At 73.9% G+C, this 57,671-nt stretch carries 49 protein-coding genes and 1 pseudogene (1 of these 50 cut by a window edge); 34 read left to right on the forward strand and 16 right to left on the reverse strand.

From position 1 onward, the window contains the following. The first annotated feature begins 260 nt into the window (after positions 1–260). Together IE98_RS0114455 and IE98_RS0114460 are read left to right on the forward strand one after the other, a co-directional pair. Complete coding sequence (locus IE98_RS0114455; RefSeq protein WP_030268881.1) at positions 261–695, forward strand: MarR family winged helix-turn-helix transcriptional regulator; 435 nt, start codon at positions 261–263, stop codon at positions 693–695. 153 nt (positions 696–848) lie between these two features. Continuing rightward, a complete protein-coding gene (locus IE98_RS0114460; protein ID WP_106976588.1) occupies positions 849–2,372 on the forward strand; it encodes an MFS transporter in 1,524 nt (507 codons plus the stop codon). A gap of 72 nt (positions 2,373–2,444) precedes the next feature. Here the strand turns inward: IE98_RS0114460 and IE98_RS0114465 are convergent, their stop codons facing one another. Further along, a complete protein-coding gene (locus IE98_RS0114465; protein ID WP_030268884.1) occupies positions 2,445–2,960 on the reverse strand; it encodes a GNAT family N-acetyltransferase in 516 nt (171 codons plus the stop codon). Between the two features lie 61 nt (positions 2,961–3,021). Here IE98_RS0114465 and thpR point away from each other — a divergent pair, with 61 nt between their 5' ends. Further along, complete coding sequence (gene thpR, locus IE98_RS0114470; protein WP_030268886.1) at positions 3,022–3,615, forward strand: RNA 2',3'-cyclic phosphodiesterase; 594 nt, start codon at positions 3,022–3,024, stop codon at positions 3,613–3,615. Positions 3,616–3,654: 39 nt separating this feature from the next. Here the strand turns inward: thpR and IE98_RS0114475 are convergent, their stop codons facing one another. Next, the gene (locus IE98_RS0114475) at positions 3,655–5,430 is read right to left on the reverse strand and encodes a glycoside hydrolase family 35 protein (RefSeq protein ID WP_030268888.1); all 1,776 of its coding nucleotides are present in this window, start codon (positions 5,428–5,430) and stop codon (positions 3,655–3,657) included. A 132-nt stretch (positions 5,431–5,562) separates the two neighbouring features. On the opposite strand from IE98_RS0114475, the gene IE98_RS0114480 reads away from it, so the two are divergent. Continuing rightward, positions 5,563–6,417, forward strand: coding sequence for an AraC family transcriptional regulator (locus IE98_RS0114480; protein WP_052390511.1), 855 nt, complete (start codon positions 5,563–5,565; stop codon positions 6,415–6,417). A 176-nt stretch (positions 6,418–6,593) separates the two neighbouring features. On the opposite strand, the gene serC is transcribed toward IE98_RS0114480, so the two are convergent. Together serC and IE98_RS0114495 are read right to left on the reverse strand one after the other, a co-directional pair. Next, a complete protein-coding gene (gene serC / locus IE98_RS0114490) occupies positions 6,594–7,712 on the reverse strand; it encodes a phosphoserine transaminase (RefSeq protein WP_030268891.1) in 1,119 nt (372 codons plus the stop codon). 119 nt (positions 7,713–7,831) lie between these two features. Then, positions 7,832–8,932: a citrate synthase 2 gene (locus tag IE98_RS0114495; protein WP_030268894.1), complete on the reverse strand. Its 1,101-nt coding sequence runs from the start codon at positions 8,930–8,932 to the stop codon at positions 7,832–7,834. Between the two features lie 324 nt (positions 8,933–9,256). Here IE98_RS0114495 and pdxH point away from each other — a divergent pair, with 324 nt between their 5' ends. The 7 genes from pdxH to IE98_RS0114530 all read left to right on the forward strand — a co-directional run bounded on the left by pdxH (position 9,257) and on the right by IE98_RS0114530 (position 20,227). After that, a complete protein-coding gene (gene pdxH / locus IE98_RS0114500) occupies positions 9,257–9,958 on the forward strand; it encodes a pyridoxamine 5'-phosphate oxidase (RefSeq protein WP_420706186.1) in 702 nt (233 codons plus the stop codon). Between the two features lie 233 nt (positions 9,959–10,191). Next, on the forward strand, positions 10,192–10,374 hold the full coding sequence (gene fxsA, locus IE98_RS0114505) for an FxSxx-COOH cyclophane-containing RiPP peptide (RefSeq protein WP_030268897.1): 183 nt from the start codon (positions 10,192–10,194) through the stop codon (positions 10,372–10,374). Between the two features lie 6 nt (positions 10,375–10,380). Further along, on the forward strand, positions 10,381–12,786 hold the full coding sequence (locus IE98_RS0114510; RefSeq protein WP_234443538.1) for an FxsB family cyclophane-forming radical SAM/SPASM peptide maturase: 2,406 nt from the start codon (positions 10,381–10,383) through the stop codon (positions 12,784–12,786). A gap of 29 nt (positions 12,787–12,815) precedes the next feature. After that, complete coding sequence (locus IE98_RS0114515; protein WP_052390512.1) at positions 12,816–13,724, forward strand: aminoglycoside N(3)-acetyltransferase; 909 nt, start codon at positions 12,816–12,818, stop codon at positions 13,722–13,724. 92 nt (positions 13,725–13,816) lie between these two features. Then, positions 13,817–15,163 (forward strand): TIR-like protein FxsC, encoded by a 1,347-nt coding sequence (locus tag IE98_RS0114520; protein WP_052390513.1) that lies wholly within the window; start codon positions 13,817–13,819, stop codon positions 15,161–15,163. Further along, positions 15,160–19,173, forward strand: a complete 4,014-nt coding sequence (gene fxsT / locus IE98_RS0114525) for an FxSxx-COOH system tetratricopeptide repeat protein (RefSeq protein WP_078661016.1) — start codon at positions 15,160–15,162, stop codon at positions 19,171–19,173. Before IE98_RS0114520 ends, fxsT begins: the two co-directional genes overlap by 4 nt. 55 nt (positions 19,174–19,228) lie before the next feature. Continuing rightward, positions 19,229–20,227, forward strand: a complete 999-nt coding sequence (locus IE98_RS0114530; protein WP_030268907.1) for a 2-hydroxyacid dehydrogenase — start codon at positions 19,229–19,231, stop codon at positions 20,225–20,227. On the opposite strand, the gene IE98_RS0114535 is transcribed toward IE98_RS0114530, so the two are convergent. Further along, positions 20,190–21,059 carry an alpha/beta fold hydrolase gene (locus IE98_RS0114535; protein ID WP_043174152.1) on the reverse strand — a complete coding sequence of 290 codons (870 nt, stop codon included), beginning with the start codon at positions 21,057–21,059 and terminating at the stop codon, positions 20,190–20,192. The genes IE98_RS0114530 and IE98_RS0114535 overlap by 38 nt on opposite strands. Before the next feature lie 14 nt (positions 21,060–21,073). After that, the gene (locus IE98_RS0114540; protein WP_159400914.1) at positions 21,074–22,045 is read right to left on the reverse strand and encodes a DUF4231 domain-containing protein; all 972 of its coding nucleotides are present in this window, start codon (positions 22,043–22,045) and stop codon (positions 21,074–21,076) included. 434 nt (positions 22,046–22,479) lie between these two features. Between IE98_RS0114540 and IE98_RS0114545 the strand changes: the two genes are divergently transcribed. Both IE98_RS0114545 and IE98_RS0114550 read left to right on the forward strand, forming a co-directional pair. Continuing rightward, on the forward strand, positions 22,480–23,319 hold the full coding sequence (locus IE98_RS0114545; protein WP_030268913.1) for an IS5 family transposase: 840 nt from the start codon (positions 22,480–22,482) through the stop codon (positions 23,317–23,319). Positions 23,320–23,585: 266 nt separating this feature from the next. Then, positions 23,586–24,431: an IS5 family transposase gene (locus tag IE98_RS0114550; RefSeq protein ID WP_030268914.1), complete on the forward strand. Its 846-nt coding sequence runs from the start codon at positions 23,586–23,588 to the stop codon at positions 24,429–24,431. A 29-nt stretch (positions 24,432–24,460) separates the two neighbouring features. Here IE98_RS0114550 and IE98_RS0114555 read toward each other — a convergent pair whose 3' ends face one another. Next, positions 24,461–25,216, reverse strand: a complete 756-nt coding sequence (locus IE98_RS0114555; RefSeq protein ID WP_043174155.1) for a sugar isomerase domain-containing protein — start codon at positions 25,214–25,216, stop codon at positions 24,461–24,463. A gap of 191 nt (positions 25,217–25,407) precedes the next feature. On the opposite strand from IE98_RS0114555, the gene IE98_RS0114560 reads away from it, so the two are divergent. Next, entirely contained in the window at positions 25,408–26,097 is a 690-nt protein-coding gene (locus IE98_RS0114560; protein WP_030268918.1) for a metal-dependent transcriptional regulator, read from the forward strand. A 630-nt stretch (positions 26,098–26,727) separates the two neighbouring features. Here the strand turns inward: IE98_RS0114560 and IE98_RS0114565 are convergent. Further along, complete coding sequence (locus IE98_RS0114565) at positions 26,728–27,429, reverse strand: bifunctional DNA primase/polymerase (protein ID WP_030268919.1); 702 nt, start codon at positions 27,427–27,429, stop codon at positions 26,728–26,730. Positions 27,430–27,743: 314 nt separating this feature from the next. Here IE98_RS0114565 and IE98_RS0114570 point away from each other — a divergent pair, with 314 nt between their 5' ends. Then, positions 27,744–29,120, forward strand: a complete 1,377-nt coding sequence (locus IE98_RS0114570) for a hypothetical protein (protein ID WP_030268921.1) — start codon at positions 27,744–27,746, stop codon at positions 29,118–29,120. A gap of 275 nt (positions 29,121–29,395) precedes the next feature. Beyond that, the gene (locus IE98_RS44590; RefSeq protein WP_052390514.1) at positions 29,396–30,487 is read left to right on the forward strand and encodes a hypothetical protein; all 1,092 of its coding nucleotides are present in this window, start codon (positions 29,396–29,398) and stop codon (positions 30,485–30,487) included. Positions 30,488–30,577: 90 nt separating this feature from the next. Here IE98_RS44590 and IE98_RS0114580 read toward each other — a convergent pair whose 3' ends face one another. Continuing rightward, complete coding sequence (locus tag IE98_RS0114580) at positions 30,578–31,891, reverse strand: ABC transporter substrate-binding protein (protein WP_078661018.1); 1,314 nt, start codon at positions 31,889–31,891, stop codon at positions 30,578–30,580. Positions 31,892–32,153: 262 nt separating this feature from the next. Here IE98_RS0114580 and IE98_RS0114585 point away from each other — a divergent pair, with 262 nt between their 5' ends. Both IE98_RS0114585 and purU read left to right on the forward strand, forming a co-directional pair. Beyond that, positions 32,154–32,591, forward strand: coding sequence for an SCO4402 family protein (locus IE98_RS0114585; protein WP_234443539.1), 438 nt, complete (start codon positions 32,154–32,156; stop codon positions 32,589–32,591). A 109-nt stretch (positions 32,592–32,700) separates the two neighbouring features. Then, entirely contained in the window at positions 32,701–33,567 is an 867-nt protein-coding gene (purU, locus tag IE98_RS0114590; protein ID WP_030268928.1) for a formyltetrahydrofolate deformylase, read from the forward strand. Between the two features lie 69 nt (positions 33,568–33,636). On the opposite strand, the gene IE98_RS0114595 is transcribed toward purU, so the two are convergent. Both IE98_RS0114595 and IE98_RS0114600 read right to left on the reverse strand, forming a co-directional pair. Next, on the reverse strand, positions 33,637–34,746 hold the full coding sequence (locus tag IE98_RS0114595; protein WP_030268929.1) for a maleylpyruvate isomerase N-terminal domain-containing protein: 1,110 nt from the start codon (positions 34,744–34,746) through the stop codon (positions 33,637–33,639). Beyond that, a complete protein-coding gene (locus IE98_RS0114600) occupies positions 34,743–35,336 on the reverse strand; it encodes a sigma factor (RefSeq protein WP_063748922.1) in 594 nt (197 codons plus the stop codon). The genes IE98_RS0114595 and IE98_RS0114600 overlap by 4 nt, the downstream gene beginning before the upstream one ends. Before the next feature lie 576 nt (positions 35,337–35,912). Between IE98_RS0114600 and IE98_RS0114605 the strand changes: the two genes are divergently transcribed. Beyond that, the gene (locus tag IE98_RS0114605; RefSeq protein ID WP_052390516.1) at positions 35,913–36,386 is read left to right on the forward strand and encodes an ATP-binding protein; all 474 of its coding nucleotides are present in this window, start codon (positions 35,913–35,915) and stop codon (positions 36,384–36,386) included. A gap of 287 nt (positions 36,387–36,673) precedes the next feature. On the opposite strand, the gene IE98_RS0114610 is transcribed toward IE98_RS0114605, so the two are convergent. Further along, entirely contained in the window at positions 36,674–37,750 is a 1,077-nt protein-coding gene (locus IE98_RS0114610; protein WP_063748923.1) for a GlxA family transcriptional regulator, read from the reverse strand. 86 nt (positions 37,751–37,836) lie between these two features. Here IE98_RS0114610 and IE98_RS0114615 point away from each other — a divergent pair, with 86 nt between their 5' ends. The 5 genes from IE98_RS0114615 to IE98_RS0114635 all read left to right on the forward strand — a co-directional run bounded on the left by IE98_RS0114615 (position 37,837) and on the right by IE98_RS0114635 (position 42,554). After that, complete coding sequence (locus IE98_RS0114615; protein WP_052390517.1) at positions 37,837–39,090, forward strand: MFS transporter; 1,254 nt, start codon at positions 37,837–37,839, stop codon at positions 39,088–39,090. 98 nt (positions 39,091–39,188) lie between these two features. Further along, positions 39,189–40,502, forward strand: a complete 1,314-nt coding sequence (locus tag IE98_RS0114620; protein WP_043174156.1) for an MFS transporter — start codon at positions 39,189–39,191, stop codon at positions 40,500–40,502. A 60-nt stretch (positions 40,503–40,562) separates the two neighbouring features. Beyond that, positions 40,563–41,102 carry a GNAT family N-acetyltransferase gene (locus IE98_RS0114625; protein WP_030268939.1) on the forward strand — a complete coding sequence of 180 codons (540 nt, stop codon included), beginning with the start codon at positions 40,563–40,565 and terminating at the stop codon, positions 41,100–41,102. Between the two features lie 118 nt (positions 41,103–41,220). Further along, positions 41,221–41,553, forward strand: coding sequence for a DUF4229 domain-containing protein (locus IE98_RS49065; RefSeq protein WP_030268941.1), 333 nt, complete (start codon positions 41,221–41,223; stop codon positions 41,551–41,553). Between the two features lie 2 nt (positions 41,554–41,555). Next, a complete protein-coding gene (locus IE98_RS0114635) occupies positions 41,556–42,554 on the forward strand; it encodes a LacI family DNA-binding transcriptional regulator (protein WP_030268943.1) in 999 nt (332 codons plus the stop codon). Between the two features lie 52 nt (positions 42,555–42,606). Here the strand turns inward: IE98_RS0114635 and IE98_RS44595 are convergent, their stop codons facing one another. Beyond that, complete coding sequence (locus IE98_RS44595; RefSeq protein WP_052390518.1) at positions 42,607–43,128, reverse strand: hypothetical protein; 522 nt, start codon at positions 43,126–43,128, stop codon at positions 42,607–42,609. A gap of 208 nt (positions 43,129–43,336) precedes the next feature. Further along, positions 43,337–43,702 (reverse strand): annotated as a pseudogene (locus IE98_RS52570) (MFS transporter); the annotation flags it as partial. Between the two features lie 348 nt (positions 43,703–44,050). Between IE98_RS52570 and IE98_RS0114645 the strand changes: the two are divergent. Together IE98_RS0114645 and IE98_RS0114650 are read left to right on the forward strand one after the other, a co-directional pair. Further along, positions 44,051–45,358 (forward strand): dicarboxylate/amino acid:cation symporter, encoded by a 1,308-nt coding sequence (locus IE98_RS0114645; protein WP_043174158.1) that lies wholly within the window; start codon positions 44,051–44,053, stop codon positions 45,356–45,358. Positions 45,359–45,593: 235 nt separating this feature from the next. Next, positions 45,594–47,675, forward strand: a complete 2,082-nt coding sequence (locus IE98_RS0114650) for a glycosyl hydrolase family 28-related protein (RefSeq protein WP_030268947.1) — start codon at positions 45,594–45,596, stop codon at positions 47,673–47,675. 92 nt (positions 47,676–47,767) lie between these two features. Here the strand turns inward: IE98_RS0114650 and IE98_RS0114655 are convergent, their stop codons facing one another. Next, positions 47,768–48,967 (reverse strand): L,D-transpeptidase family protein, encoded by a 1,200-nt coding sequence (locus IE98_RS0114655; protein WP_030268948.1) that lies wholly within the window; start codon positions 48,965–48,967, stop codon positions 47,768–47,770. Between the two features lie 317 nt (positions 48,968–49,284). Beyond that, positions 49,285–49,488 (reverse strand): cold-shock protein, encoded by a 204-nt coding sequence (locus tag IE98_RS0114660; protein ID WP_030268950.1) that lies wholly within the window; start codon positions 49,486–49,488, stop codon positions 49,285–49,287. A gap of 350 nt (positions 49,489–49,838) precedes the next feature. Between IE98_RS0114660 and IE98_RS0114665 the strand changes: the two genes are divergently transcribed. The 8 genes from IE98_RS0114665 to IE98_RS0114700 form a co-directional block, all read left to right on the forward strand. Next, positions 49,839–50,723: a menaquinone biosynthetic enzyme MqnA/MqnD family protein gene (locus IE98_RS0114665; RefSeq protein ID WP_030268952.1), complete on the forward strand. Its 885-nt coding sequence runs from the start codon at positions 49,839–49,841 to the stop codon at positions 50,721–50,723. A gap of 68 nt (positions 50,724–50,791) precedes the next feature. Further along, entirely contained in the window at positions 50,792–52,393 is a 1,602-nt protein-coding gene (locus tag IE98_RS51935) for a serine/threonine-protein kinase (protein ID WP_052390520.1), read from the forward strand. A 134-nt stretch (positions 52,394–52,527) separates the two neighbouring features. After that, complete coding sequence (gene mqnC / locus IE98_RS0114675) at positions 52,528–53,742, forward strand: cyclic dehypoxanthinyl futalosine synthase (protein WP_030268956.1); 1,215 nt, start codon at positions 52,528–52,530, stop codon at positions 53,740–53,742. Continuing rightward, complete coding sequence (locus IE98_RS0114680) at positions 53,742–54,350, forward strand: hypothetical protein (RefSeq protein WP_030268958.1); 609 nt, start codon at positions 53,742–53,744, stop codon at positions 54,348–54,350. The genes mqnC and IE98_RS0114680 overlap by 1 nt, the downstream gene beginning before the upstream one ends. Positions 54,351–54,529: 179 nt before the next feature. Beyond that, positions 54,530–55,105, forward strand: a complete 576-nt coding sequence (locus IE98_RS0114685; RefSeq protein WP_030268960.1) for a hypothetical protein — start codon at positions 54,530–54,532, stop codon at positions 55,103–55,105. A 131-nt stretch (positions 55,106–55,236) separates the two neighbouring features. Next, the gene (locus IE98_RS0114690; RefSeq protein WP_030268961.1) at positions 55,237–55,929 is read left to right on the forward strand and encodes a demethylmenaquinone methyltransferase; all 693 of its coding nucleotides are present in this window, start codon (positions 55,237–55,239) and stop codon (positions 55,927–55,929) included. An 80-nt stretch (positions 55,930–56,009) separates the two neighbouring features. Then, a complete protein-coding gene (locus IE98_RS0114695; RefSeq protein WP_030268963.1) occupies positions 56,010–57,290 on the forward strand; it encodes a geranylgeranyl reductase family protein in 1,281 nt (426 codons plus the stop codon). A gap of 59 nt (positions 57,291–57,349) precedes the next feature. After that, positions 57,350–57,671, forward strand: partial view of a DUF1707 and FHA domain-containing protein gene (locus IE98_RS0114700; protein ID WP_030268965.1) — the 5' portion only. 224 nt of this gene lie beyond the right edge of the window; 322 of the gene's 546 nt are visible here — the first part of the coding sequence; it begins with the start codon at positions 57,350–57,352; its stop codon lies beyond the right edge, outside the window.

Here is a 57,671-nt window from a genome sequence, read left to right on the forward strand (position 1 = left end):
CGGGGCGGAGTAGGGGTGCACAGTGCCGGCGTGCTGTGTTCCTGACAAGCCCGAACCCTAGCGACCCGCTCCGCTCGTGGGCAACGCCGGGAGATTCGGTGAACTCGCAGGTCAGTAGCGGTACTTCACGTTTGGCCCAAGATGTTGTCACCGGAGGTCGACACGATGTCCCGCCGGTCTCCGCACCGCGGCGGGTGCAGCGCCGGGGTGCCCGTCAAAAGGATTTTCCTTAGCGAGAGTAATGACATAGGCTAAGGACCATGCCCGAGATGTCCGAGGACGATCTCGCAGCCGTCAGCCAGCTGCGGTCGTCCACGATGCGCCTTGCCCGTCGGCTGAGACACCAACGTGTCGAGGAGTCGTTGAGCCCCACCGAGATGGGGGTCCTCGGCACCCTGGCGCGCTGCGGCAAGGCGACCCCCGGCGAGCTCGCCCGGCGCGAGCACGTCCAGCCGCCGTCCATGACGCGGATCATCGCGATGCTGGAGGAGAAGGGGCTGGTGCGGCGCGAGCCGCACCCGGACGACCGCCGCCAGGTGGTCGTCAGCAGCACCGAGCAGGCCGAGGCGATCCTCGCGGAGAGCCGTTGGCGACGGAACGCCTGGCTGGCCGAACTGGCCGAAGGGCTGAGCGAGGAGGAGTGGGCGCTGATCCGCGCAGCGGCACCGGCCCTCTACCGACTCGCCCACCTCTGACGGGGCGCGCCCCGACCTGACGGGCGCACCCCGACCGGCACGACGTCTCACGGCAACCGAACGAAGGAGCACCGCATCACCGCAGGACACATCCGAGAGAACAGCCGCGCGGCGACGAACCTGCCCGTCGCCGCGCCCCGAGGGGAGACCACCTTGACACCGCCGGCCGCAGCCAGCGCCGCCGCCACCCGCACCGACTATCTCGCCGCAGACCCCGCAGCCGACCGCGCTGCCACCGCCGAGAGCCAGGCGCCCGCCCCCGTGGGCCTGCCCGGCACCGGCGACGACGACCCCGACGAACGCCCCGCGGCGGCCACCACCGCCGCATCCGCCCCTGCCACCGCCAGAGCGGGGGACGGCCCCACCGGGGCCCGCTTCACCCGGCCCGGGGGGATGTTCTCCTCCCTCCGGATCCGCAACTACCGGTACTACTTCGCCGGCCAGGTCGTCTCCAACACCGGCACCTGGATGCAGCGCATCGCCCAGGACTGGCTGGTGCTGAGCCTCACCGGCAGCCCCTTCGCGGTCGGCGTGACCACCGCCATGCAGTTCCTGCCGATGCTGCTGCTGGGCCTGTGGGGCGGCGTGCTCGCCGACCGGCTGCCCAAGCGCCGGCTGCTGCTCGCCACCCAGGGCGTGATGGGCCTGCTCGCCGCCGGACTGGCCGTGCTCACCGTCACCGGCGCCGTCACGGCCGGCTACGTGTACGTCTTCGCGCTGCTGCTCGGCCTGGTCACCGTGGTCGACAACCCGACCCGGCAGGCCTTCGTCAGCGAGATGGTGCCCGCCAAGGACCTCGCCAACGCGGTCAGCCTGAACGCCGCCAACTTCCAGACCGCCCGCCTGGTCGGCCCGGCCGTCGCCGGCCTGCTGATCGCCGCGGTCGGCAGCGGCTGGGCCTTCGCGGTCAACGCGCTGTCCTTCGCCGCCGTGCTCGGCGGCCTGCTCGCCATGCGCGAGAGCGAGCTGCGCCCCTCCGCCCCGGTCGCCCGGCAGCGCGGCCAGCTGCGCGAGGGCCTGCGCTACGTCCGCGAGCGGCCCGAGCTGCTGTGGCCGATGGTGCTGGCCGGGTTCATCGGCACCTTCGGCTTCAACTTCCCGACCCTGCTCTCCGGCTTCGCCTACGACACCTTCCACGTCGGCGCCGGCGAGTACGGCCTGCTGAACACCGCGATGGCGGTCGGCTCGCTGGCCGGCGCCCTGCTGGCCGCCCGCCGCGGCGCCCCCAGGCTGCGCAGGCTGGTCGGCGCGGCGGTCGTCTTCGGCACGCTGGAGGTGCTGGCCGCGTTCGCCCCCGGTTACTGGACCTTCGCCGCGCTGCTCACCCTGATCGGCGTCTTCGGGCTGACCTTCAACACCTCGGTCAACGCGGCGCTCCAGCTGGGCACCGACCCCGCCGTGCGCGGCCGGGTGATGGGCCTGCTGGTGCTGGTCTTCACCGGCGGCACCCCGATCGGCGCCCCGCTGGTCGGCTGGGTCACCGCCGCGTACGGGCCCCGGCTCGGCCTGCTCGCCTGCGGCCTGGTGTCGGCGGCCGCCGCGGGCGTGATCGCCGTGGTGCTGGCCCGCGCGGCCGACCTGAAGGTCCGCGTCGACCTGCACCGCGGTGCGGGCCGCCGGGTGGTCGCGGTGGTGCCGCGCACCCTGCCCAAGAAGGACCTGGCCACCGCCTGCTGACCGCGGGCCCGGCCGGCCCCGCCCACCGCGGGCGGGGCCGGCCGATCGGGCCGGTGCCGGACCGGGTCGGTGTCAGACCCGGACCGCCAGGATCTGCCCCGGCCACGGCCCGCTCGGCTGGGCCACCTCGAAGGGCTCGGTGGGGGTGAAGCCGAGCCGCTCGTAGTGGGCGACCAGCTTGCGGTCGTCCCCCGCGTAGCAGTCCAGCCGCAGCAGGCCGATGCCGCGCCGCCGGGTCTCCTCCACCGCGTCGGCGACCAGTGCGGCGCCCACCCCCGAACCGGTCCGCTCCCGGTCGGTGACCAGCAGCTGCAGGTACAGCTCCCGCTCGCCGGCCGGCGGGGCGTACTCCGGCGCCTCCTCGGACAGCATGCAGATGCCCGCGGTGCGGCCCTCCTCGTCCTCCGCCACGCGCACCGTGAACTCGCGGGCGTAGCGGTGGATCCGCTCCACCGACGAGGGCCGGCTCGTCCACGGCCGGTCGCCCCACTGGCCGGTGCGGCCGCGGGCGGCCAGCCAGACGACGGCGGCGTCGAGCAGGGCGAGGGTGGTGGCCGCGTCCTCCGGGCCTCCGGTTCTGATCTTCATACGGATCGTTCTAGCCGGGGGATCCGCCCGGCGGAAGGGGCCCGGCGGGGAAGATGGGCCCATGAGGCTCTTTGTGGCGGTCAACCCGCCGAGCGAGGCGGTGCAGGAACTGGTGGACGCCGCGGCCGGCCTCCGCGAGCGACCAGGGGCGGACCGGCTGCGCTGGAGCGGCGTCGACGGCTGGCACCTCACCCTGGCCTTCCTGGGGGAGGTCCCCGTCACCGAGGTACCGGCCCTGGAGGGCGTGCTCGCCCGGACGGCCGGGGAGCACGGGACACACCGGCTGAGGTTCGCCGGCGGCGGCACCTTCGGCGACCGGGTGCTCTGGGCCGGTGTGGACGGCGAGGTGTGGGCGCTGCGGCGGCTCGCCGAGGCCGTCCGCGGGGCGGTCGGCGAGGTCGGCGTCGAGACCGACCAGTACGGCTTCCACCCGCACCTCACGCTGGCCCGCGCGGGGTCGAGCCGGGGGCGGCGCCGGGCGGAGCAGCGGGTGGCCGCGGCCGAGCTGCAGCACCTCGCGGCGGAGCTGGACGGCTTCCGCGGGCTGGAGTGGGAGGCGGGCGAGTTCCACCTCGTCCTGAGCGAAACCGGCTTCGGCCCCTCCCACTACCGCACCCTCTCCACCTGGCCCCTCGCCCACTGGCGGGCGGAGTAGTCCGGCGGTACGGACTCGGGGGCGTGCGGGTCGTCCGATTCAGCCCAGGTCGGGGGCCGGGTGGAGTTCGATCTTGCGGGGGTGGGCGTCGCCGAGTTCGAGGAGGGTGAGCTCGTTGCGGCCGGGGCGGAGGAGGGGCTGCGGGCAGTAGAGCGTGGTCTGCGGGCCCCGGGCGTCGTAGCGGCCCAGCAGGAACCCGTTGACCCACAGGTAGCCGCGGACGCCGCCCGGCACCGCGAGGAAGGCGTCCCCGTCGGCCGTCAGGTCGAGCACGCCCCGGAGGAGGCGCTCCGCCCCGCCCGTCCCGTCCTCCGGCTCGGGCCCGAAGTCCGCGGCTGGCAGCGGGTCGAGCCGCAGCGGTTCGGCCCGCCACCCGTGCAGGTACTGCCGTTCGTGCCGGAGGCCGTCCACGCCCTTGGTCTCGCCCACCAGCGGCCCGTAGTTGACCCGCCCGAGCGACTCCGCCAGGAGTTCGAGCACGGCCCCGCCCGGCACCGCGAGCTCCGGCTGCGCGACGCCGCGCTCCAGGTCGGCCGTCCGGACCCCGTCGACCCGCAGCACCGCCCGGTCCCGCAGCCCCTCCACGGTGAGCGGCAGGTCCGGCCGCCCGTCCGGCACCCGGACGGTGTAGCGGACCAGCCCGTGCTCCAGCCCGAGTTCCTCGAACCGCGGCGGCACCGGCGCGTGGACCGCCGGCCCGAACGGCAGCGCGGCCGATTCGGTGAGGGCGACCGCCGGGGCCTCCAGGACCGGCGGCAGCTCGGGCAGCGCAGGCTCCCGGTCGTCCAGGAACCGCGCCTCCTCCGGGTGCGCCGCGGCGAACCCGGCGAGCACCTCGCGGAAGAGCGCGAACTTCTCCGTCGGTGCGCCCCGCTCGTCCAGCGGGGCGTCGTAGTCGTAGGAGGTGGTCACCGGCTGGTACGGCGAGTGCGTCCACCCGGTGGAGTTGAACGGCGGGTCGGCGTGGTTGGCGCCCGCGCCGGTGCCGAAGTTGGTGCCGCCGTGCGCCATGTAGAGGTTGACCGAGGCACCGGCGGCGAGGATCCGCCGCAGGGTGTCGGCGGCGTCCCGGGCGTCGCGGGTGTGGTGCGGCCGGCCCCAGTGATCGAACCAGCCGTTCCAGAACTCCATGCAGAACGGCGGGTCCTCGGGCCGGTGCCGGCGCAGCGCCGCGAAGCCCTCCTCGGGGGCGGAGCCGAAGTTGACGGTGGCGAGCACTCCGGGCAGCGTCCCGCCGGTGAGCATGTGGTCCTCCGGCCCGTCGGAGGTGAACAGCGGGACGGTCACCCCGCGCCGCGGCAGGCCGTCCGCGAGGTGCCGCAGGTAGGTGGTGTCGCTGCCGAAGGAGCCGTACTCGTTCTCGACCTGCACCATCAGCACGTTCCCGCCCCGGTCGACCTGCCGGGCGACCACGGCCGGCATCAGCTCGTCGAGGAAGGCGTCCACGGCCGCCAGGTACTCCGGGTCGGCCGTCCGCACCCGCCGCCCCACCCGCGCGGTCAGCCAGCCGGGCAGTCCGCCGTTGTCCCACTCCGCGCAGATGTACGGGCCCGGCCGGACGATCGCCCACAGCCCCTGCCGGGCCGCCTCGTCGAGGAAGGCACCGAGCTCCGCCGTCCGCTCGTACCGGCCCGGCGCCGGCTCGTGCAGGTTCCAGGCCACGTACGTCTCGACCGTGTTCAGCCCCATCGCGCGGACGGCGGCCAGCCGCGCGGGCCACTGCTCGGGGCGGGTGCGGAAGTAGTGCACGGCACCGGACAGGATGCGCAGCGGGCGCCCGTCCAGCCGGAAACCCGCGGAGTCGTAGGTCAACATGCCCCCAGCCTGCCCGGGTGCCGGAGCCGCGGCCATGGACAAACCCCGGGCGGGTGTTGGACTGTCGTCCCCGGCGGCCGTCCTGATCAGCGTCCGAAGGTCGTCCCGACCCGTCGTCCCCGGAGGTGGGCCGTGCAGCGCTGGTGGCACTACCTGACGCCCGGTCCGGCCCAGCTGGCCACCGGGCTCGCCTGCCTGGGCGTCGGCATGCAGCGCGGCCGGCTGCCCGTGGTCGGGCCGCGCACCCTGGACCGCTGGGTGGCCGTGGTCGTCACCGCCGGCCGCGGCTGGTACGCGGCGCCGGACGGCTCCCGCCGCACGGTGGCCGCCCCCGCGGTGGTCTGGCTGCGCCCCGGCGTGCCGCACCACTACGCACCGGACGCCGACGGCTGGTCCGAGTCCTTCGTGGACTTCACCGGCCCCGCCCTGGCCGGCTACGCCGGACTCGGCCTGCTGCCGGACGAGGAGGTGGTGCCGCTGCTCGCCGCCGACCGCGCCCAGCGGGTGATCGCCCGGATCGCCGGCGCCTGCCGCCGCGGCGGTCCGCTGGTGGACCCCGAGGCCGCCGCCGCGGTGCACGAGCTGCTGGTCGAGCTGCACCGCCAGCGGGCCGACCTCGACCCGCGCGGCGGCACCGTGCTGGAGGCCCTGCGCAGGGACGCCTTCCTGCCGCTGCCGGTCGCCGAGCACGCCCGCCGGGCCGGGCTGACGGTGGCCGGGCTGCGCCGGGCCGTCCGCGCGGTGGGCGAGACCGGGCCGAAGGAGTACCTGATGGCGGTGCGGCTCAGCGAGGCCAAGCTGCTGCTCGCCGCGGGGGAGCTGCCGGTGGCGGCGGTGGCCCGCCGGGTGGGCTACGAGGACCCGGCGTACTTCACCCGGCTGTTCACCCGCCGGGTCGGCGTCGCCCCCTCGGTCTTCCGGGAGCGCGAGCAGCGGGGGGAGCTCCCGCCGCGGGGCAGTGCCGGGGCCGGGGCGGCGACCGACTAACCTCGAAGCGTGGACCCGAAGACTCGCATGCGGATCGTGACCGGCGCGCTGGTGCTGCTGCTCGTGGTGGTGGTCGTCAGCTCGCTCGTGGGCAAGTGACCGGAGCCGGGCCCGCCCGGCACCGGACGGCGAAGGGCCACCGCCCGGAGGCGGTGGCCCTTCGCCGTCCGCGGACGTCAGAGCTGGTCGACCACGTAGTCGATGCAGGCGGTGAGCGCCTGGACGTCCGACGGCTCCACGGCCGGGAACATCGCGATCCGCAGCTGGTTGCGGCCCAGCTTGCGGTAGGGCTCGGTGTCGACGATGCCGTTGGCGCGCAGCGCCTTGGCGATCGCGGCGGCGTCGATCGAGTCGTCGAAGTCGATGGTGCCGACGACCTGCGAGCGCTCCTCGGCCTTGGCGACGAACGGCTGCGCGAAGGAGGACTTCTCGGCCCAGGAGTACAGGATCGAGGAGGACTCCGCGGTGCGGGCCACCGCCCAGTCCAGGCCGCCGTTGCCGTTCAGCCACTCCAGCTGCTCGGCGAGCAGGAAGAGCGTGCTGATCGCCGGGGTGTTGTAGGTCTGGTCCTTCGACGAGTTGTCGATCGCCGTCGGCAGGTCGAAGAACGGCGGGATGTAGCGGCCGGAGCCGGCGATCTCGGCGGCGCGCTCCAGCGCGGCCGGCGAGAAGGTGGCCAGCCACAGGCCGCCCTCGCTGGCGAAGGACTTCTGCGGGGCGAAGTAGTAGACGTCGGTCTCGGCGATGTCGACCGGCAGGCCGCCGGCGCCCGAGGTGGCGTCGACCAGGACCAGCGAGCCGGCGTCCGCGCCCTCGGGGCGGCGGATCGGCATGGCGACACCGGTGGAGGTCTCGTTGTGGGTCAGCGCGTAGACGTCCACGCCCGCCTCGGCGACCGGCAGCGGGTGGGTGCCCGGCTCGGTCTTGATCACCGACGGCTCGGACAGCCACGGGGCCGCCTTCACGGAGGAGGCGAACTTGGACGAGAACTCGCCGAAGTTCAGGTGCTGGGACTTCTCGCGCACCAGACCGAAGGCGGCGATGTCCCAGAAGGCGGTCGAGCCGCCGTTGCCGAGCACCACCTGGTAGCCCTCGGGGAGCGAGAACAGGCTGCTCACACCCTCGCGGACGCGCTTGACCACGTTCTTGACCGGGGCCTGGCGGTGGGAGGTACCCAGCAGGGAGGTTCCGGTGGCGGCGAGGGCACTCAGGGCCTCGGGGCGCACCTTGGACGGGCCGCAGCCGAAACGGCCGTCTGCGGGCTTGATGTCAGCGGGGATCTGGATCTGGGCCACGGCGGCAGCCTACTGCCCCGGACGGTGGTACGGGGGCGGACGTCCGCCCGCTGAGATGTGGTCACCGCACGTTCGGGGCGGGCCCGGGCACGCCCGGACCCGCCCCGACGAGCGAAGCGTCAGTGCGCGATCGAGTCGTAGCCCTCGACCTCGCGCGGGCTGCGCGGGCCCGGGCCGATGTAGCGCGCGGAGGGGCGCACGAGGCGACCCGTGCGCTTCTGCTCCAGGATGTGCGCCGACCAGCCGGCGGTACGGGCGCAGGTGAACATCGAGGTGAACATGTGCGCCGGGACCTCGGCGAAGTCCAGCATGATCGCGGCCCAGAACTCCACGTTGGTGGCGAGCACGCGGTCGGGGCGGCGGTTGTGCAGCTCCTCCAGCGCGGCCTTCTCCAGCGCCTCGGCGATCTCGAAGCGCGGGGCGCCGAGCTCCTTGGCGGTGCGGCGCAGCACGCGGGCGCGCGGGTCCTCGGCGCGGTACACGCGGTGGCCGAAGCCCATCAGGCGCTCGCCCTTGTCCAGCGCCTTCTTGACGTAGCCGGCCGCGTCGCCGGTGCGCTCGATCTCCTCGATCATGCCGAGCACGCGGGACGGGGCGCCGCCGTGCAGCGGGCCGGACATCGCGCCGACCGCACCGGAGAGCGCGGCCGCGACGTCGGCGCCGGTGGAGGCGATGACGCGGGCGGTGAAGGTGGAGGCGTTCATGCCGTGCTCGGCGGCGGACGTCCAGTAGGCGTCGACGGCCTTGACGTGGCGCGGGTCCGGCTCGCCGCGCCAGCGGATCATGAACCGCTCGACGACCGTCTCGGCCTTGTCGATCTCGCGCTGCGGCACCATCGGCAGGCCCTGGCCGCGGGCGGACTGGGCGACGTACGACAGCGCCATGACCGCGGCCCGGGCGAGGTCGTCGCGGGCCTGGTCGGCGGAGATGTCGAGCAGCGGCTTGAGGCCCCAGACCGGGGCGAGCATGGCGAGGGCGGACTGCACGTCCACCCGGATGTCGCCGGAGTGCACCGGGATCGGGAACGGCTCGGCCGCGGGCAGGCCGGGGTTGAACTTGCCGTCGACCAGCAGACCCCAGACGTGGCCGAAGGAGACGTGGCCCACCAGGTCGTCGATGTCCACGCCGCGGTAGCGCAGGGCGCCGCCCTCACGGTCGGGTTCGGCGATCTCGCTCTCGAAGGCGACGACACCTTCGAGCCCGGGTACGAAGTCGGACATCAGACGGCTCCTTCAGTGATCCGATCCGGCGCGCCGCGGCGAGTGGTGCGGCGTGCCGGGTGATCGTGGGTGGTTGGCACTCGGTGTCAGCCTGGCAGGCACGGCGTGCATTGCGCCATACACCACGACGGTGATGTTTCCCCCAAGCGACGCCCGACCGCGCAGGCGTCCGGCGTCATCGGCGGACACCCGGGAGAAAACCGGTCCATAGCGGACGGTTCCCGGGGCGGCCACCGCCCGAGCGGTGGCGTGACACCTTAACTCCCCCCGGGGTTTGCCGGGACGTAGCAGCCCGCAGCGCTTGTCGTACGGGATGATGTTGCCGTGCCTACCGCGGAACGACCCCCGACTGCCCTGACCACGCCGGCCGACCCCCGGCCGGGCCCGGACCTCGCCGTCATGCGCAAGCACTACCAGCACGAGGGCCTGGCCGAGGGCGACGTGGCCGCCGACCCGGTGACCCAGTTCACCAAGTGGTTCCACGAGGCGGACGAGGCGGGCGTCGTCGAGCCGAACGCCATGGTGCTCTCCACCGCGGACGCGGCCGGCCGGCCCAGCTCGCGCACCGTGCTGCTCAAGGGGTACGACCTCCGCGGATTCGTCTTCTACACCAACTACGGCTCCCGCAAGGGCGGCGAACTCGCTGTCAACCCGCAGGCCGCCCTGCTCTTCCCGTGGATCGAGCTGGCCCGCCAGGTGATCGTCTGCGGCCGCGTCGAGAAGGTCGGCCGGGACGAGACCGCGGCCTACTTCCGCACCCGGCCGCACGGCTCCCAGCTCGGCGCCTGGGCCAGCGAGCAGTCCAGCCCGGTCGCCGGCCGCGAGGTCCTGGAACAGCGCTACGCCGACCTCGCCGCCCGCTACCCCGAGGGCGAGGGCGTCCCCGTGCCCCCGTTCTGGGGCGGCTACCGGGTCGTCCCGGAGAGCGTGGAGTTCTGGCAGGGCCGCGAGAACCGCCTCCACGACCGCCTGGTCTTCGTCGCGGAGGGTGACGAGGGCTGGCGCGTCGAGCGACTGTGCCCCTGATCGAGCATCCTGTCGCGCCGGACTCATCCGAACGGTTCGGTATACCCGATTCGGAGCAAGAGGAAACCCTGATAGCGCGTCAAACTCGTTCTGATTGGGCATAATGTCCCCGGGGCCACGGGCCCGGGGCCGGACGGGAGCATTGACCGTACCGTACCGGAGCGGTGCCATTTCGGGTCTCGCCTTGCCGTACTCCCCATTGGCGCTTTGATCTCGCAGAATCGAGACTTCCCATGGTCGCTGCACTCGCCACCCGGCCTGTCGACGACGCGTCCGCCGAGGAAGCCGTCACACGGCCTTCCCTTGCCGCGCTCGCCGCTCTGGGATCGGACGAACTGACCGCGCAGCTGCACCGCGCGCTGCCCGGCGCGGACGCCGGCCAGGTGGCCGTGGCCGCCTTCAACTCGTCCATCTGACCGGGCGTGGCAGCGTCCGGCAGCCCGCACGACGCGGCTGCCGCGCCGGTGGTGCCGTTCTCGCAGTTCGTGGTGAAGGTGCACAGTCGCTGCGACCTGGCCTGTGACCACTGCTACGTCTACGAGCACGCCGACACCAGCTGGCGGGGGAAACCGAAGGCCGTCACGGGGGAGGTCCTCGCCCGGACGGCCGACCGGATCGCCGACCACGTCCGCGCCCACTCCCTGCCCGCCGTGCACGTCGTGCTGCACGGCGGGGAACCCCTGCTGGCCGGCCCGGCACTGCTGCGCCGGGCCGCCGAGGAACTGCACCGGGCCCTGCCCGACGGCTGCGCCCTCGACCTGCGGATCCACACCAACGCGGTGCTGCTGAGCCCCGCGTTCCTCGACCTCTTCGCCGAGTACGGGATCAAGGTCGGGGTTTCCCTGGACGGCGACCCGGTCTCGAACGACAGGCACCGCCGCTTCGCCGACGGCCGCTCCAGCCACGCCAAGGTCCTGAAGGCCCTGGACCTGCTGCGCCGCCCCGAGTACCGGCACCTCTACGCCGGACTGCTCTGCACGATCGACGTCGAGAACGACCCGATCGCCGTGTACGAGGCGCTCCTCGCCGAGGCGCCGCCGCGGATCGACTTCCTGCTCCCGCACGCCACCTGGGACACGCCGCCGCCCCGGCCCGAGCACCTCGGCACGCACCCCTACGCCGACTGGCTGCTGGCGATCCACGAACGGTGGAGCGCCGACGGCCGCCCGGTGCCGGTGCGGATCTTCGACTCGGTCCACCGCACCCTTCGCGGCCGCTCCAGTCTCACCGAGTCCCTCGGCCTCGACCCCGCCGACCTCGTGGTGATCGACACCGACGGCGGCTTCGAGCAGGCGGACAGCCTCAAGACCGCCTACGACGGCGCCCCGGCCACCGGGTTCACCGTCTTCGAGCACAGCCTCGACCGGGTCGCCGACCACCCCGGCATGCGCGAACGACAGTCCGGCCTGGCCGGGCTGGCCGAGCAGTGCCGCGGCTGCCCCGTCGTCCGCTCCTGCGGCGGCGGGCTCTACGCACACCGCTGGCGCACCGGCGGCAGCGGTTTCGCCAATCCCTCGGTCTTCTGCGGAGACCTGATGCACCTGATCACCACCGTCCGCGACCGCATCGGCCCGGCCACCTCCGTGCCCGCCCAGGCCGCACCCGTCGAATCCGATCTGACGGAGGAGCAGTTCGACCGGCTGGCCCGGGGCCACGGCGACCGCGCCACCGTCGAAGCCCTCGCCGCCGCCCAACTCGGCCTCACCCGGCGCATGGTGGCCGCCCTCGCGGACGGCCGCCCGGACGCCTGGCAGCTGCTCGCCGAGCTGGACGGCCGCGCCCCGCACGCCCTGGACGCCGTCCTCGCCCACCCCTACGCCCGGGCCTGGGCGGCCCGCTGCCTGCGCGGCGAACGCGGCGCCGACCTCGGTGGCCTGGCCGAACTCGCCGCCGCCGCGGCACTGCGTGCACGCGTCGACGTCGACCTGCCGGTCCCCGTCCGCGACGGCGCCGTGCACCTGCCCACCCTCGGCCGGCTCCTGGTCGGCGGCGCCGGCGAGGCCCGCCTCACCGCCACCGCCGAGGGCTTCGCCGTCCGCGGCGTGACGGTCGGGTGGGACACCCCGGCCGGCACCGCCTGGCAGCCCGTCCGCCGGGTCGCCCTGCCCGGCTGGACGGTCGCCCTGGAGGACACCGACCCGCAGCGCGACAGCCACCAGTGGCCCGCCGCGGACCGGCTCCCCGAGGACGAGCTGCTCGCCTGGACGGGCGCCCTGCGCGAGGCCTGGGAACTCATCGGCCGCGACCTGCCGGGGCACGCGCCCGGGCTCGCCGCGGGCCTGTCCACCGTCACCCCGCTGCGGCCCGGCCCGCCCGGCCGGGACGTCAGCGCCGCCGCCCGGCAGGCCTTCGGCGCCGTCGGCATCGCCCGGCCCGCCACCGCGCCGATCCTCGCGCTGCTGCTGGTGCACGAGTTCCAGCACGTCAAGCTGGGGGCGGTGCTCGACCGGCACGAGCTGTACGACCCGGCGGACGACCGGCTGTACCACGCCCCCTGGCGGCCCGACCCGCGTCCGCTGGAGGGACTGCTCCAGGGCACCTACGCGCACCTCGCGGTGACCGAGTTCTGGGCGGGCCGGGTGCGCGCCTACGACGGCCTGCCCGGTGCCGCCGCCGAGCACGCCCGGCTGCAGCTGGCCCGCTGGCGGGCGCACACCGCCACCGCGGTGGAGGACCTCGCGGGCTCCGGCTCGCTGACCCCGCTCGGCGACCGCCTGGTGGCCGGCATGCGCGCCGCGGTGACCCCGTGGCTGTCCGTGCCGGTCGGGGCCGTCGCCGAGACCGCCGTCCGCGCCGAGACCGCCGCACCGCCCACCGCAGTCCGCTGAGACCGCCGCAGCCAGGAGGGACCCCCGCCGTGTCCACCACCGTCGCCGAACCGGGCACGCCGGCACCGCCGACCCTCCCCGTGGCGGGCGGCCCCCCGGTGGTCGAGCGGGTCGAACGGCCGGCCCGCACGCCGCAGCGCGACCCCTGGACGGTCGGCGACCTGACCCGCCAGCTCCGGGCGATGGGCCTGGGCCGGGGGGACACCGTCCTGGTGCAGTCCTCGCTGCGGCGGCTCGGCGAGCTCGCCGGCGGCGCCGCCACCCTGCTGGACGCGCTGCTGGAGACCGTCGGTCCGGACAACGGCACGGTGGTCGTCTACACCGCCTCGCCGGAGAACAGCGACACCTCCCGGCTGGCCCGCGAGCTGACCGCCGGCATGACGCTGGAGGAGGAGGCGGCGCACAAGCGGTCGATGCCCCCCTACGACCGGGCGGCCACCCGCACCTCGCCGGTGCTCGGCTGGTTCCCCGAGCACGTCCGCGCGCACGAGAAGGCGGTGCGCAGCGCCCATCCGCAGACCTCGTTCACGGCCGTCGGCGGCCGGGCGGCCGAACTCATGGCCGGGCACCGGCTGGAGAGCCACCTCGGCCCGCACTCGCCCGCCCAGAAGCTGTACGACGACCCGGACGCCCGTGCGCTGCTGATCGGCCTGCCGGTGTGGTGCTGCACCGCCTTCCACCTCGCCGAGTACCAGCTGCCGCACCCGCCCTCGCAGGTCTACGGCTGCGTGGTGCCCGACCCGGACGGCGGGAGCCACTGGGAGCACTTCAACGCCGTCAAGCTGGTCGACGAGCACTTCATGCCGATGGGCCCGGTGCTGGAGAAGACCGTCGCCGGGCTCGTCAGCGGGCCCCTGGGCGATGCGGCGTGCTGGCTCGTGCCCGTTCGCGCCGGTGTCGATGCGGCGCGCAACTACATCGAAACGTGCGCCCGTTGACACGTTCACGCGCTGTTCCGCCGGGGAAGGTCACCTTCCTAGACTGATCCCGTTCGGGGGTCGAGGTGCGGACGGTCTCGGGGGAGGCGCGTGTGAACAGCCCGGGGGGATGGGGGAAGGACGCCTCGCGGCCGTACTTCTTCCTCAGCTACGCGCACACCCCGCGTGCCACCGGCAAGGCCGGCGACCCCAACCACTGGGTGGCCAAGCTCTACGACGACCTCTGCGAGGCCATCACCGAGCTGACCGACGTCCCCGAGGGCATCCCGGTCGGCTTCATGGACCAGTCCATGCACCAGGGGCAGTTCTGGGCCGAACGCCTCTCCCGCGAACTCGCCGCCTGCCGGGTCTTCGTCCCCCTCTACTCGCCGCGCTACTTCAAGAGCCACGCCTGCGGCCAGGAGTGGCACATCTTCAGCCAGCGCCCGGTCTACCAGCGCTGGCAGGACGGCGAGGTGACGAGCGGCATCGTCCCGGTGCTCTGGGTCGCCATGGACCACTACACGCTGCCCCGCTGCGCCAGTGAACTCCAGTTCAACCACGGGAGTTTCGGGCCCGACTACGCCGCCGAGGGCCTGTACGCGCTGATGAAGCTCACCGCGTACCGCTCCCAGTACGAACTCGCCGTCCACCGGCTCGCGCAGCGGATCGTCGAGGTCGCCGAGCGCACCATCATCCCGATCTCCCGGTCCGCCGCTTTCGAGGACCAGCCGAGTGCCTTCTCCGGCACCGAACCGCCCGGCAACACCCTGCGGATCTCGGTGTACTCCTACCGCCGGGGAGAACAACCGCCCGGCCGCAGCCCCGAGTTCTACGGCGCGCGGCGCACCGACTGGCAGCCGTACCGTCCGGAGTCCCGCCGCCCGCTCGCCGACGACGCCGTGGACGTCGCCCGCAGCATGGGGTTCCAGGCCTCCGTCCACGAGTTCGAGACCGAGGCCACCGCACTGCTCGGCGGCGCCGAGCCGACCTCGCCGGGCATCGTCCTGATCGACCGCTGGGCCCTCTACGACGGCCGCCGGCGCGACACCGTCCGCCGGCTCGACCAGCGCAATCCGGCCTGGATCACCACCCTCGAACCGTGGAACACCCAGGACGAGGAGAGCACCGCGCAGGACGAGGAGCTCACCCGTCTCAGCGACGACGTGCTGCGCTCCGCCCGGGCCCGGCGGCCCACCCTCCGCGGCGGCGGCTCCGGCGTGCCCGGCAGCCTGGAGGCCTTCCGCGGCGAGATGGAGTGGGCGGTGATCCGCGCCAACCAGGGCTTCGAACGCCGGGACGGGCCGAAGACCCAGCACCTGCCGGCCCCGCGCAGACCCAGCCTGCGGGGCGACTTCGACACCGGGCAGCGGACCCGCACCGTGCCGCTCGACGCACCAGTGGACGACGAGGACGGCGGAGGCACCGGAAGGGCCGCGCCGGGGGGAGGACAGCCATGAGCAACAGCCAGACCTGGCCCGCCGCGGCGGTCCGCCGCACCGGGCCCGAACCGGTCGCCGACACCCGCTCCGACGAGGACCGGCAGGGCCGGATCGTCACCTTCTACTCGTACAAGGGCGGCACCGGCCGCACCATGGCGCTGGCGAACACCGCCTGGATCCTTGCGGCGAACGGGTTCCGGGTGCTGACCGTCGACTGGGACCTGGAGGCACCCGGCCTCGGCCGGTTCTTCCACCCCTTCCTCAACCAGGCCGCCGTCGACGGCACCACCGGCATGATGGACCTCTTCGCCGACTACTACGACGAGGCCCGCCGCCCCGTCGAACGCGCCGTCGACTGGCACGAGGACTTCGCCCGGATCCACCCGCACGCCATCTCGCTCTCCTGGCGCTTCCCCGGCACCGGCGGCCTCGACTACGTGCCGGCCGGCCAGGTCAACCGGGACTACTCCGCCAACCGGATCGACTGGGACGACTTCTACGAGCGCTACGACGGCCAGCGGTTCCTGCAGTCGCTGCGCCAGGACATGAAGCACCACTACGACTACGTCCTGATCGACAGCCGCACCGGCCTCACCGACACCGCCGACATCTGCACCGTCGAGATGCCCGACGACCTGGTCGTCTGCTTCACCCTCAGCGACCAGAGCATCGACGGCGCCGCCCGGATCGCGCACACCGTCGACGGCCGGTACGCCGACCGCGGGATCCGCATCCTGCCGGTGCCGATGCGCATCGACGAGAACGAGAAGGAGAAGGCCGACGCCGGCCGGGCGCACGCCCGGATCCGCTTCTCCGGCCTCCCCGTCGGCCTCGCCGAGCCCGAACTCGCCCAGTACTGGGCCTCCGTGGAGATCCCGTACCGGCCGTTCTACTCCTACGAGGAGATCCTCGCCCCGTTCGGCGACGCGCCGGGCCAGCCCGCCTCGCTGCTCTCCGCCTGCGAGCGGCTCACCGCCGTGCTCACCCGGGACCGGGTCACCGCGCTGCCGCCGATGGACGAGCTCGAACGGCTCCGCAACCTCGACTCGTTCATCCGGCGCAGGCCCACCGCCCCCGCCGACCTCTACCTCAGCTTCGTGCCCGAGGACCGCGTCTGGGCCGACTGGATCGCCTCCGTACTCTCCGACGCGGGCTTCCGGGTGGTCTCCCGCGACCTCGGCGTCGGCGCCGACCCGCGCTCCTCCACCGAACAGGGCATCGACGCCGCCTACCGCACCGTCGCGGTGCTCTCCTCCGCGTACCTCGTCTCGCCGCAGGCCCAGGCCCTGTGGGAACGCGCCGTCGGCGGGGACCCGGCCGGCACCCGCCGCCAGGTCATCCCCGTCCGCGTCGGCGACGTCCGGCTCACCGCGCCGTTCAACAACCGCAACCCCGTCGACCTGGTCGGCCGCGACGAGACACAGGCCGCCGTCACCCTGCTCCGCGCCCTCGGGCACACCGACCCCGCACCGGTCGAGCGCAGCCCCGGCAGCCCGCGCTTCCCCGGCACCCGGCCCACCTACTGGTCGGTGCCGCAGCGCAACCCGTCCTTCACCGGCCGCGCCAAGGTCCTGGACGACCTGCGCGAGCAGCTGGTCGGCGGCCCGACCGCGGTGCTGCCCACCCCGCAGACCCTGTACGGCCTCGGCGGCGTCGGCAAGACCCAGGTCGCCCTGGAGTACGCCCACCGCTTCATGTCCCACTACGACCTGGTCTGGTGGATCGACGCCGAGCAGGCCGAGTCCGTCGTCCTCTCGCTCGCCGAACTCGCCGACAGACTGGGCCTGCGCGTCGGCGAGAGCGTCAACGAGGCGGCCGAGTCCGCCCGCGAGGCGCTGCGCCGCGGCGCCCCCACCTCCCGCTGGCTGCTGATCTTCGACAACGCCGACGAGCCCTCCGAGGTCCGCCGGTACTTCCCCGGCGGCTCCGGCCACATCCTCATCACCTCGCGCAACCAGGGCTGGTCCGGCCAGGCCGGGGTGCTCGGCGTCGACGTCTTCACCCGCGGCGAGAGCATCGACCACCTGCGCCGCCGGGTCCGCGGGCTCACCCGCCAGGACGCCGACCGGGTCGCCGAGGCCGTCGGCGACCTGCCGCTCGCCGTCGAGGTCGCCGCCGCCTGGCTGGAGACCACCCGAACCCCGGTCGACACCTACGTCGCCCAGCTGCAGGCCGAGGCCACCAAGGCGCTCGCCGCCGGCGAGACGCCCGTCGACTACCCGACCCCGGTCGGCGCCACCTGGAACGTCTCCATCACCCGGCTGCGCGAGCAGTCCCCGGCCGCCGTCCGGCTGCTCCAGCTGTGCGCCTTCTTCGCCCCCGAGCCGATCTCGCTCACGCTCTTCTACAACGAGCAGATGACCCGGGCGCTCGCCCCCTACGACGACGAGCTGACCGACAGCTTCATGCTCGGCAAGGTGATCCAGGCGGTCAGCCGCTACGCGCTCGCCAAGACCGACGCCGCCAGCAACAGCTTCCAGGTGCACCGGCTCGTCCAGGCCGTCGTCCGCAGCGGCATGACGGAGGCCGAACGCCAGGACGCCATGCACGACGTGCACCGCATCCTGGTCAGCGCCCGGCCCTCGCTCGGCGACACCGACGACCCCGGCAACTGGCCGGCCTTCGAGAAGATCTGGCCGCACCTCACCCCCTCGCGCGCCCAGGACTGCGACGAGCGCGAGACCCGCGAACTGCTCATCGACCGCGTCCGCTACCTGTGGAAGCGCGTCGACCTCGACCGCGCGATGACCCTCGCCCGCACCCTCGACGCCACCTGGACGGCCCGCTACGCCACCGAGACCAGCAACGCCGAACGGCGCTTCCTGCGCCGCCAGATGCTCAGCCTCAACTTCCAGCTCGCCAACGTGCTGCGCTCGCAGGGCGCGTACAGCGAGGCGCTGGAGCTCGACCGCGCCACCCTCGCCGGACAGAAGGAACTCCTCGGCGACCACAACGCCTTCACCCTGATGACGGCCGGCTCGCTCGGCGCCGACCTGCGCAACCTCGGCCGGTTCCAGGAGGCGCTGATCCTGGACATCGACACCTACAACCAGTTCCGCGACCTGTTCGGCGACGACAACCCGCGCACCCTGTCGGTGGCCAACAACCTCGCCATCGACCACCGGCTGGTCGGCAACTCCCAGCTCGCCCGCGACCTCGACCAGGAGACCTTCGACCGGCGCGCCGCGGTGCTCGGCCCGCGCCACCCGTACACCCTCTCCAGCAAGTCCAACCTCGCCCGCGACCTGCGCGAGATGGGCGACTACAAGGGCTCCGTCGAACTGCTCCGCGAGGTCACCGAGGTCCTCGACGAGATCCTCCAGCCCGACGCACCGGAGAACCTCCGCAACGCCAAGTCGCTCGCCGTCTCGCTCCGCCGGGCCGGCGAGGGCCGCGAGGCCCGCCGCCTCACCGAGCAGACCTACGAGCGGTACGTCGACCGGTACGGCCCGGACAACGCGGACGCCCTCGCCTGCCGGCTCAACCTCGCCGCCGACCACAGCGCCGCCGGCGACAAGGAGACCGCCCGCGACATCGCCGCCGCCGCCTACGAGGGCTACCGGCGGCTGCACGGCGACCAGCACCCCTTCACCGCCGTCTGCCAGAACAACCTCGCCATCTACCTGCGCGGCAGCGGCGACGTCGCCGGGGCCATCCGGCACAACGAGGAGGCCGTCGCCGGACTCGCCCACTCGCTCGCCCCCGACCACCCGTACACCCTCAACGCCACCATCAACCTCGCCAACGCCTACGCCGACGACCACCAGCTCGGCCGGGCCGAGGAACTCGGCCGCTCCGCCTACGCGGGCCTGCACAACCGCTACGGCCCCGGCCACCCCGACGCCGTGGTCTGCTGGCTCAACCTCGCCATCACCCTGCGCGCCTCCGGGCGCCAGGAGGAGGCCGAGGCCCTGCGCCGGCAGTCGATCACCGCGCTGATCGAGCTCTTCGGGGACGACCACCCGACGATCGTCTCCGCGCGCGGCTGGCAGCGGATCAACCGCGACCTCGAACCGCAGCCGCTCTGACGGACCGGGCCGGCCGTCCCGTCGGCCGGCCCGGCCGGGGTGTAGCGTGCGGCGGGTGAACGAGCACCCGCCCCGGCCCGCCGTCCTGGTCACCCGCCGGCTCGCGCCCGGGGTGGTGGACCGCCTCGCCACCGCCTGCGAGCTGCGGCACCACGACAGCGAGGAGCCGCTGCCCCGTGCCGACCTGCTCGCCGCCGCGGCCGGCTGCACCGCGCTGCTCACCACCCTCGACGACGCCGTCGACACCGAACTCCTCGACGCGGCCGGCCCCGGCCTGCGGCTGGTGGCGAACCATGCGGTCGGCACCCACAACATCGACCACGCCGCCTGTGCGGCGCGCGGCGTCGCCGTCTCCCACACCCCCGGCGTGCTGACCGAGTCCACCGCCGACATGGCCTGGGCCCTGCTGCTCGCCGCCACCCGGCGGCTCGGCGAGGGCGAGCGGCTGCTGCGCTCCGGCCGGCCCTGGGCCTGGGCGCCGACCTTCCTGCTCGGCGTCGAGCTCTCCGGCACCCCGCTCGGCATCCTCGGCATGGGCCGGATCGGGCAGGCCGTCGCCCGCCGGGCCGCCGGCTTCGGCATGCCGGTCGGCTACCACAACCGCAACCGGCTCCCCGCCGACCTCGAACAGGGCGCCCGCCACCTGCCGCTCGACGACCTGCTGGCGAGCTCCCCCGTCCTGGTGGTGACCGCCCCGCTGTCCGCCGCCACCCGCCACCTGATCGACGCCGAGCGGATCGCACGGATGCCCGCCGGAGCCGTCCTGGTCAGCATGACCGCGGGCGTGGTCGACGAGGAGGCGGTGGCCGCCGCCCTCGCCTCCGGTCACCTGTTCGCCGCCGCCGTCGACAACTTCGAGCACGAGCCGGCCGTCCCCGCGGCGCTGCTCGCCCAGGAGCGCGCCGTGCTCGCCCCGCACCTCGGCAGCGCCACCGTCCGGACCCGCCGGGCCATGGGCGACCTGGCCGTGGACAACGTGCTCGCCGTGCTGGCCGGGGCGGAACCGCCGACCCGGGTCAGCCCGCCGCCGCCCACTGCAACGCCTCGGTCATGACCTTGAGCGCACCGAAGTGCGCCGCCCCCGGCTCCAGGTAGAGGTCGGCCCCCGGGATCTGGTCGGCCAGCCACCGCGAGTGGTCCACCGGCGAGAACTGGTCGTCCGCGCCGTGCCAGAGCCGGGTCGGCACCCGGATCGACGAGACCTCGAAGCCCCACGGGGTGGTGAACGCCAGCACGTCGTCGATCCAGCCGTCCGCACCGTGCCGGAACGCCTCCTGGTACGTGGCCAGCAGCATCCGCCGGATGCCCGCGTCGGAGACCAGCGCCCGGTCGGTCGGCGGCAGCTCCGGCACCAGATCGTTGATCAACGCGTGCGGGTCGTCCCGGATCAGCCCGGACCGGAAGCGGAAGGTGTCGGCGAAGTGCTCCTCGCCGCGCTCGACGTCCGTGTACTCCCGCACGTTGGACGCCGTCATCCCGCCGTACCAGTCCAGCCCCTCGGCGTGCCGCGGCGCCAGGCTCACCAGGGCCGCCACCCGGGCCACCCGATCCGGCAGCAGTGCCGCGCAGGCCAGCGCGTGCGGACCGCCGCCCGACCGGCCGAGCACCGCGAAGCCGTCCAGCCCCAGGGCGTCCGCGATCGCCACCACGTCCTCGGCCGCCGCGGCCACCAGCCGGCCCTGCCGCCGGGTGGATTCGCCGTAGCCGGGCCGGTCGAAGGAGATCAACCGCATCCCGAGCCGCGCCAGCACGCTGCTGCGCGGCACCGGCCCCACCCTGCTGCCGGGCGTGCCGTGCAGCAGGAACACCGGCTTCCCGTACGGATCACCGGTGGTCTCGACCGCCAGCCTCCGCCCCCCCGCGGCCTCGACCAGTCGTCGTACCACGCAGTTCCTCCAGGTCAGTTGGGCACGTCCAGGCTGCGCACCTCGCGGCGGGCCTGCCAGGTGGTGTGCTCCCGCGAGATGGCGTCCTCGGCGTCCCGGGCGAGCCGGGCCCAGGTCTCCTCGGCGTCCTCGGAGTCCGGCCGGAGCTGGTCCAGCTGGCGCTCCACCAGGACGAGTTCGGAGGCGGCCAGCGCATAGGCGGCCGCCTGAGGGCGGTACTGCCGCAGCTGGGCCCAGGCGGCCACCGAGGCGGCCACCGCGGAGACCGTGCCCAGCGCGTCGTAGCTGAACCAGCCGAGCGCCCGCAGCACCGCCAGCACCAGGCCGAGCAGCGGCAGGGCGATCCCCAGCCGTCCGGCCCGCCGGCCCGCGTTGGCGCACTGCCGCGCCTTGTTCTGGTACCAGGTGCGCTGGGCGTGCACCCGCTCGCGCAGGTAGATGTCCCGGCGCACGGTGAGCGGCTGCCCGCGCAGCTGCTCCATCCTCTCGGTGATCTGCGGATGCCGGGCCGGCCCCCGCCAGCCCTCCAGCTCCGCCCGGACCCGGGCCATCTGCGGGATCACCCGGTCGGTCTCGAACTCGCCGAGGATGCCGTCCAGCTGGATCGCGTACAGCCGTTCTGCGTCCGGCAGCTTCTTCGGCGGCGGGCGGTAGGAGTCGGCGCGGACGGCGTACTTCCAGGACAGCGTCTTCACCGACTCGGCGACCGCCCGGGCCTCGTACCAGAGGCCCTGCGGGTTCTGCACGCTGACCAGCGCGGCCATCAGCACGGTGCACAGGTACGCGACGGCGGCGACCCAGGCCCAGCCGGTGCCGTCGGCCGAGCCGGCCGCGGCGGCGCCGACCAGCAGCACCAGCTCCCACCGGGCGAGCAGGACGGCCCGCCGCTGCCCCTGCTGCGAGGAGGAGTCGGCGGCCCAGAAGAGCTCGGGCAGCAGGTCCTCCTCGCGCACCCAGCCGATCGAACGTGCCGGCCCAGTCGTCATGTCGGCCCCCCGCCGTCGCTCGAACCCCAGCAGCCCCCAGCAGCAGCTGTTCTGCCCCGCCCGCCGACGCGGTACGCCTGGGGAACGGCCAGTATGGGTGCGGACCGTCCCGGACGGACAGGCACAGTTCGGACAGAAGCCGTACCGGGACCGGCCCGGGCTCGCTCCCGTACCCGGCCCGGCGGGGGTCGACGGGACGTCACTGGGCGTTTCATCCATGAAAGCGCTGGTTGATGCGGTTTTTCGAGCCGTCCGGCCGGAGCCATTGGCGCGACTCCCGAGGCAGAAGTGACCGGCGTGGCACCTGCCCACGAAAGCCCGCCAGAGATGCGCACTGCGTCCTGTCTCATTCCAAAAGGCCGGCCTCGATGGCATCTGTCCGCGCAGATGCGAGGTCCATGGCCAAGGCGGTGATCCCGCAGTATGCCGTCATCATGACGGATCGTCGACCGTATCCGAGCGACCTGTCCGACGCCCGCTGGGCACTGATCGAGCCGACCCTGACCGCCTGGCGCCAGGCACGCACCGCACGAGCCCTTGCCTTCGGCCGGCCGCCCGAACACGACCTGCGCGACCTCCTCGACGCGATCCTCTACGTCGACCGCACCGGCATCCCCTGGCGCTACCTCCCGCACGACTACCCACCCTGGGAAACCGTCTACGCCTACTTCGCCCGATGGCAGAAGGAGAGGGTGTTCGAGCAGCTCAACGGCCTGTTACGCCGCCTCGTCCGCACCCGCGAGGGGCGCAATCCCGAGCCGACGGCCTGCATCATCGACTCGCAGAGCGTGAAGACCTCCACGAACGTCCCCGCCGCCACCCAGGGCGCCGATGTCGGGAAGCGGATCGTCGGAAGGAAACGCAACATCGTCACCGACACGATCGGCCTGCTGCTCGTGGTGCTGGTCACCGCCGCGAGCGTCCAGGACGGCACCGCCGGCCGACAACTGCTGACCGCGGTCGCAGCCGACCACCCGACCATCGGCAAGGCCTGGGCCGACATGGGCTACAAGAACGCCGTCGTCGAACACGCCGCCACCCTGGGCATCGACCTCGAGATCGTCCGCCGCGCCCCCGCCACTAGGGGGTTCGTCGTCCAGCCCCGCCGCTGGGTCGTCGAGCGCACTTTCGGCTGGCTGATGAACCACCGGCGCCTCGCCCGCGACTACGAAGCCCTCCCGGCCCGCTCCGAAGCCATGGTCCACGTCGCGATGATCGGCCTCATGACCCGCCGCCTCACCAGCGAATCCACCCCAACCTGGCGCGGAACCTGACCCCCGAAACCAGGGACGAAACGCCCAGTCAGAGGATGTTCGCGTCGCCGATGTGCAGGTTTGAGATGATTTGCCGCGCGCCTGAAGACTCCACTAATGAGCCTTTTGTCGGCAATGCCGCCGCCGCTCGAGTGCCGGTGCCGCTGCGGTTCGTCCCGTTTCAACCCGAAAGCTCCTGTCCGGTTCGAAGACCTCCCGAATAGTCGGCAATGGTTCACTCGGACGAGTGATGGTCGAACCTAACTCCCTTATGCAGCAGTGGAGTTATGACGATCCAGCCGCAGCGCAGAGCCTATCCGAGTGACCTGTCCGATGCCCGCTGGGCCCTGGTGGAGCCGGTGCTGACCGCCTGGCGGGCCGAACGCCAGAAGACCTCGCTGGGGCTCGGCGGCAAGATTGCCGATCTTCGCGAGGTCATGAACGCGATCCTGTACGTGAACCGCACCGGGATCGCCTGGCGCTACCTGCCGCACGACTTCCCGCCCCACACCACCGTGTTCTCGCACTTCAGCGCCTGGACCGCCGACGGCACGATCGAGAAGCTCGGCATCCGACTGCACCGCCTGGTCCGTGAGAAGGAAGGCCGGGACCCCGAACCGACCGCCTGCGTGATCGACGCCCAGAGCGTCAAGACCGCACCCAGCGTGCCGATCGAAACTCAGGGCATCGATGCCGGCAAGAGGATCGTCGGCCGCAAGCGCAGCATCGTCGTCGACACGCTCGGCCTGCTCCTGCTCGTCATGGTCACCGCCGCCGGCGTCTCGGACAACGACGCCGGCAAGCAGCTCCTGACCCAGCTCGCCGAGTCGCATCCCACGATCACCAAGGCCTGGGTCGACACCGGCTACAAGACCCAGGCGATCGAGCACGGAGCGAAACTCGGCATCGATGTCGACGTCGTCCCACGAAACGCCCAGGTCAAGGGCTTCTCGGTCGTGCCTCGAAGGTGGGTGGTCGAGCGAACCTTCGGCTGGATCATGATGCACCGCCGACTGGCCCGCGACTACGAGACCAAACCCGAGCACTCCGAGAGCATGATCCGCCTCGCGATGATCTCCAACCTCGCCAAGCGAGCAACGGGCGAAACCGTCATAACCTGGCACAATCCATGAACTATCCCGCAAACGAGCAGGACATCCTCTCAGAAGGCGTAGTAGATGCGCTCCCGGTTGTCCGCCATGACCTTGGCGTTCCACTCCGTCCCGCCGTCCACGTTGCCGGACCGGAAGAGCGGCGGGGTGATCCCCCGCTCGGTCAGCAGACCGACCGCCGACACCACCACGGCCTGCATCAGCGCGCTGGTCGCGATCGTGGAGACCGGACCGAAGGTGGTCTCCGCCCCCTCGCAGGACAGCTCCCCGTCGCCGACCGCGATCTTGTTGTCCAGCACCACGTCGCAGTTGTCCTTGAGGTACGTCCCGGACGGGTGGTTGGAGCCGACCGCGCCCGGATAGGCGAGCGAGGTCACGCCGACCACGTTCATCCCGCGCTCGCGGGCGTGCCGGGCCAGCTCGACCGGCATCACCTGGCGGCCGGAGAGCGAGATCACGAACAGCAGGTCCCCGGCGGCCGCCGGGGTGAGGTCCAGGGTCGCGGTGGCCAGCCCGGAGACCCGCTCCAGCGCACTGCCCAGCGGCGCCGGCATCACGTTCACCCCGGTCATCCCCGGCACGTTCAGCAGGTTGATCACCACCAGGCCGCCGGCCCGGTACACCACGTCCTGGGCGGCCAGCGAGGAGTGCCCGGCACCGAACGCGAAGATCCGGCGACCCTCCGCGACCGCGTCCGCCAGCAGCCCGGCCGCCGACGCGATCGAGGCCGCCTCCTCGCGGCGGACCCGCTCCAGATGGGCCACGGCGGCGTCGAAGTACTGCCCGACCAGGTCGGTCATCGAAATCTCCGAATCTGTGCGGGGCCCGGTGGTCCAGACCGCTCATGGAGGAAGATACGGCGAGCACGGTGCTGCCTGCGGCGGTCCGCTGTCAACAGCGATGAAAAGGGTCGGGCATGTACCACGACCGGCCCCTGTTGACACTGCGGTACGCCAGAATTGGCGGTGAGGACACCGAAGAACGGAGACCAGCGGCGATGTCTGGCCTGATCGACACCACGGAGATGTACCTCCGCACCATCCTCGAACTGGAGGAGGAGGGCATCACGCCGATGCGCGCCCGCATCGCGGAGCGCCTGGAGCAGAGCGGCCCCACGGTCAGCCAGACCGTCGGGAGGATGGAACGCGACGGCCTCCTGCGGGTCGCGGGCGACCGCCACCTGGAACTCACGGAGGAGGGCCGCCGGCTCGCCGTCCGCGTCATGCGCAAGCACCGGATCGCCGAGTGCCTGCTGGTCGACGTGATCGGCCTGGAGTGGGAGCAGGTCCACGAGGAGGCCTGTCGCTGGGAGCACGTGATGAGCGAGACGGTCGAGCGCAAGGTGCTCGCCATGCTCGGCCACCCCACCCAGTCCCCGTACGGCAACCCGATCCCCGGCCTGGACGAGCTCGGCGACACCAAGGCCGAGGGCGAGGGCTTCGACGCGGCCCTGCTCACCCTCGACTCGGTGGCCGGCAGCGGCAGCGCCAGCGTGGTCGTCCGCCGGATCGGCGAGCCGATCCAGACCGACGAGGAGCTGATGCGCACGCTGCGCCGTGCGGGTGTCCGCCCCGGCGCCACCGTCCAGGTCGCCCCGGCGGCCGGCGGCGTCCTGGTCGGCGCCGGCGAGGGAGCCGCGGAGCTCGGCAAGGACATCGCCGCCCACGTCTTCGTCGCCCAGGCCTAGGAGTCGTCTCCACGGGGCACTCGGGAGGTACCTCCAGGCGCCCCCACGGGGCCTCCGCACGCCTCCGGAGGCGCGCTCCCCGGCCCCGGGCCCGCGACCCGGTCGTGCTCCGCACGCCGGGCCGTTCTTCGGCGTGCCCGCGGTTCCTCACCGCACAGGGGCCCGGTGCTCCCCGGCACCGGGCCCCTGCTGCGCCCCTCCCGTCCCCCTCGGTCCCCTCCCTGCTCCCTCCCTGTCTCCCCTTCGACCGCGGTACCGGCCACCCCGAGCCGGGACGGTGCCGCAGTCCCCGATCCCCCCGTCCCCGCGTCCGGCTTCCCCGACCGAACGCCCCTCCCGGCCCCCCGGGTCCGTGCCCCCTCTCGTGCTGCCGCCGTACGTCCTCCCGCTGGAATTTCTCCCCTCGGCAGTTCCCGCCAATCCTTGAGAGTTGTCACCCGAACGAGCAGGCTTGCCGTTCTGACCAGCGGGTACACCCCTGCCTCAGGGCACAGACGCGTCAGGCGGGCCCCGCCCCCTGTGAGGGGCGGGGCCCGCCGGATGCGCGCGAGGGTGTCGCGCGGTTCCCGCCCTCACCCGATAGGAGCAGGGCGGCGATCGGCGGACGGGTGAATTCCCGTCAGGCCCGGTTCAGCGGACGGCCGCAGCGACCGGTCCGGGCTGCGCCGGGAGCGGCTGCAGCACCTCCCGTCCGCAGGCGTACGCGAGCGGGTTGATCAGCTCGGCGGCGTCCGGGAGCCAGCGGTTGATCGCGGACGGCGGGCGCGCCCACTGGGCGAAGCCGAAGGGGCCGATCCGGGACGGCGGCGCGACCACGTGGTCGCCCTCGCCGCGGGCCACCAGGTCCAGCCGACCGGGCGCCCAGCCCAGCTTGCGGAGCATCTCCGGCACCTTGGCCGCCACCCCGGGCAGCACCAGGAAGTGCAGCCGCCGGCCGACCCGCCCGGCCGCCGCCGGGACGGCCACCACCGGGCCCAGCTGGAGCCCCATCCGCTCCATCCGGGCCAGCGCCAGGCAGCCCGCCACCTCCGGCACGTCCAGCACGTCGAAGGAGCTGCCGGTCGGCAGCAGGACGGACGCCTCCGGGCGCTCCGTCCACCAGCGGCGCACGACGCCCGGGCCCGCGCTGGCCCGGCGCCGCCAGTCGTCCTCCGCCGGGTGCGCGCCGGGCAGCTCGCAGCGGAGGTCGCCGCACGAGCAGTGCGCCGGTCCGTCGCCGTCGATCAGCCACGTGCCGGGGACGACCTCCCAGTGGCGGTCCTCCGCGTAGCTGACGGCTTCGATGAGGAGCGGGGGCGGACCCTGCTCGCGGGCTCCTGGGCTGTTGTCCACGTGCTGCTCAACTACCGCGCGTGAAGGCGGTTACGGCCGGACGGCGGGTGGTCAGCAGGCCGCCGCGGATGTCACCCTCGACGGTGAGCCGGGCGCCGTGTCGACCGCCGTTCCGGGGGCGGTAACGGGCGCAATGGGGGCGCACAGGGGCATTCAGCAGGGCGCGTGGGGAGTGGATGCGTCACCCTGGGTATTCCGCTGGTGTCGCCGGGTTGCCGGCCGGGGGCAGGTCGTGCCCCCGCCGCCGGCGCACGCACCAGCAGCAGAATCGTCGCCCCGCGGTCAGGGCCGGGGGCGTTGGGGAGGCGAAGTCCATGGCCGCGAGACCACTCGTCGCACGAGAGCCCAACGAGCGCTTGCAGCAATTGATCCAGGAAGCGGGCTGCTCGAACGCGGGTCTGGCCCGCCGGGTCAACCTCTGCGGCGCGGAGCACGGCCTGGACCTGCGCTACGACAAGACCTCGGTGGCCCGGTGGCTCCGCGGACAGCAGCCGCGCGGCCAGGCCCCCGCAGTGATCGCCGAGGCGCTCGGCCGCAAGCTCGGCCGCGGCGTCACCGTGGACGAGATCGGCATGGCCGACGGCAAGGGCCTCAGCTCCGCCGTGGGCCTGCAGTTCGCGCCGAACCTGAACGCCGCGCTGGAGCAGGTCTGCGAGCTCTGGCGCAGCGACGTCGGCCGCCGGGACTTCCTGGCCGGCGCCGCGGTGGCCGCCTCCGCCCTGGTGGAGCCCAGCCGGGACTGGCTGATCACCCCGCCGGACCCGGTGGTCGCCCGGGCCGGCGCCACCCGGGTCGGCCCGACCGACGTGGCCGCCGTCCGGGCCACCACCCAGATGTTGGTCGAGCTGGACCACCGCTTCGGCAGCGGCCACGTCCGCCCGGTCGTGGTGCACTACCTCAACAGCGTGGTGTCCAACCTGCTCTCCGGCGGCTACCGGGACGAGACGGGGCGTCAGCTCTTCGCCGCGGTCGCCCGGCTGACCGAGCTGGCCGGCTACATGGCGGTCGACACCGGCCAGCCGGGGCTGGCCCAGCGCTACTACATCCAGGCGCTGCGGCTCGCCCAGGCGGCCGACGACCGCGGTTACGGCGGCTACGTGCTGGCCGCCTCGATGAGCCACCTGGCGGCCACCCTCGGCAACCCGCGGGAGATCGCCCAGCTGGCCCGGGCCGCCCAGGAGGGCGCCCGCGCGGTCGCCACCCCGACCGCGATGGCGATGTTCTACGCCGCCGAGGCCCGCGGCCACGCGCTGCTCGGCGACGCCCGGGCCTGCGAGGCGGTGGCGGCCAAGGCACAGGAGGCGATGACGCACCGCAACCCGGCGGACGACCCGGACTGGATCGTCCACTTCGACGAGGCCTACCTCGCCGACGAGCTCGCGCACTGCCACCGGGACCTCGAACAGGGCGCGAAGGCGGAGGCGTACGCCCGGACCGCGCTGGAACTGCACCCCGTGAGCCGGGTGCGCCGGCGCGCGGTGGACCTCGTCCTGCTGGCGACGGCGCAATTGCAGCAGCGCGAGGTGGAGCGGGCCTGCGAGACGGGCACGCAGGCCGTGCGGCTGCTGAGCGGTCTGCGTTCGAACCGCGGGGTGGAGTACCTGCACGACTTCCGCAGCAGGCTGGAGCCGTACCGGGAGCACCGGGTCGTCCGGGAGTTCCAGGCGAGGCTCGCGGGGGAGGCGGCATAGGGGTCGTCCGGGCGGTGGACCGCCCCGCTTCGTGAGGAGCAGGTGAGGAACGCCCTCCCTGCGTAGTCACCCGTGCAGGTGACCGGGTAGCGTGGGCGTGCTATGCAGCGTTACCCAGGTCGTCGAGCAGTTGTGGTCCGCCGTCAGCGAGCGCGCGGCACAGGTGAGGAATCGCGTTGAGCCAGCGCCGCTTCTCCCACTCCCATTCCTCCAGCGACTTCAATCTGGACGATCTGTTCAGGCCGGAGTCCGGAGGGGAGCAGGGTCAGCCGGGCGTGCCCGCACAACAGGCGCCGCCCGTCCAGCAGCCGGTGCCGCAGGCCGCGCCGCCGGCGCCGGGCCAGGGCGGCCCCGAGTACTGGGGTCCGCCGCCCGGCGTCGGCCAGCCCGCCGCCCCGGTCGAGCACGCCCCGGAGACGCAGTACCTGCCGCCGTACCCGACGGCAGACCCGTCGGTCGGCGGTGCGCCGCAGACACCGGGTCAGGCGATGCCGGGTCAGCCCGGCTACGGCGGGCAGTCCTACGGCGGCCAGCAGGCCTTCGGCGGGCAGCAGCAGTCGTACGGCGGCCAGCAGGCCTTCGGCGGCGGCTTCCCGGCGGAGGCGCCGCAGGCCGTGCCGCAGCCCGGCTACGGCGGTCAGCAGACCTTCGGCGGCCAGTCCTTCGCGGCGGCCCCGGCCGCGCCGCCGGCCGCCCCCGGCTACGGGGACCAGGGCGGCCGGGCGGGCTCCGGCTCCAACCGGCCGTCCAACAAGATCGTCATCGGCGGTGTGATCGCCGGCTGCGCGGCGGCGGGCATCCTGGTCGCCGTGCTGATGAGCGGCGGCGACAACAAGCCGTCCGGCACCGGGTCGACCCCGGTGGCGAAGGCGTCCAGCGGTGCTCCGGCCACCACCGGCACCGGCGGGATGACCCCGGAGGCCAAGACACAGGCGAAGGCCCTCTCCGACCTGCTGGGCACCGCCAGCGCCAGTCGGCAGGCCGTGGTCGGCGCGGTGGCGGCGGTCGGCAAGTGCGAGAAGCTGCCGGAGTCGCAGACGGCGCTGACCGACGCGGCCGCCCAGCGGCAGGGCCTGGTGACCAAGCTCGACGCGCTGAAGGTGGACAAGCTCACCGGTGGCGCGGAGCTGACCTCCCAGCTGGAGCGGGCCTGGCAGGCCTCCGCCACCGCGGACACCGAGTACGCGGCCTGGGCGGGCGACGCCGCGGCCGGCTGCGACCCGGCGGCGATCAAGAACAACCCGCACCTGAAGTCGGCCAACGAGGCCAGCGGCACCGCGACCGGGGCGAAGGAGAAGGCGTCCTCGCTGTGGAACGCGATCGCGGGCCAGGCCGGCCTCCCGAACAAGGACAAGACGGAGCTCTGAGCTCCGGGGCCCCGCGGGCCCACGGAACGCCGAGGGGCGGACGGGAGTGATCCCGTCCGCCCCTCGTGTCCGCCCGGGTGCCGGCCGCCGTCAGGACGGGGCCTTGCCCCCGGCGAGCACCCAGCGGACGTCGACGAAACCCTTGTGCTGCTCGACCAGGCGGCCGCCCTGCACGTGCTGGAAGGTGACCGCGGTGTTCACCAGCCGCGGCGAGTCCGCGCTGGCGAGCATGTTGGTCATGCCCCAGCTGAGCGGCGGGGTGGCGCCGTTGGTCTCGATCGGGTCGCCGCTGTCGAGCACGGCGCGCAGGGTCTTGGCGGTGAGCGGCTTGCCGGCGTCCACCCGGGTCGCCGCGGCCCGCAGCACCTCGTAGGCGACCCAGGTGGTCTGCACGCCCGGGTCCGCGACGTCGATCGGGGTGTCGCCGCTGCCGTAGCTGCGGACGGTGCCGCGCAGCGCGTCCCAGACGGGCGAGGACTCGGGCGGGAACCACCCGGTGGCGTAGGCGCCGCCGAGCGGGCCGCCGTCACCGCCGGTGGAGTCCACCACGGACTGCTGGAAGCTGCCGATCACCGAGGCCAGTGCGGTGTGCTTGGGACCGAGCCGGCGGAACGGGTCGAGCAGGTTGGAGGTCGGCTCGGCGCCGAGCGCGACCGTGACGCAGTTGCCGTTCCGGTCGTCGCCGATGGCCTTCTGGGCGATCGGCGTGTAGTCGTTGGACCGCTCCGGCGCCTTGACGTCGGTCAGCCGGATCCCGGCCGGGCGCAGCGCGGCGTCCAGGTAGCCGACCAGGGTGTCGCCGGCCCGGGTGTCCGGGCGGATCAGCGCGACCGACTTGCAGCCCGCCTCGACCAGCTGGCGGCCGCTGCCGGCGATCAGCGCGGGGGTGCCGCCGGCCACCGGGTAGGACAGCGGGCTGCTGAACTCCGGCGTCGACAGGCCGTAGCCGCCCAGGTAGGGGATGCCGGCCTGCTCCAGCGTGGAGACGAAGCTGCTGCCGTACTGGCTGTAGGAGCCGACCACCGCGACGGCCTTCGCGTCGATCGCCTGCCGGGCGCAGGCGGTGACCCCGTCGGCGGTGTTGTGCTCGTTGCAGGTCAGCACGCGCAGCTTCCGGCCGTGCAGGCCGCCCTTGGCGTTGATCTCCCGGCCGACCGCCTCGGCGAGCGCGGTCATGCCCGGCCGGTCGGCGGAGCCGGTGCCGGAGGGCGCCCAGGTCATCACGGTCAGGTCGCTGGAGGCGGAGGCGGCGTCGGCCGGCCCGCCGCAGGCGGAGGTGGCCAAGACCGCCGGGACGAGGGCCGCTGCCGCGGCCAGGACGCCCGCTCTGCGGCGGCACCACCCCGGGCCGGTGCTCTGCCGGCCGGCGGGCCGATGGTCGTCGGGCGATCCGTTCCGCCTCATGTGACTCTCCCCTCCCGGGTACACACCCACGGCCGCTCTGTGATTCGGCCGAAATCAAGCCTTGACCTGGCCGGGCACGCAGAGAGGGACGAAAAGCGAACGTGGGGCCAACGGGGGCGGAACTCCGGGGGGTGACGCGTGTAGACCCGCGGTCGGCGGCGGCGCGTACGATCGAGGCACGATGTCCGACTCCACAGATTCTTCGTATCGGTCCGCCAACACCTCTTCTCGCGGCGGGCGCCGCTCCAGCACGATGGGCCGCATGCCGCTCAACGATCTGCCCTGGTGGCGCTGGCGGGCCCGGATCCGCTCGGCGCTCCACATGCTCTCCGACCCGTCCTTCCAGCAGCACACCTGGCTGGCCGGCCGGGACGGCTACGGTGACGTCACCGACGCCGTCTACCGCCTGGTCGAGGACAGCTGGCTGGACCGCTGGTCCGCCGAGAAGTACATCGGCACCGTCGTCCGGGACGCCGCCGAGGCCGTCGCCCTGGACGCCGCGGTGCTGCGGGTCCTGCGGGTGCTGCACCAGGTCGGTGCCGACGCCCCCGCCGCCGCCTACCTCGGGCACCAGCTGTGGCCCGAGGCGGTCACGGCCGCCCGGGAGGCCCACGTCCTGTTCGCGGTCAACGACGGCGAGGACCCGGACGTCCCGCCGCGCAGCCTGGAGGTGCTGCGGATCATGACGCAGGCGGCCTGACCCGGCGGCCCGGCGCGCGGCGCGTCCCGCAGTCCGGTCACCGGCGCGCCGGGCGTCCGGAATGTGACACGCTTGGCCGTCCGTCGTGAGCGAGTGGAGGAACCCGCACGTGGAAGAGCAGAAGGCCGGCGCCCAGTACGTCCTCACGCTGTCCTGCCCGGACAAGCAGGGCATCGTGCACGCGGTCTCCAGCTACCTCTTCATGACCGGGTGCAACATCATCGACAGTCAGCAGTTCGGCGACGCCGACAGCGGGCTGTTCTTCATGCGGGTGCACTTCTCCGCCGCCGGGCAGGTCACCGCGGAGAAGCTGCGGGCCAGCTTCGCCGCCGTCGGGGCCTCCTTCCACATGGACTGGCACATCCACTCGACCACCGAGCGGATGCGTGTCGTGCTCATGGTGTCGAAGTTCGGCCACTGCCTGAACGACCTGCTCTTCCGCACCCGGATCGGCGCCCTGCCGGTGGAGATCGCCGCGGTGGTCTCCAACCACACGGACTTCCGCGAGCTCACCGAGTCCTACGGGATCCCGTTCCACCACGTCCCGGTCACCCGCGAGAACAAGGACGAGGCCGAGCGCCGGCTGCTCGACCTGGTCGCCGAGGAGGACGTCGACCTGGTGGTGCTCGCCCGCTACATGCAGGTGCTCTCGGACGACCTCTGCAAGGAGCTCTCCGGCCGGGTGATCAACATCCACCACTCCTTCCTGCCGAGCTTCAAGGGCGCCAAGCCCTACCACCAGGCGCACACCCGCGGGGTGAAGCTGATCGGCGCCACCGCGCACTACGTCACCGCCGACCTCGACGAGGGCCCGATCATCGAGCAGGAGGTGGCCCGGGTGACCCACGACGTGACCCCCGAGCAGCTGGTCGCGATCGGCCGGGACGTCGAGTGCCAGGCACTCGCCCGGGCGGTCAAGTGGCACAGCGAGCGGCGGGTGCTGCTCAACGGCAGCCGCACGGTCGTCTTCGCCTGATCCCGCCCCGCCCCCGGCCCGGCCCCGTCCCCGGGCGCCTTACGGCCCGAAGGACGGCCCCGGCGCCCGTCAGGGCCGGGAGAGCAGCGGCAGCGCGTGCAGCACCTGCCGGATCGCGTCCCGGTCGCCCTCCCGGCCGACCGGGATGAGGTCCGGGTCGCGGTGTGCGGCTGCGAGGTAGCAGAACTCCAGCCCGTCCAGGGCCATCTCCGCCACCGGTTCGGCGGGTCCGCCCGGCCCGTCCAGCGGGATCAGCCACTCGCCCGCCGCCGGGCCGTCGATCACCAGCCGCAGCGACCGTCCCGGCACGCCCGCCGGGACGGGCTGCGCCCGGCGGGCGGCGAACAGCCGGGGGAGTATCCGCGCCCCGAGGTCGATCAGCCGGTGCAGGTGCGCCGGTGCGGGCGGCGGGTAGGGGTAGTCCACCGCGCGGGCGATGTCGTCGCCGTGGATCCAGCACTCGAAGGCGCGGTCCAGGAAGGCGTCGCGCAGCGGCAGCACGGCGAAGCCGTAGTCCACCGGGGCGCCGCCGTCGCCGCCCGCCGAGGCGGCCCGCAGCAGCGCGCGGCTCTGCCGCCGCCAGCGCCGGCGCACCTGCTCCGGGTCGTCCCCGCCGGCGGCGGTGATCAGCGCCAGGGTGCGGTCGAGGACGTCGGCGGGGCCGCCCTGCTCCGGCACCCGCGGTGCCGGCGGACGGCGGCCGACCACCGGCGGGCGGGCGCCGCCGAGCGGGTCGGGCAGGCCCACCGTGCGGGCGAGGTAGCCGTCGACCGCCGTCAGGTGGCAGACCACCTCGGCCGGCCGCCAGCGCTGCACCCCGCCGTGCCAGGGCAGTTCGGCGACCTCCTGCCACTCGGCCGGGCCGAGGTCGCGCAGCAGGGCGTCGAGCTTGGCGCTCTCCGCGGCGTACGGGCCGGCCCAGGCCGGTATCGGCTGCTCGGCGGGGCGCCGGCCCAGGCACCAGTCGAGCACCTGGCGGCGGAGCGTCGCGGAGAGATCGAGCGGTTCGTCGGGGGTGAGTTCGGCGGCGGCGGCGCCGAGCCGGCCCGCCTCCTCGGCGCACTCCGGGCAGTCGGCGAGGTGCCGGGCGACCTCCGCGGCCTCCTCGCGCGGGCAGGCGCCGAGCGCCCACGCCCCCAGCAGGGAGCGCAGCGTCTCGTGCCGCCCGGGCGCCGTCACGGACCCGGCCGTCCCGCCGCCGGGACGGGTTCAGGGCGGGTGCCGCCGCCCGCCGTCCCCCGGGCGCCCGAACGGAGGTCGTCACAGGTGTCGTCGCCGTCGCGGCCGGCGGCCAGCTCGCCGGCCACCAGCTGCAGGCCGAGCCGCATCCGGTGCTTGGCGGCGCTCTCGCCGATTCCGAGCCGGCGGGCGGTGTCCCGGTAGGTGCGGCCGTCGTGGTGGCCGGGGGCGATGGCCTCGCGCAGCGGGTCGGGCAGCGAGGCGACGGCGTGGTGGGCGCTGGCGGCGGCGGACCGGGCGGCGATCCGGCGCTCGTCGGTGCAGTCCTCGCGCAGCCGCTCCACCGCCTGCCGGTGGGTGAGCCGGCCCAGCCAGGACCGCAGGGTGCCCTGCCCGGGGTGCCAGTGGCCCGGGTCCGTCCAGACCCGGGCGAAGACGTCGCGGGTGAGCTGCTCGGCGGCGTCCTGGTCGTCGAGCACGCGCAGCGCGAGGCCGTGCACCAGCGGCGCGAACCGGTCGTAGAGCTCGCCGAGCGCCGTCTCCTCGCCGCGGACGAGGCGGAGCGCGAGGCGTTCGTCGGAACTGCTCATGCCGCGCTCCCCGCTCACGAGGGTGTCCCTCCCCGCTCTCCCCGGCGTGTCGCCGGGCCTGGCCGCACCGTGTCCGCCCCGGCACGCCGGGCGACGGGCCATGCCTGCGACCACGGTATCCAAGACCGCGGACCCGCCGGGTGAAATGCGGAAATGAGGGGGCGGGAACTTTCACCCCGTCAGATCCTGCCGGTACCCCGGCGGGGACGGCGGGTTCGGACACATGTGGGAAGGGTGGTTCGCTCGTGGCGGGCGCCCCGGACGGCCGCTCTGGCGGTACCGTCGTTGTGCTCGTGCACAGCCCCCGGCCCGGCCTGACGATCGTCGGTGCGACCCTCGTCAGGGTGAGCGGGACAGTATGCACCGAGCTGTCCCCCGATCGCTGGAATATGCCCGAAGCGCTTGCTGCGACCATCCGGTCGAATCATCCTGAGGCGTATTCGTGTCGAAGCCATGGGTAATCCGACCAGGCAGACCGGCCGAGCGCGGCCGGCCGACCGGTGTGATGAAGGCGCTGCCGCCCGGGCCGGGCGGCAGGGTGTGGGTGGCCGATTACCGAGTGCGGGTGGTGGAGCGGTGCAGGTACTTCAGGTGCAGCTGGCGGTCCAGGCGGACCCGGCGGAGGTCGGCAGGGCGCGCCGGTGGGTACGGACCAGGCTTCAGGGGCACGGGCTCGACCCCGATGCGCCGGTCGCCGAGACCCTGGTGCTGGTCGTCTCCGAACTGGTCACCAACGCCGTGGTGCACACCGGCTGTCCGGCCGTGCTGAGGCTGACCATGCCGGTCGCCGACGCCGCGTCGCCTGACGTCGCCTCATCGCCGGTGCGGGTCGAGGTCGCCGACGCCAGCCGCACCGCACCCGCCCCGCGGCACGCCGGCCGGGACGCCACCAACGGTCGCGGCCTGGAGCTCGTCGAACTGCTCTGCGTGCGCTGGGGCTGGTACCCGGAGGGCTCCGGCAAGCGGGTCTGGTGCGAGATCGACCCGGCCGTCGAGGCGCCCGTCCCGGCCGCGGTGCCCGCCCTCGACGAACTCGCCTGGCAGCTCTGACCGCTTCCCGTCGCAGGGTGCCGCGGGGTACCGCCACCACCGGTGCGCCCGGGGCGCACGGGTCGTCCGCACCGGCCCGGCCGTGCTCCGCATTCCGGCCGATGCGCCGCAACCTCGCCGAATTTACGACAAGCCATTGACGTGACGTATCCGACTGATCACGCTTGGGTGCAGCTCCGTCGCGAGGGGACGCCGAGGGAAGCCCGGGTGGTGCCAGCACATCAGGGGGACAGGCTGCCGACCGCCCGCAGGCCTCCTCGGCGAGTGCGGAGCGAAGGCGCGCGGGTTCAGGGCTCGCGCGTCCGCTCGGACGGTGTCCCGGCGTGCCGTGCTCGGGGCGTGCGCGGCGGGGCACCGTCCGGCGAGCGGTGCGGCACCGGCTCGGTGGTGCGGAAGGTCCGCCGGTAGGCGCTCGGTGCGACGTCCAGCCGGCCGCGCAGGTGCAGCCGCATCGAGGCCGCGGTGCCGAACCCGGCCCGCCGGGCCACCCGGTCCACCGACAGGTCGGTCTCCTCCAGCAGCCGCCGGGCGAGTTCGGTGCGCTGCAGCGCCAGCCACTCGCCCGGGCTGCTCCCGGTCTCGTCGCGGAACCGCCGGGTGAAGGTCCGCACGCTCATGCCCGCCCGGGCGGCCAGGTCGCCGAGCGGCAGCGGCCGGTCCAGGTGCTCCAGCGCCCAGGCCCGGACGGCGGCCGTGCCGGAGCCGCCCTGCAGCGGGTCGGGCCCGGGCACGGCGACGTACTGCTTCTGTCCGCCCTCCCGCCACGGCGGCACCAGGCAGGCCCGGGCCACCGCGTTGGCGACGGCGCTGCCGTGGTCGCGGCGCACCAGGTGCAGGCAGACGTCCACGCCCGCGGCGACCCCGCCCGAGGTGAGCACGTCGCCGTCGTCGGTGAACAGCACGTCCGGATCCAGCCGCACCTGCGGGAACATCCGGGCGAAGCGCTCGGTGTACGCCCAGTGCGTGGTCGCCGGGCGGCCGTCGAGCAGGCCCGCCGCGGCCAGCACGAAGGCGCCGGTGCAGATCGACACCAGCCGGGCGCCGGGGCGGACCGTCGCCAGGGCGGCGGCGATCCGCGGGTCGAGGACCCCGTCCACCACGTCGCCGGGGCCGTCCTGCTGCGCGGGGACGATCACGGTGTCGGCCTCGGCGAGGAGTTCGGGGCCGTGGTCGACCGAGATCCGGAAGTCCGTGCTGGTGGCGACCGGCCCGCCGTCCACCGTGCAGGTGGCCACCCGGTACAGCGGTACGCCGTCCGGGCCCTTGGCCGACTCGAAGATCCTTGCCGGGATGGCCAGTTCGAAGGCGATCACCCGGTCCAGTGCCAGCACCGCGACCCGGTGCTGCCGCGCGGCCCCTGTCATCCTGGTCTCCCTTCGCGCGGGGCGGTGCCACATTGTGACCCGGAAACCACTGGCCCGCGGAAGTGGTCTGGACCAAAACTGCTGCTGTGCCCGAACTGAGACCCGCGCCCGCCCCGGCCGTCACCGTCCCCGCCGCCGACGCCGGACCGGCCATCTGGACCCGCAACTTCCGGCTCTACTTCACCGCCCGCAGCTCCGGTCTGCTCAGCGACGCGATGCTCCCGGTCGCCGTCGCGGCCGGCCTGATCGGCGCCGGCCACCCGCTCGGCAGCGTCGGCTACGCCATGGCCTTCCTGATGGCGCCCTTCGCCGGCCTGGTGCTGGTCGGCGGGGTGCTCGCCGACCGCTTCACCGCCCGCCGGCTGATGATCGCCGCCGACCTGCTCAACCTGGCCACCCGGGTGCTGCTGGCCTGGCTGTTCTTCACCGGCGTCGACCGGCTCTGGCAGCTGTACGCCCTGCTCGCCGTGGCCGGCACCGCCGCCGCGATGTTCCAGCCCGGCGCCGCCTCCACCGTCCCGCTGACCGCCCGTGACGTGCACGGCGCCAACGGGGTGCTGCGCACCTCCGAGGCGCTCACCGTCCTGCTCGGCCCGGCGCTGGCCGGCCTGCTGGCGGGCGCCGCCGCCACCGGCTGGGTGATGGTGGTCGCCGCCTGCGCCTACGCCCTGAGCGCCGGCTGCCTGCTCGCGCTGCGGCTCGGGCCGGCCCCGGCGCCGCCGCCCGGCGACAGCCTCTGGCGGAACCTGGTCGAGGGCTGGCACGAGTTCCGCGCCCGCAGCTGGATGTGGGGCGTCATCGTGATCTGGTTCTTCCACAGCGCGATCTGCTTCGGCCCGCTGCAGCCGATCGCCGCCGGCCTGATCGTCCCCGCGCACGGCTCCACGGCGTACGGCGTGCTGAACGCCGTCTTCGGGGCCGGCACCGTGCTCGGCGGGCTGCTCGCCATCCGCGTCCGGCCGCAGCACCCGCTGCGCGGCGGGGCGCTGGCGATGCTGGCCTTCCCGCTCACCCCGCTCGGCATCGCCCTCGGGCTTCCCGTGCCGGCGCTCGCGGTGTGCTTCCTGGTCACCGGCGTCGGCGCCACCTTCTGGAGCGTCATGTGGGCCACCAGCGTGCAGACCCAGGTGCCGGCCGAGGTGCTCAACCGGATCCACGCCTACGAGGTCGCCGGGTCGGTCTGCATGGCACCGGTCGGCTCCGCGCTGGCCGGCCCCGCCTCCGCGGCCTTCGGTCCGCGGGCGGTGCTGTTCACCGGGGCGGTGGTCGCGGTGCTGGTGGTCGCCACGCTGCTGCTCGTCCGGCCGATCCGGAACCTGCGGCGGGTGGCCGACCACTGAGCCGGTGCGCGGCGCGGCCGGGCCGTTTGGCCCGATCCTGACGAAAGCTGGCAGTCAGGCCACTCGTTCCCGGCCGTGCCGCTCGGGACACTCGTCCGGTGACCGATCTGAGCACCCGCAGACCCGCCGCCCCCGCCGGCACCCGCCCGCCCCGCCTGCACTACGCCTGGGTGGTGGCCGGCGTCGCCCTGGTCGTCCTGCTCGGCTCGGCCGGGTTCCGCTCCGCGCCCGGCCTGATGATGGACGCCCTGAACGCCGAGTTCGGCTGGTCGCACGCCACCGTCGGCAGCGCCGTCTCGGTCAACCTCACCCTGTACGGCCTCACCGCGCCGTTCGCCGCCGCGCTGATGGACCGCTTCGGCATCCGCCTGATCGTGGTCAGCGCCCTGCTGACCATCGCCACCGGCGCCGGCCTCACCGTCCTGATGACGGAGAGCTGGCAGCTGATCCTCTGCTGGGGCGTGCTGGTCGGCCTCGGCAGCGGATCGATGGCCGGCGCCTTCGCCACCACCGTCACCGGCCGCTGGTTCCAGGCCCGGCAGGGCCTGGTCACCGGCGTGCTGACCGCCGCCGGGGCGGCCGGCAACCTGGTCTTCATGCCGGTGCTCGCCGCGCTGGTCGAGCACCACGGCTGGCGCACCGCGGTGGTCGTGGTCTCGCTGGCGGCCACCGCCGTCGCCGTGCCCGTGCTGCTGCTGATGCGCGAGCGCCCCGCCGACGTCGGCCTGCTCCCGTACGGCGCCACCGAGCAGCCGCCCGCGCCGGTCACGGACGGCAGCGCACTGGCCCGCTCGCTGCGGGTGCTGCGGGAGGCCGCCCGGTCGAGGGCCTTCTGGCTGCTGGCCGGCTCCTTCGCGATCTGCGGCGCGACCACCGCCGGCCTGGTCGGCACCCACTTCATCCCGGCCGCGCACGACCACGGCATGCCGGTCACCACCGGCGCGAGCCTGCTCGCCCTGATCGGCGTCTTCGACGTGGCCGGCACCGTCGCCAGCGGCTGGTTCACCGACCGCTTCGACTCCCGGCGGCTGCTCGTCGTCTACTACGGCCTGCGCGGGCTCTCCCTGCTCTTCCTGCCGCAGCTGTTCGGCCACTCGCTGCAGCCGCCGATCCTCGCCTTCGTGATCTTCTACGGGCTCGACTGGGTCGCCACCGTGCCGCCCACCGTGGCGCTCTGCCGCCGCCACTTCGGGGCCGACGCGCCGATCGTCTTCGGCTGGGTGCTCGCCGCCCACCAGATCGGCGCCGCGGTGGTCGCAGGGCTGGCCGGCGTCGTCCGCGACCGCTTCGGCGACTACGACCTCGCCTGGTACGCGGCCGGCGGGCTGTGCGCCGTCGCCGTGGTGCTCTGCCTGGCGCTGCGCGGCGGCGGCGCCCGGGCGGGCGGGGCCCCGGCGGCCGCGACCGCCTGAGGGCGCGGCCGACCGTCGTGAGGAGCGGACCGTCGTAAGGAGTGGATAGCATCTGCGGCTATGACACTGCGCTTCACGCAGGACCCCGTCCTGACCCCCGGCCTGCGCGAGGAGCTCGTGGCGCTGTGGACGGACGTCAGCAACGCCGGCGGCGCGGTCGGCTTCGTCCCCCCGGTCACCGCCGACCGGGTGCGCCCCGCCGCGGAGGAACAGTTCGCCGGTCTCCGCCCCGGCGGCCCCGACCGGCTGCTGATCGGCCGCGAGCGGGCGACCGGCCGGCTCGCCGCCGCGCTCTTCCTCACCTCCATGCGCTTCGACCTCATGGAGCACTGGCGGATGCTCAAGCGGGTCATGGTCCACCCCGAGCTGCAGGGCCGCGGCTACGGCGCCGACCTCCTCGCCGAGGCCGAGCGCACCGCCCGTGAGCAGGGCCTCGCGGGCCTGCGGCTCACCCTGCGGGGCGGCCTCGGCCTGGAGGCCTTCTACGGCCGCTGCGGCTACCGGGAGGTCGGCCGGGTGCCCGGCGCGATCCGGGTCGGGCCCGGCGACGACCGCGACGACGTCACCATGTGGCTGGACCTCCGCGCCGACATCGGCTGACCCCGTGCGGGCACCGCCGTTCGGCATGCTTCACTGGGAGACCGGCCCCGGCGAAGGCCCGCCCCAGGCGGCCCGGCCGGAGCCACCCGTCGTACCCCAGCCGTGAAGGACGCCACCCGTGAGCAGCCGCAAGTCGCACGCCACGCTCCGCTACACCTCCCTGCGGGCGAGTATCTTCCTCGGCTGCCTGCTGGTGGCCGTGCTGCTCGGCCGCTTCGGCGTCATCCCGGTGGCCGGCAGCAGCGGTGTCGTCTTCCTCATCCTGCTCGCGCTCCTGGTGTCCGCCCCGATCAGCTACGTCGTGCTCAGCAAGCAGCGCGACGCGATGTCCGAGCAGATCGTCGACAAGGTCGGCGGCGTGCGCTCCCGCACCGCGCAGCGGATCGCCGACCGGAACGCCGAGGAGGACGCGGCCGACGACGCGGCCCGCGCCGCCGCCGTGCAGGACTGACCTTGGCCGACCCCGCGCCGCCGCGCCGCCCCACCGGGCGCGACGTGGCCCGGCTGGCCGGCGTCTCGCAGGCCACCGTCTCGCTGGTCTTCTCCGGTGCCGGCGGCCACCGCGTCTCCGACGCCACCCGAGGGCGCGTCCGCGAGGCCGCCCGCGCCCTCGGCTACCAGCCGCAGGCCGCCGGCCGCCAACTGCGGCTCGGCCGCAGCGGCATGGTGATGCTCGCCGTGCCCAACCTGCTCGGCCCCTTCTTCGGCCGGGTGCTCTCCGGGGTTCACGAGGAGGCCCACCGGCGCGGCCTCGCCGTGGTCGTCTCCTCCGGCTGGGACGGTGCGACCCTCGCGGAGGCCGCCACCGCCGGCCGCTTCGACGGCCTGCTGATCTGCTCGCCGGACGACAGCCAGCTCGGTGAACTCCCCGCCGACACCCCCGCGGTCTTCCTCGACGCCGACCCGGCCCGCAGCCCCGGCCGCCCGACCGTCGAGCTCGACGTCGCGGCCGGCATGCGGGCCGCCGTGGAACACCTCGCCGCCCGCGGCCACCGCCGGATCGGCCACCTGCGCTCCACGCTGTCCGCGCACACCTTCCGCACCCGCCAGGCCGGCTTCGAGGCCGCCACCGCGGACCTGGAGGTCGTCGAGGCCGGGGTCAGCCTGAACGAGGGCGCCGAGGCCGCCCGGGCGGTCGCCCGGACCCTGTTGCAGCGGCCCGACCGGCCGGCCGCGGTGATCTGCGACGACGACGTGGTCGCCTCCGGCCTCTACCAGGCCGCCGCCGAACTCGGCCTGCGGATCCCCGGGGACGTCTCGGTGGTCGGCATCGACAACATCCCGGTCGCCGGTCTGCTCGTGCCGCCGCTCACCACCGTGGACCTTCCGGGCGAGGAGCTCGGCCGCACCGGCGTCACCGCCCTCGCCGCCCTCCTCGCGGGCGAGCCGGTCGCGCCCGTCCCGCCGCTCCCCACCACGCTGGTCGTCCGCGCCTCCACCCGCCCGGCCTGACCGCCGCCGTGCCCGGTGCACCGCACCGGGCACGGTCCCGGGTGAGTGTCCGTCAGGCCGCTAGGACCGTAAGGGCCGGGGCGTCGGCGGCCGCGGGACGGAACCATCCGCGGCAGGCGAAGAGCAGCACCCCGCCGACGCCGATCCCGGCCGCCGCGCACACCGCGACCCGCAGCAGCGAGCCCTCGACCAGGGCGCCGGACACCGCGTAGCCCGCGGCGTTCCCGGTCGCGAACAGCGTGATCAGCCAGGCGAAGGCCTCGGTGACCGTCCCGGTCGGGGCCAGTTCGGCGATCAGCACGAACGCGGCCGCCAGCAGCGGCGCCAGGCCGATCCCGGAGAGCAGCGAGAGCCCGGCCATCGCGTACGGCCCGGGCAGGGCGAGCAGCGGCAGGTAGGACGCGGCCATCAGCAGCGCGATCACCCAGGTGCGGGTGGCGGTGGTGCTCCGCCACCGGACGGCGCCGTAGCCGAGCGCGCCGAGCAGCCCGCCGAGGGCGGCGAGCGCCAGCATCAGGCCGGCCCCGCCGGGCAGCGCGCCGGGGTGCTGCTCGGCGTAGGCGATGAACAGCACGCTCTGCGCGCCGACCGTCCAGCCGGCGCCGGCCAGGCCGACGAGCAGCAGGACGAGGCCGAGGGAGCGCAGCGGCCCGAGGAGTCCGGCGGAGGCGCTGCGGGCGGGGGGCCCCCCCCCCCGGGCGGGGGGGGGGCGGCGGGCGCGAGGCGGAGTCGAAGGCGTACGCGGTGTCGAGCTGCTCCTCCGCCACCACGGAGGGCCACAGCGCGCGCAGGCAGGGTTCGAGCGGGGGCATGGCGAGGCCGGCGAGCGCGGCACCGGCCGTGGCGGCGGCCGCGGAGCCGGGGGCGAGGGCGAGCAGGGCGTAGCCGAGGCCGGCGACCAGGGCGGTGCTGAGCAGCACCCGGGGCTGGCCGGTCCGGTCGACGATCCGCCCGAGCACCGGCCCGCCGATCGCGGCGGAGACGGCGTACGCGGCGGTGGCGAGGCCGATCCGGCTGTACGGCGCACCGGCCTCGCGCAGGGCGAGGGCGATCACCAGGCCGGTCATGCCGGCGGGGAGCCGGCCGAGCAGGGTGCCGAGGAGCAGCCGGGTGACGTGCGGGGCGCGGAGCAGCGCGATGTAGCCCATAGCTGCAGTTATACGTATAACTGCGCGCGCCGGTCAATCCGGGTCGCGGCCGACCCTTGCCGGGCCTGGCCGGTTCGTGGCCATAGCTCAAACCAATACTTTGAACATCTCAAATGTTTACTGCTAACGTTCCGGCCGTGACCACCGCAGACGCCGCACTCCAGGACAGGCCGGGCACCCCGCCCGTCCGCCGCTGCGCCTGCCCGCGCGCCCGCCGCGCCTGCGGCTGTACCGGGGCGGCACGCCTCTCCTGACGGTTCCTCCGCGGCCCCCGCCCGGACGGGCCCCGCGTGTGCCGCCGTGTCCGACCTCCCCCGTCTGCCACCCCACCCCCGGAGTCGCATCCCCATGCCCGGACCCCTGTCCACAGTCCGCCGCACGCCCTTCTGGGCCCAGATCGCCGGAGGCCTCGCCCTCGGCCTGCTGCTCGGCTGGATCGCCCGCGCCGGCGACGTCGCCTGGCTCACCACCACCCTCGACACCATCGGCAAGACCTTCGTCCAGCTGCTGAAGCTGGCCGTCCCGCCGCTGGTCTTCACCGCGATCGTGGTCAGCGTCGCCAACCTGCGGAACGTCGCCAACGCCGCCCGGCTCGCCGTCCGCACGCTGCTCTGGTTCCTCGCCACCTCGCTGATCGCCGTCGCGGTCGGCCTCGGCCTCGGCCTGCTCACCGACCCCGGCCGCGGCGCGGGCCTGTCCACCGTGGGCCTCAAGGCCCCCGAGGAGGCGGGCAGCTGGGTGGACTTCCTGACCGGCATCGTCCCGACCAACATCGCCACCTCGTTCGTCGAGGTGAACGTCCTGCAGATCGTCTTCCTCGGCGTCGTCACCGGCGCCGCCGTGCTGAAGATCGGCGAGAAGGCCGAGCCCGTCCGCCGGCTCGCCGAGTCCGTCCTCGACCTCACCCAGACCGCGCTCTGGTGGGTCATCAGGCTGGCGCCGCTCGGCACCCTCGGCCTGATCGGCAAGTCCGTGGCCAAGTACGGCTGGGACCTGCTCGCCCCGTTCGCCACCCTCACCGCCGACGTCTACATCGGCTGCGCGATCGTGCTGTTCGCGGTCTACCCGCTGCTGCTGCGCTTCGCCGGCGGCCTCAACCCGGTGCACTTCTTCCGCGGCGCCTGGCCGGCCGTCCAGCTGGCCTTCGTCTCCCGCTCCTCGGTCGGCACCCTGCCGGTCACCCGCCGGGTCACCGAGCGCCTCGGCGTCCCGAGCGAGTACGCGTCGTTCGCCGTCCCGTTCGGCGCGACCACCAAGATGGACGGCTGCGCCGCGATCTACCCCTCGCTGGCCGCGATCTTCGTGGCGCAGGTGTACGGCATCCACCTCGGCATCGGCGACTACCTGCTGATCGCCTTCGTCTCGGTGATCGGCTCCGCCGCGACGGCCGGCCTCACCGGCGCGATCGTCATGCTGACCCTCACCCTGTCGACGGTCGGCCTGCCGCTGGAGGGCGTCGGCCTGCTGCTCGCGATCGACCCGATCCTCGACATGGTCCGCACCGCCACCAACGTGGCCGGCCAGGCGGTCGTGCCGATCCTGGTCGCGGCCCGCGAGAAGACGCTGGACCGCACGGCCTACGACAACCCCACCGGCGACCTGCTGACGGAGCCCGAGCCCGTCCGTGCCGCCGAGCCGGTGGCCGCGGCGGCCTGACCTGCCGTCCCGCCCGCCCCGGGCCCCTTCCCCGCCCCGGGGGGAGGGGCCCGGGGCGTTCCGGGGCGACTGCAGAGGGTGAGATACGGAGCGCAATAATCAACTGTCTGCGCTGCATCAAATCTATAGATTCTCGAAAATTGCTTGCACGACTCTTGTGGTGTGGCCTGCCGCCGTCCTACGCTCCGCCGCGGGCGCCTGCGGCCGCCACCACCCCGAGAGAATCGAGCAAGCGATGTCACGGAGCATCAGAGGAGCTGCGACACGCCGGGCCGGCGGCCCGCCGCGACGTGCCGCGGCCGTGCTGGCGGCGGTGACCGCGGCCACCGTCGGCTACGCCGGGCCGGCCGCCGCCGACACCCCGAAGTCCGCCGCCGGGGCCGTCGTGACGCGGGCGGGTCTGGCCCCCGCGCTGGTCGCCGGACGCGGGGCCGACCTCGGCGCCGCCGAGCAGGAGGCGGAGAACGCGCGGAGCACCGGCACGGTGATCGGCCCGGACCGCACCGCCTACACCCTGCCCTCGGAGGCCTCCGGCCGCTCCGCGGTGAAGCTGACGCCCGGCCAGTACGTCGAGTTCACCCTGCCCGCCGCGGCCAATGCGATCACCGTGCGCTACAGCATCCCGGACGCCCCGGGCGGCGGCGGCACCACGGCGCCGCTGGACGTCGCGGTGAACGGCCGCAAGCACAGCACCATGACGCTGACCTCGCAGTACTCCTGGCTCTACAACCAGTACCCGTTCAGCAACGACCCGCAGGCCGGGCTGCTGCACCCCGACTGGTGGATCACCGAGTGCTCCTGCGTGCCGAGCGCCACCACCCCGGCCCCGGAGATCGCCAAGCCCTTCCGGCCGACCCACTTCTACGACGAACAGCGCCTGCTGCTGGGCCGCACCTACAAGGCGGGCGACACCGTGCGGCTGACGGTGCCGCAGGGCAGCAAGGCCGCCTGGACGGTGGTCGACCTGCTCGACTCCGAGCTCGTCGCCGCCCCGCACGTGAACCTCGCCTCGGCCAACGTGCTCGCCTTCGGCGCCGACCCGACCGGCCGGCGCGACTCCGCGGACGCCCTGGACCGGGCGATCGCCTTCGCCCGCCGGGTCCACCTGCCGGTCTACCTGCCGCCGGGCACCTACCAGGTGAACCGGCACATCGTGGTCGACGACGTGACGATCGAGGGCGCCGGCAGCTGGTACACGATCGTCAAGGGCCACCAGGTCGATCTGGCGACCCCGGCCCCATGGGGGTCCCCCCGGCCGGAGGCTGGGGGAGGCTCGGTGCACACCGGCGTCGGCTTCTACGGCAAGGACGCCGCCGCGGGCGGCAGCCGCAACGTCCACCTGTCCGGCTTCGCGATCGAGGGCGACGTCCGCGAGCGGATCGACACCGACCAGGTGAACGGCATCGGCGGCGCGATGAGCGACTCCGTGATCGAGGGCCTCTACATCCACCACACCAAGGTGGGCCTCTGGTTCGACGGGCCGATGAAGAACCTCAGGGTGACCCGCAACGTGATCACCGACCAGATCGCCGACGGCCTGAACTTCCACACCGGCGTCACCGACTCGGTGGTCTCCCACAACCTCGTCCGCAACACCGGCGACGACGGCCTCGCCATGTGGTCCGAGAAGACCGAGGACGCCCGGAACACCTTCGACCACAACACCGTCCAGTCGCCGGTGCTGGCCAACGGCATCGCGATCTACGGCGGCACCGACAACACCGCCTCCGGGAACCTGGTCGCCGACCCGGTCCGCGAGGGCAGCGCGATCCACGTCGGCTCCCGCTTCGGCGCCGAGCCGTTCACCGGGCACCTGTGGATCACCGACAACACCACCGTCCGCTCCGGCACCTACGAGCTGAACTGGAAGATCGGCCTCGGCGCGATCTGGTTCTACGCGCTGGAGAAGGACATCGCCGCGGACGTCCGGGTGACCGGCGACCACTTCCTCGACAGCACCTACAACGCGGTGATGGTGGTCTCCGACTGGCCGGTGAAGGACCTCTACGAGGTCACCGGCCTGCACTTCAAGGACATCCGGGTGGACGGCACCGGCACCTCGGTGCTCAGCGCCCGGGCGGCCGGCTCCGCCGACTTCGAGAACGTGGACGCCCGCAACGTCGGCGCGGTCGGCGTCAACAACTGCGGCAGCTTCCACTTCACCCCAGCCGGCTCCGAGTTCTCGGTGACCGACCTCGGCGGCAACGACGGCGGCGGCACCACCGGCGCCTGGCTCGCCCCCTGGGAACTGCCCAACACCATCACCTGCGACGACCGCCCGCCGGTGGTGGCCCCGCCGGCGCCGTCCGCCTGGTGACGAAGCGCGGGAACCACCCCTGACACGACATCGGGGCGCCCGTCCGGATCCCCCCTCCGGACGGACGCCCCGACGGCGTTCGGGTCAGTGCGTCACCACTTGTCCCAGCCGATGTTCCAGCCGCTCAGGCCGTTGTCCGGCCGCACCTGCTGGCCGACCGAGTTCTGCACGGTGACCGGGTCGCCGACGATCGCGGCGTCGTAGAACTGGCCGGCGGTCGAGCCCGACGAGCCGTCCTTGGCGGAGGTGTCCTCCAGGCCGATGCAGCCGTGGCTGGTGTTGGTGCGGCCGAAGACGCCGGGGGCGTACTTGCCGTGCACGTAGGTGCCGGTCGGGGTGAGCCGCAGGGCGTGCGGCATCTCGACCTTGTAGGCCGGGCCCTCGTGGTTGACCACGGTGGAGGAGTCCATGACGGTCGTCCCCTCCTTGGCCATGACCACCATCGTGCCGTTGAAGGTGTTCTGCGAGGCGGGCGAGCTGGCGCCGGCGCTGATCGGGATGGTCGCGTCCGGCTTGCCGTCCTCCTTGACCACCATCTCGTGGGTGGAGGCGTCGGCGACGCTGACCCGGGACCGGCCGATCGTGAAGCTCTGGTCGCTGTCGACCTCGCCGTACACGTCCGGGGCGGTCTCGACGCTCTTCAGCCGGTAGTGCACGGTGACCTTGGTCTGCGGCTTCCAGAACTGCTCCGGGCGGAAGTCCACCCGGGTGTTGCCGAACCAGTGCGGCTTGACCACGGTGCCGTCGGTGGCCTCGAAGGTGACGGCCTTCTCGACGGCCGCCTTGTTCTCGACGGCCTTCTTGAAGTTCAGCGAGACGATCATGCCGACGCCGTACGTCTGCTTGTCCGAGATGTTGTCGTACGGGCCCGCGCCCTTGGTGGGCGTCAGGGTGGTGAAGCTGCTCTCCGAGGTGGCGGCGACGCCGGAGGCGTCCGCGGCCTGGGCGGTCACCTTGTACTCGGTGGAGACGGCGAGGTTCTGCGCGGGCGTCCAGCCGAGGCCGTCCGGGGTGATGGCGCCCGGGACCTCCTTGCCGTCCTTGCCCGTCACCTTGACCGCGGTGAGCTTGCCGTTCGCCACCGCGACCTTGAGCGCGCCGGACGGCTTCACCTTGGTGGCGCCGTTCGCCGGCTCGATGGTCAGCTGGGCCTGGGACTTCTTCTGCTCCTGCTTGTCGGCGCCCGAGGAGGAACCCCCGCCGCCGCTGCTGCTGCACGCGGTGGTGAGCACCAGCGCCCCACCGAGCACCGCTGCCGCCACGACCCTGCCTGCCGCCCGCTTCACTGCCATACCCCTTCGCCGTGTTCCCTTCGATAGACGCGCGAAGGGCCCCGGCAGTTTCGCACCCGGGGGATCGTCCGGTCACGAATCGACAACAGGCCCCGGCCACGTGGCGAGGATCACCCGATCGAGCGATGCGCCGTGGCTGACGGAGCAGTGCTCCCCGCGTGTCGGGGCCCCGGCCGCAGCGGCCGCGGCCCCGACACAGGCAGGGGGCCCGCCACGACGTGGCGGGCCCCCTTGGTACTGCTCTTCGTGCTCGTGTGGCGGCCCGGGTGGCCACCGCGGACCCGGAGGTCCGGAGCGATCAGATCATCAGAGGATCGTCAGACAGCGGTGACGTTCTCCGCCTGCGGGCCCTTCGGGCCCTGGGTGACGTCGAAGGTGACCGCCTGGTTCTCCTCGAGCGACCGGAAGCCGGTCGAGTTGATGGCGGAGTAGTGGACGAAGACGTCGGGGCCGCCGCCCTCCTGGGCGATGAAGCCGAAGCCCTTCTCAGCGTTGAACCACTTGACGGTTCCCTGAGCCATGCCGTTCTCCTTGCGAGGGACGTATTGGAGGCCACACCGTGTGACCTCCGGTCCGCTGCGCTGATCGCCCTGCCTCCGGTAGGGTCCGGAGTTTTTCGCACAGTGCTCAATCAATGCTCAATTGCGCTGAAACTGCTGAAAAACTACGAAAAGCCCGCGGTTACATGCTCCGCAGGCTTCAAGTACTGCAAGGGGAATCAAACTGCAACTGGAGGAGACGTTAGCACGCGGGCGCGGCCCCGACCAGGGGTGACCGGAGGGCGCGCCGGTGTGTCGTCCGCCTGGTGTCGGGACCTGAACGCGGCAGGCATACGCTGCGGGGAGAGTACGAACATCAGAGGGAGCGCACGGTGACCGGTAGCGAAGCGGGCAGCTCGGCGGCGGTAAGGCCCCGGGTCGGACATATTCAGTTCCTCAACTGTTTGCCCCTCTACTGGGGGCTCGCGCGGACCGGCAACCTCCTCGATCTCGACCTCACCCGGGACACCCCCGAGAAGCTCAGCGACCGCCTGGTCGCCGGCGACCTGGACGTCGGCCCGATCACCTGCGTCGAATACCTGCGGCACGCCGAGGACCTCGTCGTCCTGCCCGACATCGCCGTGGGCAGCGACGGCCCGGTGATGTCCTGCGTGATCGTCAGCAAGGTGCCGCTCGCCGACCTCGACGGCCGCCGCGTCGCGCTCGGCTCCACCAGCCGCACCTCCGTCCGGCTCGCCCGCCTGCTGCTGGAGGAGCGCGAGGGCGTCCGGCCCGAGTACTTCTCCTGCCCGCCCGACCTCGACGCGATGCTCGCCGACGCCGACGCCGCCGTCCTCATCGGCGACCCCGCCCTGCGCGCCTCCCTGGAGCAGGCCCCCAGCCAGGGCCTCGCCGTCCACGACCTCGGCGCCATGTGGAAGGAGTGGACGGGCCTGCCCTTCGTCTTCGCCGTCTGGGCCGCCCGCCGCAGCTACGTCGAGCAGCAGCCCGGCACCGTCGCCGCCGTGCACCGCGCCTTCCTGGAGTCCCGCGACCTGTCGCTCACCGAGGCCGGCAAGGTCGCCGAGCAGGCCGCCCGCTGGGAGTCCTTCGAGGCGCCGCTGCTGGAGCGGTACTTCACCGAGGCCCTGGACTACTCGCTCGGCGGCCGCCAGCTCGCCGGCATCGCCGAGTTCGCCCGCCGGGTGGCCCACGACAGCGGCTTCGCCCCGGACGTGACGGTGCGCCTGCTGGAGTCCGTGCCCGCCGTCGGGTAACACCGGCGTGCAGGGGCCCCGGTTGGTACTGTCCGGCGGGGCCCACCGGGCCGACGGGAGGCGGGGGGATGGAACCACTGGGTGCTTCGGACCCGGCACGGGTCGGCGCGTACCGGCTGCTGCGCCGACTCGGCGCGGGCGGCATGGGACGGGTCTACCTCGGCCGCACGGCCGGCGGCCGGACGGTCGCGGTCAAGGTGGTGCGCGGCGAACTCGCCGACGACCCCGAGTTCCGGGCCAGGTTCCGGCAGGAGGTCGCGGCCGCCCGGCTGGTCGGCGGCCGCTGGACGGCCCCGGTGCTGGACGCCGACACCGAGGGCGACCGCCCCTGGGTGGCCAGCGGCTACGTCGCCGGACCTTCGCTGGACGCAGCCGTCCGCCGGCACGGACCGCTGCCCGTCCCGGCCGTGCACGCCCTCGGCGCCGCCCTCGCCGAGGCCCTGGAACAGGTGCACGCGCTCGGCCTGGTGCACCGCGACGTCAAGCCGTCCAACGTGCTGCTGGCCCTGGACGGGCCGCGCCTGATCGACTTCGGCATCGCCCGCGCCCTGGACGCCGCGACCGCCCTCACCCGCTCCGGGTACGTGGTCGGCTCGCCCGGCTACCTCTCGCCCGAGCAGGCCGCGGGCGAACCGGCCGGCCCGGCCGGCGACGTCTTCTCGCTCGGCGCCGTCCTCGCCTTTGCCGCCAGCGGCACCGCCCCGTTCGGCGAGGGCGTCAGCGCGGCCGTCCTGCTCTACCGGGTCCTGCACGAGGAACCCGACCTCTCCGGACTCACCGGCCCGCTGCGCGAGGCCGTCCTGGCCTGCCTCCACAAGGACGCCGCCGACCGGCCCACCCCCGCTGCCCTGCGCGCCCTGCTCGCCCCCGGCGCCGCCCCCGCCGCCGGGGACTGGCTGCCGCCCGCCGTCTCCGCCGCCGTGGCCCGCAGCGCCGTCGAACTCCTCGACCTGGAGGCGCACGACCCGGACGAGCCGGCCGTCCCCGCCGCGGCCCCCGTCCCACCCGTCCCGCCCGGCCCGCCGCACGACCGCACCCCGACCACCCTCGACCGTCCCGCCGCCGCAGGCCCGCGCCGCCGCCGGACGGTGCTGCTCGCGGTGCCGGCCGTGCTGGCGGTGCTCGCCGCGGGCGCCGGCCTGTGGACGCTGCTGCCCGACTCCGGTCAGCCGGACCGCGGCAGCCAGGACGCCGCCACCAGCAGACCCACCGGCCCCGGCGACAGCGGCGGGGGCGACGGCGGCTCCTCCGGCGGCCGGACGGCCTCCCCGGCCGGGGCCCAGTCCTCCCCGGCCGCCTCCCCGGGAGGCTCCGGCACGCTCCCGGCCGGCTACCTCGGGACCTGGCAGGGCACCATCACCACCCGCGTCGGCGGCCTGCCCAGCACCTTCCGGGTCGAGTTCGGCCGGGGCAAGGTCGGCGAGGTGGTCGGCCGCACCAGCAACGCCTCCGCCTTCAGCGACACCGTCTGCCGCGGCGAACTCACCCTGCTCACCGCCACCGCCGACCGGATCGAGCTGCAGGAGCGCCCGGTGGGCACCGACCCTCGGTGCACCGGCGAACCGGAGAAGCAGACCTACGCACCGGCCGGCAGCGGCGCGCTGCACCTGCAGGTCAGCGGTGCCCCGCTGGGCATGGACCCCTCCGGCGACCTGGCCAAGCAGGGGTGACGGGCCGCAGAAAAGTGCTGGCGTAGGCTGGTTCGGTCCTGCCGTCCGGGTGCCCTCCCGTCCCGGAGGCGCCCCGCCGCCCGCCGGTGCCGCCGTCGGACAGCCCGCCGTTGGAAAGAAAGTAGGCCCGCAAGGTGTCCGAGCAGACCCTCGACTCCCCCGCCGCCGACCTGCAGGCCGTCCTCGACCGTGCGGCCGCGGGCGGTCGGATCACCCCCGAGGAGGCGCTGGAGGTCTACCGCTCCGCGCCGCTGCACGCCCTCGGTGCCGCCGCGGACGCCGTGCGCCGCCGCCGCTACGCCGGCGTCGAGCACATCGCGACGTACATCATCGAACGGAACATCAACTACACCAACGTCTGCGTGACGGCCTGCAAGTTCTGCGCCTTCTACGTCCCGCCGAAGAGCGACAGGGGCTGGTCGCGCGACCTCGACGAGATCCTGCGCCGCTGCGCGGAGACGGTCGAACTGGGCGGCACCCAGATCATGTTCCAGGGCGGCCACCACCCCGACTACGGCGTGGAGTACTACGAGCGGGCCTTCGCGGCGATCAAGGCCGACTTCCCCGAGCTGGTCATCCACTCGCTGGGCGCCTCCGAGGTCGAGCACATGGCCCGGATCTCCGGCGTGACGATCGAGGAGGCCATCACCCGGATCCACCGGGCGGGCCTGGACTCCTTCGCCGGCGCCGGCGCCGAACTGCTGCCCGAGCGCCCCCGCAAGGCGATCGCCCCGCTCAAGGAGTCCGGCGAGCGCTGGCTGGAGATCATGGAGGCCGCGCACGGCCTCGGCGTGGAGTCCACCTCCACCATGCTGATGGGCACCGGCGAGACCAACGCCGAGCGCATCGAGCACCTGCGGATGATCCGCGAGGTGCAGGACCGCACCGGCGGCTTCCGCGCCTTCATCCCCTACACCTACCAGCCGCAGAACAACCACTTGAAGGGCCGCACCCAGGCCACCGTCTTCGAGTACCTGCGGATGATCGCCGTCGCCCGGCTCTTCCTCGACAACGTCGCCCACATCCAGGGCTCCTGGCTCACCACGGGCAAGGAGGCGGGCCAGCTCTCGCTGCACTACGGCGCCGACGACCTCGGCTCCGTGATGCTGGAGGAGAACGTCGTCTCCGCGGCGGGCGCCAAGCACCGCTCCAACCTCACCGAGCTGATCCACCTGATCCGGGCGGCCGGCCGCACCCCCGCCCAGCGCTCCACCACCTACCAGCACCTGCGCGTCCTCGACGACCCGGCGAACGACCCGGTCGACCCCCGGGTCGCCTCGCACATCGCCTCCACCGCGATCGAGGGCGGCACCGCCCACCCCGAGCTGACGATCCTGTCGGCGACCTGATGCTCACCCTGCACCGCGCCGCACTGCTGATCGCCGACCCGGCCGCCCCCGCGGCCCCGGCGACCGCCGACGGCGCGGTGCTGGTCGACGGCGGCCTGGTCGCCTGGGTCGGCCCGTACGCCGACCGGCCCGACACCGCGGCCCGGCTGCGCGCGTGGCCGGGCCTGCTCGTCCCCGGCCTGCTCAACCCGTACGGGGCCTGCCAGCTGGAACGGCGCTACCACCCCGACCCGCGCGAGGAGCTCGGCGCGGAGCCGCTCGTCCTCGACGTGCCCGACGGGCAGCGCGGCGGGTCCGCCCGGCGCGGCCTGCAGCGGATGCTCGGCCACGGCACCACCGCCGTCGCCGGGCCCTTCGCCCACCCCGCCGTGCGCACCGCGGTGGCCCGCTCCGGGCTGACCGCCGTCCCCGGCGACGGCGCCGACGGCGGCCTCGACCCGCTCGCCGGCCGTACCCTCGCCGAGGCCGTGCACCGCCCCCTGGAGGCCGGCGGCCCGGCCGACTTCGCCGTCTTCGCCGCGGCCTCGGCGGCCGACCTGGAGCGCGCCGGCGCGGGCCGCTGCCTGGCCACCGTGCTCGGCGGGCGGCTGCTCTACCGCGGCCGCTGACGCCCGACCGCGTCCCGGCGCCGCACCCGCTTCCGGCAAAGGTCGTACAAACCGCACACATCCTGCCGTGACCTGAGGCACCGCCAGCGGCTACGATCCCGGACAGCCCCTCAGGCGCCGTCCCGGGGGCGCCCCTCACCACCGGGCCCGACCGGGCCCCGGCCGCCAGGACAGGACCGATGCGACCCGCCGCCACCGCCCCCCACCTGTCAGCCCCGCGGCTGGGCCGCGGCTGGTATCTCGGGGCCGTGCTGAGCGCCGTGCTCGCCCTCGGCATGTGCCTGCTCGGCTGGCGGCAGGCCGACCAGGCCGACCGGATCACCGCCGACCCCGTCCGCGTCCAGGGCACCGTCACGCAGCTGCCCGGCGGCAGCGGCAGCTACAGCGAGGTCCTGTACACCGCGGAGGGCCGCAGCCTCACCGCCGCCGACCTCTGGCTGCCCGAGGGCGCCAAGGTGGGCGACACGCTCTGCCTGGAGCACGCCGCCGACGACCCGGCCGCCGTCCGGGTCTGCGGCAACCGCTACCCGCAGCCGGTCGGCATCACCCTGGCCCGCACCAGCGTGCCGGTCGCGCTGCTCTGCCTGGGCCTGTGCCTCGTCCGCATCCTGCGCCACCGCCGCACCCGCCCGGCCCGCGAGGGCGGCACCGGGGTGCGCACCACCGTGGTGCTGGCCGCCGAGGGCATGCCCGCCCTCACCCACGGCAAGCGCTCGCGCCGCCGCCGCAGGGGCGGCCGCCGCGCCCGGTCCTGACCCGCCGCGCCCCCGTCCCGACCGTCCGGCCGGTCCGTTCCGCGACGAAGCATCCGGCCGCCGCCGGGTGCACGGCGCTCCGATGTGCACCCGTTGCCCGGCCGGGTGCCGCCAGGGTGAACAATGGGGGCGTGACCCGAGCCTCCCTGGACAAGCAGCCCCACGAAGTCGCCGCCATGTTCGACGACGTCGCGGCCAAGTACGACCGCACCAACGACGTGCTCTCCCTCGGCCAGGCCCGGGCCTGGCGGCGGGCGGTCGCCGACGCGGTCGCGGCCGAGCCCGGCCAGCTGGTCCTCGACCTGGGGGCCGGCACCGGCACCTCCTCGCTGCCGTTCGCCGAGGCCGGCGCCAAGGTGGTGCCCTGCGACTTCTCCACCGGCATGCTCGCCGAGGGCAAGCAGCGCCACCCCGAGCTGGCGATGACCGCGGGCGACGCGACGAAGCTGCCCTTCGCCGACGCCACCTTCGACGCCGTCACCATCTCCTTCGCGCTGCGCAACGTGCAGGACACCGACGCCGCGCTGCGCGAGATGCACCGGGTCACCAAGCCCGGCGGAAAGATCGTCATCTGCGAGTTCTCCACGCCGACCTGGACGCCCTTCCGCACGGTCTACACCGAGTACCTGATGCGGGCGCTGCCGCCGGTCGCCTCCGCGGTCAGCAGCAACCCGGACGCCTACGTCTACCTCGCCGAGTCCATCCGCTCCTGGCCCGACCAGCCCGAGCTGGCGGCCAAGCTGCAGCAGGCCGGCTGGTCGAAGGTCGCCTGGCGCAACCTCACCGGCGGCATCGTGGCGCTGCACCGGGGTTTCCGCGCGTAAGCGCTGGTTACACTCAGTCCCAGCCAGCCGTCCGCCGTCCCGTGCAGGAGTGTGCCCCCGTGTCCGACACCCCCATCGACCTGAGCGGCACCGTCGAGGCCACCGCCGACGTCATCGTGGTCGGGGCGGGCCCGGCCGGCTCCACCACCGCGTACTACCTGGCGCAGGCCGGGCTGGACGTCCTGCTGCTGGAGAAGACCGAGTTCCCGCGGGAGAAGGTCTGCGGCGACGGCCTGACCCCGCGCGCGACCAAGCAGCTCGTCGACATGGGCATCGACGTCTCCACCGAGAACGGCTGGCTGCACAACAAGGGCCTGCGGATCATCGGCGGCGGCGTCCGGTTGGAGCTCGACTGGCCCGAGCTGTCCGCCTTCCCGGACTACGGCCTCGTCCGCAAGCGCGCCGACTTCGACGAACTGCTGGCCCGTCAGGCCTCCAAGGCCGGCGCCCGGCTGTACGAGAGCTGCAACGTCACCGGCCCGGTGCTGGACGAGCGCACCGGCCGGATCACCGGCGTCACCGCCAAGCTCGGCGACGAGAAGCGGCCGGTCGTCTTCCGCGCGCCGCTGGTCGTCGCCGCGGACGGCAACTCCACCCGGCTGTCGGTCGCGATGGGCCTGCACCGCCGTGAGGACCGCCCGATGGGCGTCGCCTACCGGACGTACTTCACCTCGCCCCGGCACGACGACGACTACCTGGAGTCCTGGCTGGAGCTCTGGGACACCCGGCACGGCCAGCGCAAGCTGCTGCCCGGCTACGGCTGGATCTTCGGCATGGGCGACGGCACCAGCAACGTCGGACTCGGCATCCTCGACTCCTCGCCCGCCTTCGGCGACCTCAACTGGCGCGAGGTGCTGAAGAGCTGGTGCGCGAGCATGCCCGAGGAGTGGGGCTACACCCCCGAGAACATGACCGACCCGATCCGCGGCGCGGCCCTGCCGATGGCCTTCAACCGGCAGCCGCACTACACCCGCGGCCTGCTGCTGGTCGGCGACGCCGCCGGCATGGTCAACCCGTTCAACGGCGAGGGCATCGCCTACGCCATGGAGTCCGGCCAGATCGCCGCGGGCGTCGTCGTCCAGGCGATGGCCCGGGTCACCGACGCCGGCCGCGAGCGCGCCCTGCAGCGCTACCCGCAGATCCTCAAGGAGGTCTACGGCGGCTACTACTCCATGGGCCGGGTCTTCGTGAAGCTGCTCGGCCACCCGAAGATCATGCAGACCGCTGCCGAACGCGGCCTCACCCACCCCGTCCTGATGAAGTTCCTGCTGAAGCTGCTCGCGAACCTGACGGACCCGCAGGGCGGCGACGCCATGGACCGCATCATCAACGGCCTCACCAAGGTCGCGCCCCGCGCCTGACGGCCGGGCCGCGCAGCGCCGCTGGACAGGGAAGTTCTGCTGGTCGGACAATCCCTTCCATGGCGTCAGCAGAGTTCGGGGCAGAGGTGGCCCGGCCGTCCGAGGCCGACCGCGAGCGGGCGCTCGGAGCGCTGCGCGACGGGGTCGGCAACGGTCGGCTGTCCCACGACACCTTCATGCGGCGGATGGAGCTGGTGCTCGTCGCCCGCACCCGCGCCGAGATCGACGAGGCGCTGGCCGGCCTGCCCACCGGCGGGCCGGTCTCCCGGATCGTGCTGCGCGCGGTCGGCGGCGTCTCGGCCTTCCAATTCCGCCTGCGGCGCACCTGGCGCAACCAGCAGCTGCCCGAACTCGGCCTGCCGCAGCCCGGTCCGCAGCCGC

The organism is Streptomyces sp. NRRL B-24484, assembly GCF_000717715.1.
In the GTDB taxonomy this organism is placed as follows: Bacteria; Actinomycetota; Actinomycetes; order Streptomycetales; family Streptomycetaceae; genus Kitasatospora.

Bases quoted from the DNA above. Each gene is read 5' to 3' on its own strand.
- IE98_RS0114465 (WP_030268884.1), bottom strand. From the start codon at position 2,960: ATGAAGATCAGAACCGGAGGCCCGGAGGACGCGGCCACCACCCTCGCC.
- fxsA (WP_030268897.1), top strand. From the start codon at position 10,192: ATGGTCGCTGCACTCGCCACCCGGCCTGTCGACGACGCGTCCGCCGAG.
- IE98_RS0114625 (WP_030268939.1), top strand. From the start codon at position 40,563: ATGACACTGCGCTTCACGCAGGACCCCGTCCTGACCCCCGGCCTGCGC.
- IE98_RS0114660 (WP_030268950.1), bottom strand. From the start codon at position 49,488: ATGGCTCAGGGAACCGTCAAGTGGTTCAACGCTGAGAAGGGCTTCGGC.
- thpR (WP_030268886.1), top strand. From the start codon at position 3,022: ATGAGGCTCTTTGTGGCGGTCAACCCGCCGAGCGAGGCGGTGCAGGAA.
- IE98_RS0114455 (WP_030268881.1), top strand. From the start codon at position 261: ATGCCCGAGATGTCCGAGGACGATCTCGCAGCCGTCAGCCAGCTGCGG.
- IE98_RS0114585 (WP_234443539.1), top strand. From the start codon at position 32,154: ATGCCGCTCAACGATCTGCCCTGGTGGCGCTGGCGGGCCCGGATCCGC.
- IE98_RS0114610 (WP_063748923.1), bottom strand. From the start codon at position 37,750: ATGACAGGGGCCGCGCGGCAGCACCGGGTCGCGGTGCTGGCACTGGAC.
- IE98_RS0114570 (WP_030268921.1), top strand. From the start codon at position 27,744: ATGGCCGCGAGACCACTCGTCGCACGAGAGCCCAACGAGCGCTTGCAG.
- IE98_RS0114600 (WP_063748922.1), bottom strand. From the start codon at position 35,336: ATGAGCAGTTCCGACGAACGCCTCGCGCTCCGCCTCGTCCGCGGCGAG.
- IE98_RS0114540 (WP_159400914.1), bottom strand. From the start codon at position 22,045: ATGACGACTGGGCCGGCACGTTCGATCGGCTGGGTGCGCGAGGAGGAC.
- IE98_RS0114475 (WP_030268888.1), bottom strand. From the start codon at position 5,430: ATGTTGACCTACGACTCCGCGGGTTTCCGGCTGGACGGGCGCCCGCTG.
- IE98_RS0114650 (WP_030268947.1), top strand. From the start codon at position 45,594: ATGTCACGGAGCATCAGAGGAGCTGCGACACGCCGGGCCGGCGGCCCG.
- IE98_RS0114545 (WP_030268913.1), top strand. From the start codon at position 22,480: ATGACGGATCGTCGACCGTATCCGAGCGACCTGTCCGACGCCCGCTGG.
- IE98_RS0114680 (WP_030268958.1), top strand. From the start codon at position 53,742: ATGCTCACCCTGCACCGCGCCGCACTGCTGATCGCCGACCCGGCCGCC.
- IE98_RS0114580 (WP_078661018.1), bottom strand. From the start codon at position 31,891: ATGAGGCGGAACGGATCGCCCGACGACCATCGGCCCGCCGGCCGGCAG.
- fxsT (WP_078661016.1), top strand. From the start codon at position 15,160: ATGAGCAACAGCCAGACCTGGCCCGCCGCGGCGGTCCGCCGCACCGGG.
- IE98_RS0114645 (WP_043174158.1), top strand. From the start codon at position 44,051: ATGCCCGGACCCCTGTCCACAGTCCGCCGCACGCCCTTCTGGGCCCAG.
- IE98_RS0114560 (WP_030268918.1), top strand. From the start codon at position 25,408: ATGTCTGGCCTGATCGACACCACGGAGATGTACCTCCGCACCATCCTC.
- IE98_RS0114550 (WP_030268914.1), top strand. From the start codon at position 23,586: ATGACGATCCAGCCGCAGCGCAGAGCCTATCCGAGTGACCTGTCCGAT.
- IE98_RS0114685 (WP_030268960.1), top strand. From the start codon at position 54,530: ATGCGACCCGCCGCCACCGCCCCCCACCTGTCAGCCCCGCGGCTGGGC.
- IE98_RS51935 (WP_052390520.1), top strand. From the start codon at position 50,792: ATGGAACCACTGGGTGCTTCGGACCCGGCACGGGTCGGCGCGTACCGG.
- IE98_RS0114655 (WP_030268948.1), bottom strand. From the start codon at position 48,967: ATGGCAGTGAAGCGGGCGGCAGGCAGGGTCGTGGCGGCAGCGGTGCTC.
- IE98_RS0114495 (WP_030268894.1), bottom strand. From the start codon at position 8,932: ATGTCCGACTTCGTACCCGGGCTCGAAGGTGTCGTCGCCTTCGAGAGC.